This is a genomic window from Planctomyces sp. SH-PL14 (genome assembly GCF_001610835.1).
Taxonomy (GTDB): domain Bacteria; phylum Planctomycetota; class Planctomycetia; order Planctomycetales; family Planctomycetaceae; genus Planctomyces_A.
Map to the genome: position 1 here is coordinate 8,153,056 of NZ_CP011270.1, position 57,671 is coordinate 8,210,726.

39 protein-coding genes (2 of these 39 only partly in view) are annotated in these 57,671 nt (G+C 65.9%); 22 read left to right on the forward strand and 17 right to left on the reverse strand.

The window, feature by feature from the left end:
• Positions 1 to 408 carry the 3' portion of a tetratricopeptide repeat protein gene (locus VT03_RS31490; RefSeq protein ID WP_156514915.1) on the forward strand. It extends 1,248 nt beyond the left edge of the window, so the window shows 408 of its 1,656 coding nt (coding positions 1,249-1,656); the start codon falls outside the window, past its left edge; its stop codon occupies positions 406 to 408.
• Positions 409 to 812: 404 nt separating this feature from the next.
• A complete protein-coding gene (locus VT03_RS31495) occupies positions 813 to 1,724 on the forward strand; it encodes a response regulator (protein ID WP_075096677.1) in 912 nt (303 codons plus the stop codon).
• 204 nt (positions 1,725 to 1,928) lie between these two features.
• Here the strand turns inward: VT03_RS31495 and VT03_RS31500 are convergent, their stop codons facing one another.
• Positions 1,929 to 3,266, reverse strand: coding sequence for a Gfo/Idh/MocA family oxidoreductase (locus VT03_RS31500; protein WP_075096678.1), 1,338 nt, complete (start codon positions 3,264 to 3,266; stop codon positions 1,929 to 1,931).
• A 752-nt stretch (positions 3,267 to 4,018) separates the two neighbouring features.
• Between VT03_RS31500 and VT03_RS31505 the strand changes: the two genes are divergently transcribed.
• A complete protein-coding gene (locus VT03_RS31505; RefSeq protein WP_075096679.1) occupies positions 4,019 to 4,669 on the forward strand; it encodes a Uma2 family endonuclease in 651 nt (216 codons plus the stop codon).
• A gap of 143 nt (positions 4,670 to 4,812) precedes the next feature.
• On the opposite strand, the gene VT03_RS31510 is transcribed toward VT03_RS31505, so the two are convergent.
• The 3 genes from VT03_RS31510 to VT03_RS31520 all read right to left on the reverse strand — a co-directional run bounded on the left by VT03_RS31510 (position 4,813) and on the right by VT03_RS31520 (position 8,796).
• Positions 4,813 to 6,147 (reverse strand): outer membrane beta-barrel protein, encoded by a 1,335-nt coding sequence (locus VT03_RS31510; RefSeq protein ID WP_075096680.1) that lies wholly within the window; start codon positions 6,145 to 6,147, stop codon positions 4,813 to 4,815.
• A gap of 303 nt (positions 6,148 to 6,450) precedes the next feature.
• Complete coding sequence (locus VT03_RS31515) at positions 6,451 to 6,951, reverse strand: 6-pyruvoyl trahydropterin synthase family protein (protein ID WP_075096681.1); 501 nt, start codon at positions 6,949 to 6,951, stop codon at positions 6,451 to 6,453.
• Positions 6,952 to 7,149: 198 nt separating this feature from the next.
• Positions 7,150 to 8,796, reverse strand: coding sequence for a hypothetical protein (locus tag VT03_RS31520; RefSeq protein ID WP_156514916.1), 1,647 nt, complete (start codon positions 8,794 to 8,796; stop codon positions 7,150 to 7,152).
• Between the two features lie 288 nt (positions 8,797 to 9,084).
• Between VT03_RS31520 and VT03_RS31525 the strand changes: the two genes are divergently transcribed.
• Together VT03_RS31525 and VT03_RS31530 are read left to right on the forward strand one after the other, a co-directional pair.
• Positions 9,085 to 10,221, forward strand: coding sequence for a serine/threonine-protein kinase (locus tag VT03_RS31525; RefSeq protein ID WP_075096683.1), 1,137 nt, complete (start codon positions 9,085 to 9,087; stop codon positions 10,219 to 10,221).
• Between the two features lie 479 nt (positions 10,222 to 10,700).
• Positions 10,701 to 11,030, forward strand: a complete 330-nt coding sequence (locus tag VT03_RS31530; protein WP_075096684.1) for a hypothetical protein — start codon at positions 10,701 to 10,703, stop codon at positions 11,028 to 11,030.
• A 6-nt stretch (positions 11,031 to 11,036) separates the two neighbouring features.
• Here VT03_RS31530 and VT03_RS31535 read toward each other — a convergent pair whose 3' ends face one another.
• Positions 11,037 to 11,771, reverse strand: a complete 735-nt coding sequence (locus tag VT03_RS31535) for a PIG-L family deacetylase (RefSeq protein ID WP_075096685.1) — start codon at positions 11,769 to 11,771, stop codon at positions 11,037 to 11,039.
• 163 nt (positions 11,772 to 11,934) lie between these two features.
• Between VT03_RS31535 and VT03_RS31540 the strand changes: the two genes are divergently transcribed.
• Positions 11,935 to 12,924, forward strand: coding sequence for a nitrilase family protein (locus tag VT03_RS31540; RefSeq protein WP_231870560.1), 990 nt, complete (start codon positions 11,935 to 11,937; stop codon positions 12,922 to 12,924).
• A 57-nt stretch (positions 12,925 to 12,981) separates the two neighbouring features.
• Entirely contained in the window at positions 12,982 to 13,752 is a 771-nt protein-coding gene (locus VT03_RS31545) for a TatD family hydrolase (protein WP_075096686.1), read from the forward strand.
• 356 nt (positions 13,753 to 14,108) lie between these two features.
• Here VT03_RS31545 and VT03_RS31550 read toward each other — a convergent pair whose 3' ends face one another.
• Together VT03_RS31550 and VT03_RS31555 are read right to left on the reverse strand one after the other, a co-directional pair.
• Positions 14,109 to 16,718: a hypothetical protein gene (locus tag VT03_RS31550; protein ID WP_075096687.1), complete on the reverse strand. Its 2,610-nt coding sequence runs from the start codon at positions 16,716 to 16,718 to the stop codon at positions 14,109 to 14,111.
• Between the two features lie 228 nt (positions 16,719 to 16,946).
• A complete protein-coding gene (locus VT03_RS31555) occupies positions 16,947 to 17,699 on the reverse strand; it encodes a DUF1080 domain-containing protein (RefSeq protein WP_075096688.1) in 753 nt (250 codons plus the stop codon).
• Positions 17,700 to 18,244: 545 nt separating this feature from the next.
• Here VT03_RS31555 and VT03_RS31560 point away from each other — a divergent pair.
• The gene (locus VT03_RS31560) at positions 18,245 to 19,813 is read left to right on the forward strand and encodes a Gfo/Idh/MocA family protein (RefSeq protein WP_075096689.1); all 1,569 of its coding nucleotides are present in this window, start codon (positions 18,245 to 18,247) and stop codon (positions 19,811 to 19,813) included.
• Between the two features lie 219 nt (positions 19,814 to 20,032).
• Here the strand turns inward: VT03_RS31560 and VT03_RS31565 are convergent, their stop codons facing one another.
• Positions 20,033 to 21,034, reverse strand: a complete 1,002-nt coding sequence (locus VT03_RS31565) for a hypothetical protein (protein ID WP_075096690.1) — start codon at positions 21,032 to 21,034, stop codon at positions 20,033 to 20,035.
• A gap of 706 nt (positions 21,035 to 21,740) precedes the next feature.
• Between VT03_RS31565 and VT03_RS31570 the strand changes: the two genes are divergently transcribed.
• The 6 genes from VT03_RS31570 to VT03_RS31595 all read left to right on the forward strand — a co-directional run bounded on the left by VT03_RS31570 (position 21,741) and on the right by VT03_RS31595 (position 26,742).
• Positions 21,741 to 22,043, forward strand: a complete 303-nt coding sequence (locus tag VT03_RS31570; RefSeq protein ID WP_075096691.1) for a Dabb family protein — start codon at positions 21,741 to 21,743, stop codon at positions 22,041 to 22,043.
• A gap of 326 nt (positions 22,044 to 22,369) precedes the next feature.
• Positions 22,370 to 23,710, forward strand: coding sequence for a Gfo/Idh/MocA family protein (locus VT03_RS31575; RefSeq protein ID WP_075096692.1), 1,341 nt, complete (start codon positions 22,370 to 22,372; stop codon positions 23,708 to 23,710).
• Between the two features lie 321 nt (positions 23,711 to 24,031).
• Positions 24,032 to 24,472 carry a type II secretion system major pseudopilin GspG gene (gene gspG / locus VT03_RS31580; protein ID WP_075096693.1) on the forward strand — a complete coding sequence of 147 codons (441 nt, stop codon included), beginning with the start codon at positions 24,032 to 24,034 and terminating at the stop codon, positions 24,470 to 24,472.
• A 61-nt stretch (positions 24,473 to 24,533) separates the two neighbouring features.
• On the forward strand, positions 24,534 to 25,193 hold the full coding sequence (locus VT03_RS31585; RefSeq protein ID WP_075096694.1) for a prepilin-type N-terminal cleavage/methylation domain-containing protein: 660 nt from the start codon (positions 24,534 to 24,536) through the stop codon (positions 25,191 to 25,193).
• A gap of 71 nt (positions 25,194 to 25,264) precedes the next feature.
• On the forward strand, positions 25,265 to 25,657 hold the full coding sequence (locus tag VT03_RS31590) for a hypothetical protein (protein WP_075096695.1): 393 nt from the start codon (positions 25,265 to 25,267) through the stop codon (positions 25,655 to 25,657).
• Complete coding sequence (locus VT03_RS31595) at positions 25,654 to 26,742, forward strand: prepilin-type N-terminal cleavage/methylation domain-containing protein (protein ID WP_075096696.1); 1,089 nt, start codon at positions 25,654 to 25,656, stop codon at positions 26,740 to 26,742. The genes VT03_RS31590 and VT03_RS31595 overlap by 4 nt, the downstream gene beginning before the upstream one ends.
• 424 nt (positions 26,743 to 27,166) lie before the next feature.
• Here VT03_RS31595 and VT03_RS31600 read toward each other — a convergent pair whose 3' ends face one another.
• Positions 27,167 to 29,320, reverse strand: coding sequence for a hypothetical protein (locus tag VT03_RS31600; protein WP_156514918.1), 2,154 nt, complete (start codon positions 29,318 to 29,320; stop codon positions 27,167 to 27,169).
• Positions 29,321 to 29,653: 333 nt separating this feature from the next.
• Here VT03_RS31600 and pyk point away from each other — a divergent pair, with 333 nt between their 5' ends.
• A complete protein-coding gene (gene pyk, locus VT03_RS31605; RefSeq protein WP_075096698.1) occupies positions 29,654 to 31,117 on the forward strand; it encodes a pyruvate kinase in 1,464 nt (487 codons plus the stop codon).
• Between the two features lie 217 nt (positions 31,118 to 31,334).
• On the opposite strand, the gene VT03_RS31610 is transcribed toward pyk, so the two are convergent.
• The 7 genes from VT03_RS31610 to VT03_RS35050 form a co-directional block, all read right to left on the reverse strand.
• Positions 31,335 to 31,766, reverse strand: a complete 432-nt coding sequence (locus VT03_RS31610) for a hypothetical protein (protein WP_075096699.1) — start codon at positions 31,764 to 31,766, stop codon at positions 31,335 to 31,337.
• Positions 31,753 to 32,316, reverse strand: a complete 564-nt coding sequence (locus tag VT03_RS31615; RefSeq protein WP_075096700.1) for an RNA polymerase sigma factor — start codon at positions 32,314 to 32,316, stop codon at positions 31,753 to 31,755. Before VT03_RS31615 ends, VT03_RS31610 begins: the two co-directional genes overlap by 14 nt.
• A gap of 215 nt (positions 32,317 to 32,531) precedes the next feature.
• Entirely contained in the window at positions 32,532 to 33,908 is a 1,377-nt protein-coding gene (locus VT03_RS31620; RefSeq protein ID WP_075096701.1) for a dipeptidase, read from the reverse strand.
• Positions 33,909 to 34,322: 414 nt separating this feature from the next.
• A complete protein-coding gene (locus tag VT03_RS31625; protein ID WP_075096702.1) occupies positions 34,323 to 34,946 on the reverse strand; it encodes an FHA domain-containing protein in 624 nt (207 codons plus the stop codon).
• Positions 34,947 to 35,171: 225 nt separating this feature from the next.
• Positions 35,172 to 40,361 (reverse strand): PVC-type heme-binding CxxCH protein, encoded by a 5,190-nt coding sequence (locus tag VT03_RS31630; RefSeq protein WP_082846850.1) that lies wholly within the window; start codon positions 40,359 to 40,361, stop codon positions 35,172 to 35,174.
• 113 nt (positions 40,362 to 40,474) lie between these two features.
• A complete protein-coding gene (locus VT03_RS31635) occupies positions 40,475 to 40,924 on the reverse strand; it encodes a hypothetical protein (protein WP_075096703.1) in 450 nt (149 codons plus the stop codon).
• Between the two features lie 46 nt (positions 40,925 to 40,970).
• Positions 40,971 to 41,615 carry a hypothetical protein gene (locus VT03_RS35050; protein ID WP_075096704.1) on the reverse strand — a complete coding sequence of 215 codons (645 nt, stop codon included), beginning with the start codon at positions 41,613 to 41,615 and terminating at the stop codon, positions 40,971 to 40,973.
• Between the two features lie 571 nt (positions 41,616 to 42,186).
• Here VT03_RS35050 and VT03_RS31645 point away from each other — a divergent pair.
• Positions 42,187 to 42,483 carry a hypothetical protein gene (locus tag VT03_RS31645; RefSeq protein WP_075096705.1) on the forward strand — a complete coding sequence of 99 codons (297 nt, stop codon included), beginning with the start codon at positions 42,187 to 42,189 and terminating at the stop codon, positions 42,481 to 42,483.
• Positions 42,484 to 42,568: 85 nt separating this feature from the next.
• On the opposite strand, the gene VT03_RS31650 is transcribed toward VT03_RS31645, so the two are convergent.
• A complete protein-coding gene (locus VT03_RS31650) occupies positions 42,569 to 43,966 on the reverse strand; it encodes a hypothetical protein (RefSeq protein ID WP_156514919.1) in 1,398 nt (465 codons plus the stop codon).
• Between the two features lie 339 nt (positions 43,967 to 44,305).
• On the opposite strand from VT03_RS31650, the gene VT03_RS31655 reads away from it, so the two are divergent.
• From VT03_RS31655 to treS, 6 genes are all read left to right on the forward strand, one after another.
• On the forward strand, positions 44,306 to 45,721 hold the full coding sequence (locus VT03_RS31655) for a tetratricopeptide repeat protein (protein ID WP_082846678.1): 1,416 nt from the start codon (positions 44,306 to 44,308) through the stop codon (positions 45,719 to 45,721).
• Between the two features lie 320 nt (positions 45,722 to 46,041).
• Positions 46,042 to 47,919 carry a malto-oligosyltrehalose trehalohydrolase gene (treZ, locus tag VT03_RS31660; RefSeq protein ID WP_075096708.1) on the forward strand — a complete coding sequence of 626 codons (1,878 nt, stop codon included), beginning with the start codon at positions 46,042 to 46,044 and terminating at the stop codon, positions 47,917 to 47,919.
• Positions 47,919 to 49,961, forward strand: coding sequence for an amylo-alpha-1,6-glucosidase (locus VT03_RS31665; protein WP_075096709.1), 2,043 nt, complete (start codon positions 47,919 to 47,921; stop codon positions 49,959 to 49,961). Before treZ ends, VT03_RS31665 begins: the two co-directional genes overlap by 1 nt.
• Positions 49,928 to 53,236, forward strand: coding sequence for a malto-oligosyltrehalose synthase (gene treY, locus VT03_RS31670; protein ID WP_156514921.1), 3,309 nt, complete (start codon positions 49,928 to 49,930; stop codon positions 53,234 to 53,236). The genes VT03_RS31665 and treY overlap by 34 nt, the downstream gene beginning before the upstream one ends.
• Before the next feature lie 179 nt (positions 53,237 to 53,415).
• A complete protein-coding gene (gene glgX / locus VT03_RS31675; RefSeq protein WP_082846851.1) occupies positions 53,416 to 55,665 on the forward strand; it encodes a glycogen debranching protein GlgX in 2,250 nt (749 codons plus the stop codon).
• Between the two features lie 232 nt (positions 55,666 to 55,897).
• A protein-coding gene (treS, locus tag VT03_RS31680) for a maltose alpha-D-glucosyltransferase (RefSeq protein ID WP_075096712.1) crosses the window boundary here: on the forward strand, positions 55,898 to 57,671 show its 5' portion. 1,697 nt of this gene lie beyond the right edge of the window; the window shows 1,774 of its 3,471 coding nt (coding positions 1-1,774); its start codon is at positions 55,898 to 55,900; its stop codon lies off the right edge, out of view.

Sequence of the window (57,671 nt, forward strand, 5' to 3'; positions counted from 1 at the left end):
CTCAAGCTGATCCGCGTCTGGCAGCTCGAGAACCGGGAGGAGACGCGCCGCGGCTACCTGTCGATCCGCAATGCCCCTTCCCTGATTCCGAGCCCGGAGAACAACGCCGCGGCCCAGTTCGCCACGTTCTGGGTCGGACTTTCGCAGTTCGAGGAGGGGAGCCTGCAGTCGGCGCAGGAGACGCTGGTGGACTACATCCGCATCAACACGGAGGCGATCCGCGCCGAATCCGCCCTGCTGCTGATTGCGGAGACCCTGGTGATGGAGAAGGATCCCCGCGCCCTGGAGACGTTGAAGACCATCGGGAACCCCGCCCAGCCGCTGCGAAACGCGATCCTGCTCCGCCATTGGAGCCGGCTCCTGAAGCCGGCCGAAGCGGGGGCGGCGGGGAAGTCGGCCGCGGAATAACCCCCGGATTCTTGGAAATTCGGCGGGAACGAGTCCGTTCACCTGATGCCGCTCCGACTCGCGCCCCCTCTTAGCCGGGGTCCAGGGGCTCGCCCCTGGTGGGGGATGCAAGGGGGCCTGTGTTGTTTTCTCGGCCCCCTTGCCCGCCGGAGGCCTGGCCGTCGGACACTGTCTGAAGCGCGCCGTGTCCAAACGCGGACATCGTGTCGAATGTCCCCTCACCAACCCGCGGGGTCTGCAAAGCCAGCGGTGTGGTCTGAGGGAGGCCTCTTACGCCGGTTCAGCTACAACCATTCGGCGAATGCGCAGGGCTTGAAGTCGCCCCGGAACCCGCTTGGAGAGGGCCTGGAGAGCTGCTAAACTGCAGCTGCAGGCGAGCGCTCACGTCTTCTGCGGAGCGGGGAATGATCAGAATACTCGTCGTCGACGACTCGGCGGTGGACCGCCGGCTGGCGGGGGGATTGCTCGAACGGACCGCCGAGTGGCGTCCGGAATATGCGTGCGACGGCCAGGAGGCGATCGAGATCGTTCGCCGGTCCTGTCCCGACGTCATCCTGACCGATATCCAGATGCCGGCCATGAACGGTCTGGAGCTGGTCCGGCTGGTGAAGTCCGAAGCGCCGCACATTCCCGTCATCCTCATGACGGCCCAGGGGAGCGAGCTCACCGCCGTCCGGGCGCTCGAGGAGGGGGCTGACAGCTACGTCCCCAAGCGGCAGCTCGGCGAGCTGCTTGCCGACACGATCGACCGCGTCCTGCTCCTGGCGGGCGAAGTTCGGAACCGTCAGTCGCTGGCCCGCTGCCTGCGATCGATGCGGTGTTCGTTCGTCATGAACAACGATCCCGCCCTTCTCAGCTCGCTGGTGGCCCACCTGCAGGCCCTGCTGCGGGACATGAACCTCTTCTCGGAGAGCGAGCGGCTGCGGATCGGCGTCGCCCTGGAAGAAGCGCTCCTCAACGCCGCGTACCACGGCAACCTGGAGGTCAGCTCCAAGCTGCGGGAGATCGATCATTCGACCTTCTACGAACTCGCCCGCCAGCGGATGGACACCGCCCCCTACCGGGAGCGGCGGATCTACGTCGACGTCGAGCTCACTCCCCACCAGGTCGAGTACGTGATCCGGGACGAGGGTCCCGGCTTTGACGTGAGAACGCTCCCCGATCCGACGGACCCCGAGAACCTGGAGCGTCCCTGCGGGCGCGGCCTGTTGCTGATGCGGACCTTCATGGACCAGATTGCCTACAACGAACGGGGCAATCAGGTGACTATGGTCAAACGCAACGGTGCCCATCTGATGAAGCTCGCGGCCGAGTAAATCGACGGGGCTCCGTTCTCCCGCAGCTCTTTCCGAACACGCGATCCCATCCGCCTGCGCGGCCGTGTTGGATCGGTGCGGATCCATCGTTCCCGCTGGCGGACGTCGTCCCCCGCTCCAGCCATCAGCGCAACGAAAAACTCCCGGGATGGCGGGCATCCCGGGAGTTTCGTGGGTCAGCAGGTTGTCGACCTCAGTCGGCGATCAGGCGAGCGGAGCGCCCCACTGGCCGCGGTACTCCTTGTTGACGATCTTCTGCAGTTCGGGATGGCCGACCGCTTCGAGCTTCTCGGCGTTCCACTCGATCTTCGGGCTCTCCCCTTCGGCGGCGGCGAAGACCGCCAGGTTGCCGAGGAGGATCGTTTCGGTCAGCGGGCCGGCGTAGTTGGCGAAGTTCGACATCGCGCTCGCCCGCTTGCCGAGGATCGTCTCGTGGAACTCGGTGAAGTGGCCGGGGGACTTTTCCCACTCCACGTCCGGCAGGTCGACCGGCTTCCCCTTGTCGAGGACCACGAACTCTCCGCCGTAGTCGCCGGCGCTGTACAGCGTGTACTTCTCGCCGACGATGATCGCGCCGCTATTCCCCTTGAACTTGTAGTCGCCGAGCATCGGCTGGTAGTCCGGCTTGTTGCCGCCGTCATACCACCACACCGGGACGATGTTGTCCCCCTTCTTGAACTCGAAGCGGATCTTCGACTTCTGCGGGTAGCTGTCGCGGTTGTGACCGGTCGTCCAGGCCTGGATCGAGGTCGGGTTGGCGAGGCCGACGCCGGCGAAAGGCAGGTTGAAGGTGTGGCAGGCCATGTCGCCGAGGGCGCCGGTCCCGAAGTCCCACCAGCCGCGCCAGGCGAACGGATGGTATCCCGGGCCGTAGTCCCGCTCGGGAGCGGGGCCGAGCCACAGGTCCCAGTCGAGGTTCTTCGGCACTTCGGCCTTCGGCGGACGGGGACCGCCCTGGGCCCAGACCGGACGGTTGGTGATGACGTGGACTTCCTTGATCGCCCCGATGAAGTCCTTCTTGAGGAGGGCGGCCGCCTTCCGGAGAGCGGGCTCGGAGGTCCCCTGGTTCCCCATCTGCGTGGCGAGCTTCTTCTCTTCGGCGATCTTGGCGAGCTTGCGGGCTTCCCAGACGGTGTGGGTCAGCGGCTTCTGGCAGAAGCAGGCCTTGCCCATCTTCATCGCCATGGCGGCGGCCGGGGCGTGGTGGTGGTCCGGCGTCGAGACCGTCACGGCGTCGATCTTGTCGCCGAGCTTGTCGAGCATTTCGCGGTAGTCGGCGAACCGCTGGGCGGCTTCGAAGCCCGGAACCTTGATGCGGGCCTCGCGGCGGTCGCTGTCGACGTCGCAGAAGGCGACGATCGTGCCGTGCGCGGCGGCGTCCTTCGAGTCGCTGTCCCCCTTGCCCCCGATCCCGATGCAGGCGTACTGGACCTTTTCGTTCGGCGACTTGGAGTCCTCACCGAAAGACCGGTTCTTTCCGACAAAAACGCCGGCCCCGATGGCGGCGGTGGTCTGCAAAAAACGACGACGTGAACTGGCCATTCTTGTTCCTCAATAGTTGGACGGCACGCCCCTGGCGAGGCGGGGACCTGTTGGTCTTTCCGCGGAGCGGCGTGCGCCAGCGCTCCGCACGGCGCCAGACTAATCAACATTCGTTCAAATTTCACGCGCGCTTGCCGGCGGCTTGCGCGGGGCCGATCTCCGCCCTCTGAGTGGGCTTCGGCGAAGAGTGGTCGGTGAAGGGAGCTCGGTCGCGAACCGCGTCCCAGCCGGCACGGCTCCCATAGCTCAAGCCCAACGTGCTACGGCCATTGGGGGCAAGGGGGCCTCGCCCCCTTGCCGCCGGAGGCACTTCCATGAGGAACCGTGGAAAACAACGGACGTTCCCTTTGTGGTACCAGCGTTGAGGACTCCCCCACACCACACCGCTCGCTTCGCAATCCCCGCGGGTTGGTGAGGGGCATACGGCACGTTGTTCGCGCTCGGACACGCACTCCTTCCGACCGTGTCCGACGAGGCGGCCTCCGGCGGGCAAAGGGCTAAGAAAACAGCACGGGCCCCTCCGCACTCCCCACCAGGGTCCCCCTGGACGCGGTAGTCGGCGGGGCGCGACCCGCCGAACGGTGAATGCATCCCCTCCCGGATCGCCGCCGATCCATGCTTTGCCGCGGTCCCCCCATTCGGTAAGGTGACGGTCGGGTTACGCTGAGGAGGGACCGGCTGCGGTTCTTTCCAGCGGGAGCGGGCCGCGTGGCCGTTCCTGAGATACGGCGGATTCAGTCGGAAAGACTCGGATGGCGGGCGAACCTCTGACCACCGGCACTGTGTTCGACGTCAGGGCCTCCGAGAGGACCCGCCCGGCCTCGGCCCGGATCACGATGCCGGTCAGCGAGTTTCAGGACGCCGCTCTCTACGGCGAGGACGTCCGGTACGAGGTCTTCAACGACCTCGTCGTCCTCTGTCCGGCGACCTCCCCGGCGGAGCGAGGACCGAACGGAGAGCTGGAGTACCTGCTCCGCGCCTACCGGGATCGCCATCCGCTCGGAGGAATCCTCGACGATACGCTGGCCGACCAGGAACTCGTCACCCCCGCCGGGCTCCGGCGGCCGGATCGGGTGATCTGGACCGAGCTCGGGCGGACGCCGCAGATCGAGTTCGATCCCCCGTCCATCGTCGTCGAGTTCGTCTCCATCACGACGGTCGACCGGCGGAGAGAGTTCGAGACGAAGCGCAACGAGTACGGGCAGCTCGGCGTTGCGGAGTACTGGATCCTCGACCGCTTCCGGCGGATGATGGTCGTCTGCCGGGGGGACGTCGTCGCGGCGGTCGTTCCGGAAGACGGAACCTACGAGACGCCGCTCCTGCCGGGGTTCTCCTTGCCGTTTCGGGATCTCCTGAAGTACGCCGACCGGTACGATCCCCCGGCGTCCCCCGATCCCGCCTGATTGGCTTCAGCTCCCTCCCGGGCCCGCTGCCGAAGATCGCCACACCGTCACGGGCCGCGCCAGGTCCCGGCAACCAAAACGAGAACGCCGTGCCTTCCATGGGGAAGACACGGCGTCTGGACTGCACGGAGAGGAGCCGACGACTAGAAGGTCAGCACCGCGTCGATACCGAAGATGAAGTTGTCGTTGTAGTCGTTCGCGGTCGTGTTGTTGCTGGCGTTGCCGATGGCGTTGGTGCCGACCGGCAGCGGACCCTGCGAGAACGCGCCCGGAGCGACCGATCCCGGAACCCAGTTGTACCGGACTTCCGGACGGATCGTCAGGTTCTTGATCGGCTTGTAGTTCACGCCGAGGGCCATTTCATTGATGGACTCGCCGTTGCACTTCCACCATTCGAGGCGGCCACCGAGCTTCCACTTGTCGTTGACGGTGTAGAAGAGGTACTGGTTGATGCCGACCGCGTCATACCCGCCGAACGGAGCGTTGAACTGCGCGTTGATGGACTTGTCCATCGTGTCGTAGTCCGTCTGGAGGACGTATTCCCACTTCTCGTTGATCTTGTAGTCGATCACGAGGCTGTGGCTGTAGCCTTCGCCGATCCAGCCCAGGTCGCCCGCGGTGCAGATGTAGGTCGCGGTGACGCTGTCCGTGACGGCGACCGTCGCACCGCCCAGGAAGCTGCTGCCGCCGAGGTACTGGTCGAATCCCGTATCCCAGCCCAGCGTGTATCCACCGTAGAAGGTGACCTTGTCGCTGGCCTTGTAGGTCGCGAGGGCACCGGTGTGGGTGAACGCTTCGCCGAAGTTGAAGGTGTAGGGGATGCTGTAGAAGAAGTTCCCGGTCGCCGGAACGACCTGGTAGCCGAGCAGCGTGTAGAAGTGACCGACCTTGACCGACAGGTCCTTGTAGGCGACTTCACCGTAGAGCTGGGGCATCGCCCAGCCGTACTGGCCGTGGTTCCAGGAAGCGTCGAAGTCGAAGCGGCCCGGAGCGTTGCCGAACGACTGGGTGTTGGAGGCGTCCGTGCCGTACATCAGGTCGACGCGACCACCGAAGCCCAGGCCTTCGCTTCCGTCGGCCTTCTTCTCAACGTACAGGTTGAGCTGGTGGGCCTGGAACTTGCCGGGGTACGTGTTGAACGTGCCGTCGTTCGCGCTGTGGTAGCCGAACTGGGCCCATCCGCCGACGTCCCAGCCCGAGTCTTCCGCGAACAGCTTGTTGCCGAGGTCGAATCCGTCGCCGCCGAAGCAGCCGCAGCCGCCCGCGTCGCAGGTTTCGATCGGGCAGCAGGGATCGGGAATGCAAACGTTCGGATCGCACGCTTCCGTCGTGCACTCGTTGCTGACGAGCTGGATCCCGTCACCAAAGACGGCGTCCGTGTTGATGAATCCGCGGGACTCGCCGGCGACGGCCAGCGAACCCAGTCCCATCGTGGCGGTGATGGAGCACAGCCACTTCGTCCAAACCGACTTCTTCATTGTTCCATCTCCTGATGCGGGGGCCGAGAGCGCGGCGTCTCCCCTCCGTGTCTGGGTCCTCAGCGCATCGCCGGCGCCTGGCAGGGCACCATTCGGGCGGCGTGATGACAGTCCTTGGCAGAGGATTCGACTGTCGGCGGTTCCCCGGTTTCTGACTTTCCGGTAACGCCTTACAGCTTGCCTAAGCGGATCACCAAAGCGGGTGTTGAGAGGGGATCACCGGCGGGTTCCGCCGATTCCCGTCGCGGCCGGTGGAGCCGGAGGTCGCACCGCCGCTTCGGAAAACCGAAGCCGCGCGCGAACTCACTGCGGCGCGGCGAACTTGCGGCTCCAGAAAGCCCATTGGCCGAAGTTTTCCTCGACCCCGATGCAGATTTCGCTCAAGTCGTGAGGACCGATCTGCTCCAGCAGGCGCTCTCCAATCCATCCGGCCAGGAGTTCGGCCGTCGTCTGCTCCAGGGGGAGCAGGCGGCACTCTTCGAGGGGAAAGACCCAGCGGCGGTCTCCATAGCGGGCCTCGACTTCGCGGTCGCTCACCGCCAGGGGAATCTGCGGGTGGCGCGTCGGAAGGAGCATCCGGTGGTCGAGGTCCGCCACGATCCGCTGGAGGGTGTCCCGGAGCGCGACGAAGTCAAAGACGTAGCGATTGACGTCCAGCGGTCCCGTGACATCCGCCGAGACCCGCCAGTTGTGCCCGTGCAGCCGCTCGCAGAACGAGACGTCCGGCGTGGTGATCGTGACGAAGTGTCCCGCGCTGAAGACCAGATGATCCTTCGTCACGTGGACGCGGTAAGAGTCGGCCATACTGTCTTCGATGAGGCGGAAGGGAGCTCGCTGACCGAAGTCCGGCCAGCGTCAGTCGACGCTGCCGGGTGGGGGGGGGCGGATCGCGCTCCCATGAAGAACCGTCCAGGGGAGTGGAGTCGCCGGAGGCATCCGAGGCCGGCCCGGGAGTGGGTCGGTCCTGCGGCTCAGTATCGCCCCCGTCCGGCGCCAGCGGGCCTATCGGCGCGGAGCGATTCCCTTGTTCCGCGGACCGACGGCGACCCCCATGCGTCCGGACTTGCTTCCGGAGAACGGGAGCGGTTGGCCATTGCTATCCAGAGATCCGTCGTCGATGCCGACTTCAAACGCCTGGAGCACGACGTCGATCGGATTCAGCAGTGTCAGGATCGAGCTGCCGGCGAAGAGCAGTCCCACAGGACGATTTCCATCCTGGTACACGACCAGCGATCCCGAGTCGCCCGGCCCGCCGAATATGCCGCTGGTCACTCGATTCACCTGGATGCAACGATCGAAGTAGGTGGGGCCCAACTGCCCGTCAATCACGGCCTTCACGTTGAGGGCGTCAATCTGCCCGCGGGTGAAGAACGTGGTCCGGCCCATTTTCTGAATTCTCGCGCCGATCTGTGGCTGCCGGACAATCTCGCGGGACGGGATCCCGTAGGCACCGGTCGGGGTCTGGTAGTCGACGTTCTGCGGCGTGGTGATTCCGATGGCGGCATCGACGTAGTTGTACGGCGAATCGGCCGTGGTGTTGAACACGAACAGATAAGCGACGTATTGCGTCAGATTCGCGATGTTTGTCGTCGCTGTTATGTCGCAATTGACCACGTCGAATGTGCCGGGCTGGCAAAGGATGTCACCGATCACTGCGGCGTTCTCACCGGCGTAGACGTGGTTATTGCTCAAGGCGTAGACCGCCCCGGCGCGATCCACCACGCGACATCCAAGGGTTCCGCTGGCGCACGGCTCCTCCTCATTGGTCGTGGAGACTCCGATCGGAACCGGAATCGGATAGCGGGACCGGGCCTGACCCACGCTCCCCGTCGGGGCGGCCAGGGTCTTGGTTCCCCCGCCTGCCTTGACTCCGGTTTTGCCCGCGGGGCTGGGAGCGGCGAGGGCCGTGCCCGATGGGCCACCGTTCATGAACGTGAACTCACCGGCGACCGCGACTTCGACCGGAACTCCCTCGTAATTGCTTGGGAAGTTTCGAGCGGTTCCACGACGATGAGCGGAAATCTTGATCGTGAGTTCGCCGCGGTCGTTCTCACCCAACCCGACCGATCCGATCCCTTCCTTCGTGCGGATGAGCTCGTCCGCGATGCGGTCCTGAATGGAGAGGGCCCGGTCGAATTCCGCCCGGTCATACTTCTTTCCCGCCACCTGTTCGTCGACCGGCGTTTTCGACTCGACGTGCTCCTCGGAGAGCCGGACGACCCGCAGCGGAACCTCGAACTGAGCGCGGTCGGCGTCCGTAATCTTCTCGGCTGTCTTGAGATAGAGCTTGCGGCGGCGGGAGGTCTGGTTCGGCGGCAGGGCTTCGTTGAGGTCGACGAGGCCGTAATACTGCCGGCCGTCCTTCAGCGTGTCGGTATACCAGTCGAAGACGAACTCCGTCTGCTTCCCGGAGTCGAAGGTGACCGCGATCGGGCCGGTCAGGTTGGTCTTCGATGTATTGGTCAGCGTGACGAACACTTCGTGGGTCGTGTCGTCCGGAGAGCGGAGCCCCTCCGAGAACTCGATCCGCACCTGCTTGCTGATGTCGATCGCCTCGGGTTTTTCCTGGGCTTTCGGAGGAGCGCCCTGCGCCACGCCGATCAGGAGCGCTAGGACCGACGTACTCCAGAGGCACTGGGAGGAAGCCATGGACGAGAGCTCCGCGAAAGAAACGCGCATGAGGCCAAATACGACTATCGACCACGGTAGTCCCGCTCTGGAACGTGGTCAAGAACCTTCCGTCCAAAAGAGTTGTGGCGACTTTGCCGGCCCGGGCCCGCGGGGTTTCTACCGGAATTCCCGCCAATCTTTCGGCTGGCGAAAGATTGCGCGAACCGAAACCGCCGGGGAATTCGTCTCCCTCCCCTCCTTCGGAAGAGGTATCATTCGCAACCAGCCTTCAAACAGGCGGGTATCTGCGGGCGGCTTACAATCTGGATGAAAATGGAGAACGACCTTTCGAGCGTCGACCCGACGGCGGCGTTCGACGAGTCTGCGGCCATCCTCAAAGGGGAGGAGGGGGGCGCGGCCGGCGAACTGATGGATCGGTTCCAGGCGGTGACTTCGGCGAACGAGGTCCGGTGGGAGATCCGTTACCGCCTCATCCGGCGACTCGGAGCGGGTGGTCAGGGGGTCGTGTTTCTCGCGGACCGCCGCGGCGCCTTCGGAACGACGTTCCGTCTTGCCCTGAAGTTCTTTCGGCCGGACGGATACTCGAGCGTCACTGCTTACAACTCCGAAATGGCGCGTCTCGCCCGCGTGGCGACGACGCTTGCCCGGATCCAGCAGGACCATCTCCTCGACCTCTACAACGTCATTGAGCTCGACGGCCTGCACGTTCTCACGATGGAGTGGGTTGACGGCTACGGGCTCCGCGAACTGCTGAAGCCGCGGACCCTGGACCTGGTGCGGGCGACGATGCGCCCGGATCGGTGGGATCACGTGAACGACGTCGTCGTCACGAAGTCCGCGGAGCAGCTCCGGCTGAAGCCCGGCGTCGCCACGGCGATTCTCCGGGAGTGCCTGTCGGGCGTGGCCGCCCTGCACCGGACCGGAATCGTGCATGCGGACCTGAAGCCGTCGAACCTGATGATCAAGCGGACGGGAAACTGCAAGGTGATCGACTTCGGGTCGGCCTTCCTCGTCGGGCAGCCAGCCTTCCGCTCGACCTGGACCCCGCGGTACGCCGCCGTCGAAGTCCTCGAGGGGGCGCCGCACACTCCGCAGGCCGACCTGGCCAGCCTGGGGTACATGCTGTTCGAGATGCTGTCCGGGCAGTATCCCTTTGTCGACCTGATGGGGCCTGATCTCATTGAGGCGAAGCGGCGGCTTCCCCAGCGGCTCCGAGAGTTCCTGCCGGCGGAAGTCGCCCGGAACGAGCGGCTGCTCAATCTCATCCGGCGGCTGATCGCGCCGAATCCGGCCGACCGCTTCTGTTCAGCGGAGGATGCGGATCAGTCTCCCGAAGGGGCGGCGGCGTTCGAGCGGGAGCTGGTCCGGGCCAACCTCTCCAGCGACTACGCCAACGAAATCCGGCTGTGGTTGTCCGAGATTGAGCAGGAGCGGGCCGAGTAGCGGTTTATCTCGAACCGCATTCTTGCCGGCACGATTCGTTAGCTCAAATCCAATGTTCCACGGCAGCCGGGGTCAAGGGGCCAAGAAACAACACAGCCCCCCTTGCCGCCGGAGGCGCTTCCATGAGGAACCGTGGGACACAACAGACGTCCGTTTTGTGATACTGGCGTTGAGGACTCACCGCTCGCTGCTCAATCCCCGCGGGTTGGTGAGGGGGCATCCGGGACGTTGTCCGCGTTTGGACACTCACTCCTTCAGACATCTCTCGACGGCCAGGCCTCCGGCGGGCAAGAGGGCGTTGCCCCCTTGCATCCCCCACCAGGGGTGAACCCCTGGACCCCGGATGGTCGACGCTCGTAGAGATCTGTACGCCAGTCATCGGCGGATGCCGCCGGTCCCTTTTGCTTCAAAAAGCGGTATTGCCTCGGCCCGCAAAATCCTGCCAAAGTGGGCCGACTCGTACACCACGGATGGCCCGCATGACGACCCCTTCTCACAATGTCGGTTCAACGGATCTGAGCTCCCTCAAGGCGGAGCTCGAAGCGGCGATCCCGGACGACTGGAACCAGGCCCGGCTCCAGGTCGTCATGCACTACGAGGAAGGAAGCGTGGGGACCAGCCACCTTCTGAGCCCTCCCGATGATCCCGACGGGTTCATCGACATCCCCGGCGACGTCTTTCACATCACGACCCGCATCGAACGGACTGCCCGCGCCGCCGGGCAACCCTGGCGGGAAATGACCGTCGACGCCCTCCGTAGTCCGGCGGGATGGGAATTCGCCGTCCGGTTCGTCAACAAGGCCGCCTGAACAGCGTCAGCTCACCACGTGCAGCGTCTTCAGCACATCGCTTGAGAGCAGGGGCTTCGGGGAGATCAGCATCTCTCCCGCCAGCGTCCCGCAGATCCCCCCCAGCGTCAGGGCCTGTGCCTCGATCACCCGCAGCACGCGGGTTTTGTCGAGGCCAAACTGGGATTTGTAGGCCCGGATCGCATCGAGCTTCGCCTCAAGCGTCTCGGTGATGTCGGCCACAAACGCGCCGGCTGTGTCCATCAGATGTCGCTGGTCAAAGCCGAGCGGATACCACACCTGCCGGGGGACCGTGTGGACCGGCAGGCCGCCGAACTCGTGGTCCCATTTCGTCAGTCGGGCGTAGAAGACCGCCGCGTCCGTGATCTGCATCGCCTGCCAGTGGTCGGGCGAGGCCATTGGAGTCTTGCCGGCAATCCCCATCACCAGCCGCGGCTTATGGCGGCGGATGACCTTGGCCAGCTCGACCCGGGCTTCGTAACTGTCGAAGAGGCGGCGGTTCGGGAGCGTCAGGATCTCGCGGGTGTGGACCCCCAGGATGCGAGCTGCTTCCATCGCCTCTTCGGTCCGTTGCTCGGGGCCGGAGGAGAGGGGGGTCGGCTCGCCGTCGGTCAGGTCGACGATCCCGACGCGGTAGCCCGCTTTGGCCATGCGGGCCAGCGTCCCGCCGATCGCGACTTCCACATCATCCGGATGAGCCCCGACTGCCAGGACGTCGAGCGCCGAATCTGACTCTGCCAACTCCGCACCTGCATTACGACTTCCGATCTCAGGCCACTACAGTAACAGAACCGGTGGCGACTTCGAATTGCCCCTGTCCCCGCCCTTCCCGTCCGATTGCCCAAGAGGGCCGGGACAAACGCGAAGCAGTTGCGAGCACGATGCCGGGAGAAAGCCAACCCTCATGCCGATGACTCCCCCCGAGACTCCGTCGATCCGGATCGCCGCGGTCCAGTTTGAACCCCGCGATGGCGACAAGGGGTTCAACCTGGAGCGGATCGAAGCGCTGGCGGGCCGGGCGGCGCGGGAGGGGGCGCGGGTCGTCTCGTTTCATGAGTGCTCGATCTCCGGCTACTCCTTCGTGCAGACGTTCGACAAGCAGCAGATGCTCGACCTCGCCGAGGAGATTCCGGACGGTTCGGCGACGCGGGAGCTGATCCGGATCGCGGGCCGGCACAACATTGTGGTCCTGGCCGGCCTGTTCGAGCGCGAGGGGGACGAGGTTTTCAATTCCTACGTCTGCGTCGACGGGAACGGCCTGGTCGCCCGGCACCGCAAGCTGCACACGTTCGTCAATCCGCACCTGACGCCGGGAAGCGCCTTCACGGTCTTCGACATCGACGGCTGGAAGTGCGGAATTCTGATCTGCTACGACAACAATCTCCCGGAGGACGTCCGCTGCACCGCTCTGCTGGGGGCGGAGGTCATCTTCATGCCGCACGTGACCGGCTGCCTCCCCTCGGTGATGCCCGGCCGGGGCGTCGTCGATCCGGCGCTCTGGGAGCGGCGCGCGACCGATCCGGTCCCACTACGGATGGAACTGAACGGTCCCAAGGGACGGGGGTGGCTCATGCGGTGGCTCCCCGCGCGGGCGTGGGAAAACGGCATCTATGCCGTGTTCACGAACCCGATCGGGATGGAGCATGGTCAGGTGCGGAACGGAAATGCGATGATCCTTGACCCGTTCGGCGAAGTGCAGACGGAGTGTCACGCGCTCGGCGACGATCTGTGCATCGGCCTCTGCACGCGGGAGAAGCTCGCTCTGTCTTCCGGCCGGCGGTACCTGCGGGCCCGGCGTCCGGAGCTCTATGGTCCGCTGACCGCGGCTTCCGACCAGCCACCGGTCACGGAGCCGGGATGGAGACTGGCCTACCGCGACAGAACCTCCTCGTAAGGGGAGCGGTCGAACGATGGCCGCCGTCACACGTCGATTTTGTTTTGGAATGAACGAATGGAATTGATTGACACGCACGCCCACCTCGATGAGCAGGCGTTTGCCCAGGACCTGCCGCAGACGCTCGATCGCGCGCGGGAGGCGGGGCTGGTCCGGATCCTGACGATCGGGATCACGCTGGAGTCGTCACGGGCCGCGATCGCGCTGGCGGAGCGGTTCGACATGGTCTACGCCGCCGTCGGCATTCATCCCAACTACGCCTCCCAGGCGCATCAGGATGACTGGCCGGCGATCTGCGAGCTGGCGCGGCATCCGAAGGTCGTGGCGGTCGGCGAGACGGGGCTGGACCGGTACTGGGACCATACGCTGATCGACACCCAGGTCGACTACTTTCGCCGGCATCTGGCTCTGACGCGCGAGACGGGCAAGCCGTTCATCATTCACTGCCGCGAGGCCGAGAACGAAGTCCTCGACATCCTCCGCGACGAGATGGGCGGCGGCCCGATTCCCGGGCTGATGCACTCATTCTGCGGATCGAAGCAGGCGGCCGAGGAGACGCTTGGCTGGGGGATGTCGCTCTCGTTCTCCGGGATGCTGACCTACAAGAAGAACGAGGAGCTGCGGGCCCTGGCGGCGGGGGTGCCGGATGACCGGATTCTGGTCGAGACCGACTGTCCTTATCTCGCTCCCCTGCCCCACCGCGGGAAGCGGAACGAACCGTCCTTCGTGAAGCAGACCGCACGAGTCCTGGCCGAAGCCCGCGGTCGCACGATTGACGAGGTTGCTCAGCTGACGACCGCGAACGCCCGGCGGCTCTTTGGGTTTTAGACGCGGTTCTCATGGACTCGAACGGCGTCCTTGCCGGCACGACTCCCATAGCTCAAACCCAACGTGCTACGGCAGCCGGGGTCAAGGGGGCAACCCCTTGCCGCCGGAGGCACTTCCACGAGGAACCGTGGTGAACAACGGACGTCCGCTTTGTGGTACCGGCGTTGAGGACTCACTGCTCGCTTTGCAATCCCCGGGGGGGGGAGGGGGCATACGGCACGGTGTCCGCGTTTGGAGACCCCCTCCTTCAGATATCTCTCGACGGCCAGGCCTCCGGCGGGCAAAGGGGCGTTGCCCCCTTGCATCCCCCACCAGGGTGCCCCTGGACCCGGTTGTTTGGCCAGAATCGAATCAGTTCACGCGGAGCGGCGGAGCGGTTCTTCAACGAGTTCCGGCTGCGGTGCAGGAGCCGGCTGACCGACGCGAAGGAGGTCGGCGGCCAGCGAGCTCGCCAGCAGGACCGGCAGACCCGTCGCGAGCAGGATGGTTCCGGAGAACCCGATGGCGAGCGCTGCTTCCGAGAACTCGGCAAGCCACTGCGGGACGTAGTCGCCGAGGAAGATCGCCGGAAGCGTGAGGGCGAACAGGTTCGGTACCTGCTCTCCCAGAAGCGACCGGACGACGTGAGTGGTCGCCTCTTGCCGCGAGACTCCGGCCCGCAGGTCGCTGAGATACCCCAGCACGCAGCGGCTGGCCGCCTGCAGGCAGAACAGGATCGCCGAAAGTCCGGCCACGGCGGTCGTCAGATCGAGCGGCCGGCCGCTGAACGCGATCGCCCCGAGGGAAGCGGTGGCGGTCAGCACACAGGGGATCGCGACGAGCGGTGCCGTGGCGGCCGTTCCCGTGAGGATAATCATTCCCAGGACCGACAGGGCTACGCTGACGATCGACACCATCAGCAGTCCCCGAAGCAGCAGTCCCTCGGCGGCGTTTTCGATCAGTGCTGCGCCGGCGAGCGTATGGGTCACACCCGGTTCAAACCGCGTCCGGGTCTGGACGGCGTGATTCAGACGCTGCGCCAAGTCCTCGGTCGAGGCGGCCGCGTCGGTCGAGACGCGAATCCGCCAGGCTTCGGTCCGCTTCGGGTCGCTGGGGGATCCGGCAGCGAGGAACATTCGCGCCAGCGTGTGAGTTTCCGCCGTGCACTGTTCCTCGACTCCCCGCGAGACCCGGTGGAAGGCAGAGCGTTCCCGCGGCGACGCGTTCTCGGACGGTAGCGTGTGAGCGGGGTACAGATCCGTGAGGCCGGAGACGCTGCGGACATCCGGAATGGCCCGAAGGTCCCCCTGGAGCGATCGGACGAGTTCCATCCGCTCCAGGAACTTTGTCGCCGCCGTCGTTTCGGGGGAGAAGCGGACGACGATGTCGAAGTCCTGCGCACCACCGACGACGTCGTTCCATCGGGACTGGGCGTCATCGAGCGGAGCCTTCGTGAGCAGCGGCGCGGCATCGAACCGCTGGGTCCGCAACTGACCCACTCCGACGGCACACCCGACGGCCAGAACCATGAGCGCGACTCCGACCCGGCGGCCCGGACCGGCGAGCCAGCGGCTGACGGCCGCGACCGGGCCTTCGCTCTCTGCGCGGGGGCGTGTCGGGGCGGTTTCGAAATGGATCGACAGTCCGGCCAGCGCGATCAGCGCCATGGACGCCGCCATCGCGACGGCGAACCCGCGAACGGCGAGTGTCGCGGCCGCCAGCAGCGGCAGCAGGCTGATCGCCAGGACCACGGCGGCGAGGAGGGCGCCCCGCCGAGTGGAATTCCCCGGCGTGAACACTCCTGTCGTCAACGGAAGAGCGGCGAAGAGGACCGGCAGGAGGAGCAGCAGCGAGGTGGCGTTGAAGGTCAGGCCGGCGATCGTCGCAATCGCGACGGCGACAACCGCCACCAACGTCGTAAGACCGACGCTGGCCAGCCCCCGAACGGGCGACCGCAGGAGGGCCGACAGAGCGATCCCGGCGGCGGCGATCAGCATGGCGGCGACTACCCATGCAGAGCCGAACGGGGTCGTCCACTGGCCGGCGAAGGCAAGATTCTGGTTGACCGTGGAGGCCACGTCGCCGCTCAGGACGAGGTGTTCGGGAGTGATCGCACAGGCGGCGGTTGCGGTGCGGATGTCCGACAGAGCGGCCTGAGGGGCCAGCCGGCCCGCTTCCGACAGGTGGATCTCCATCGCGGTCGCGGATCCGCTCAGGAACCCCGCTTCGGCCAAGAGCCGAGCCCCCGCCGGCTCATCCATCGTGGCGTAGCCCGTCACTCCCAGGAGAACGGTCCGTATCGTTTCGAGGCCGGTCTGGGAGTGCATTCCGTCCCAGGCGAGTTCCAGGTCGACGCCGTCGGCGGTCCACGCCGGGGTCCCTTTCGGGACGGTGACTTCGATGTCGGCGAACCGCGCGTCGTCCTCCTCGGCGAAGAACGGCGTTGTCGGTGGAACGACGCGGACTTTCTGGCCGACGTGTTGTTCGACCGCGGCCACGATCTGCTTCTCGGTGCGTTCGACGTTCTCGCGTCCTTGGGGCGTGAGCGTGACCCGCAGCCGTCCGGTCCCGACCAAGCTGCCGATGAGCCGGTCATAGGCTTGCTGGGGGGAGACGCCGGATTCGATCAGTGCCGCCATCCGGTCTTGGACGGTGTCGATGGAGGCGATGTACGGCGATCCGCCCCGGCGGATGCCGTCTTCTCCCATCGTTCCGAGGAGGCGTTCTTTGACCAGCGGCAACCGGGGATCCTGCAGGGTGGCGTTGTCGCAGCCGACCAGGAGTCCTTCGGAGGCGGGAAACTGCTCGTGGACCGCCCGGAGCTGTTCCACTTCCGGGGCGGACGCTTTAAGGGCTGCGGTCGGCGCGTGATCGACGCGGAGCCGGGTCAGCGCGGACCACGCCAGCGGGATCAGGAACGCGACCGAAACCAGGACCCAGGGACCCGCAGAGAAACGTCGTGAGAACGGGCTGGGGGATTCAGACATGGACGGCTGCAATCCGTTGCGTTCAGGGAATCCGGACCTGGAAGCGCAGCCTGCCACGACGCTGCGCATCCGGCAGGAGAGCGTTTTCAAGCCATCGGCATGTCGCGCCGGAGGGGACCAGCCTTGTCGGAGTCCGCCGCCGTGGCGTCCAGAACGTCCGTCGAGCGGCGCGATGAGAGCGGACGGGGGTTTCTGGCAATCTGTTCCGTTCCGGCGGGGCGCGAACGGCTACTGCTCAGCGGGAGCGGTGGTGGGGGCTGGGGCGGTCTGGATCCGGACGTTCCGGAACTCGACGGCGTGGCCTTCGGCCTGGAACCCGATGTGTCCGGACTTCAGCTCGCCGGCTTCGCTCTCCAGCAGTTTCTGCCCGTTGATCCCGACCGTCAGGGCTCCGCCGCGGGCGACGACTTCGATCGCGTTCCACTCCCCGACGGCGTGTGTTGCGGACTGGCGGATGCCATCGACTTCGTGGACGGCGACTTCGGCTGCTCCGCCGTTCGGACGGATGGAGCCGATCTCCGCGTGTTTCCCCTGGACCTCGAGGGCCTTGGGCCAGATGGCGTCCTCGCCGGTGATGAACAGGAGGACGCCGGTGTTGGCGAGGGGGGCTTTGGCCGGATCCTTGGGAGGGGATGGGAAGCGGTAGTCGTAGCGGAGCGTGAAGTCGCCGAAGGGGGTTTTCGTTTTGAGGTAGCTCTTGGGTTTTCCGGTCGTCACGAGGAGGACTCCCTCTTCCTTCCAGTTCGCGGCGTCGGCTGGAAAGATCTCGCAGTCGGCCAGGGCCAGGCGATGGAAGCCTTCTTCGAGTGGCGGCGTTTCAGACGCGGCAGGAGCGGATGCGGTCGGGGTGGACGGTGTCTTGGGGGCGGCGGGCTGTTCTACGGCCGGCTTGTCTGCGATGGGTGGCGATGAGTTGGAGCATCCGGCCAGGAGGGAGGCGAGGAGGAGGCGGGTGACGTGTCGAGACGGGTGGCGGGGCATCGGAGCCTCGGTGTGGAATGGGGTGGCTGGGTGGTGAATTTTGGCGGCTGGAACTGCTGCGCCAATGTCTCGGCCGCGACTTTACCGGGGTCCAGGGGGTACCCCTGGTGGGGAGTGCAGAGGGGCAAGGCCCCTTTGCCCGCCGGAGGCCCTCTCGTCGAGAGATGTCTGAAGGAGTAAGTATCCAAACGCGGGCAACGTGCCGGATGCCCCCTCACCAACTCGCGAGGATTGCAGAGCCAGCGGTGTGGTGGGAGGGAGTCCTCAACACTGGTTCCACAAAGGGGACATCCATTGTGTCTCACGGTTCCTCATGGAAGCGCCTCCGGCGGCAAGGGGGTGAGACCCCCTTGACCCCAACTGCCGTAGCACATTGGGTCTGAGCTATGGGAATCCGTCCGGCAAGGACGCGGTTTGAATCCACAGCCCGCAAATCCAGTGGCGATTCTGGATGCAATTGCCGCTGCAGACTGCCATAATACGGGACGCGGCCGCGACTCTGCGCGGTCCGGGTGTCCCTGAAAATGCGATGGCAAGGCGAGGCAATGGTTCTGACTCCTGAACAGGAAAAGATCGGCAAAGAGAACTTCTCCAGCGCGGTTTCCCTCTCGCGTCGCGAATTCCTCAAGGGAGCGGCCGCCGGCGGAGTCGGACTCGGCGCCCTCTACTTCGGCTACGGCGAACTCAAAGGGGAACCGGTCCGGACCGCCGTGATCGGGACAGGGGACGAAGGAAACGTCCTCATCACTCAGCACCCGCCGAAGTACATGCAGATCGTCGCGATCGCCGACCTCCGGCCGACCAACCGCGACCGCGCCTTCACCGGAAGCGATAACGAGGCCCGCATCGGCCTCAACCGCAAGCTCGGCGCGGACGTCGCCGCCGGCATCAAGCGGTTCGCCAACCACAAGGAACTCCTCGCCGCCAAGGATGAGCTCAAGCTGGAGGCGGTCGTCATCGCCGTCCCGCTCAGCCAGCACGCGCCGATCGCCAAGGAGTGCCTCGAAGCCGGCCTCCACGTGCTGACCGAAAAGCTGATGGCCCGCACGATCACCCAGTGCAAGGAAATGATCCGGCTCGCCAAGGCCAAGAACCTCCTCCTGGCGGTCGGCCACCAGCGGCACTACAGCGTCCTCTACGACAACTCCGCCAGCCTCATCAAGAGTGGCATGCTGGGGGACATCAAGTTCATCCGCGCCCAGTGGCACCGGAACAACAGCTTCCCCGGCAGCGACCAGTGGCGCAAGGGGATCCCGAAGGAGGACATGGCCGAGCTCGAGAAGGTCAAGCTGACCGACTTCGGCTACCGCGATCCGGAAGAACTCATCAATTGGCGGCTCTACAACACGACCGGCGGCGGCCTGATGGCCGAACTCGGCAGCCACCAGATGGACGCCTGCAGCATCTTCCTCGGGAAGGTCCATCCGCTCGCCGTCCAGGGCTACGGCGGCAAGAACTTCTACGGTGTCCCCGGCGTCGGCCCCGAAGACAAGTGGAAGGATGATCGCGAGATCTTCGACCACATCTACGTGACCTTCGAGTTCCCGGGCGCTCACCACAAGGAGCAGAAGGAAGACATCGCGATCGTCACCTACTCCTCGATCAGCACCAACAAGTTCGAGCCCTACGGCGAGACGGTGCTGGGGAGCCGCGGCACGCTCCTCGTCCGCACCGAGAAGGAAGCCCTCCTCTACAAGGAAGAAGGACGCGGCAGCGAAGGGGGCGGAGCCGATCAGCGGATCTGGGTCGTCGCCAACAACGCCGGCGGCGGAACGGTCCTCGAAGCTTACGAGACCTCGTCCGGCGCCAAGAAGGGGGGAGCCTCGGGCGGAAGCGACTGGTCCGCCAACATCAGCCGCGGCTACACCGAGGAGATGGAGCACTTCTGCTTCGCCATCCGGAACCAGGGTCCCAACTACTGGCCGGACGGAAAGCCGCTCCCGCCGAGCGAAGGGGGCCTCCGCTGCAACGGCGTCGTCGCCATGGCGGACGCCATCATGGCCATGACCGCCAACATGGCCATGGAGAACCGGAAGCGGATCGTCTTCAAGGACGCCTGGTTCGATCCGGACAGCGACGCGGTTCCGGAAACCGATCCGGACTGCCTCGCCTGATTTCCGTCGTGAATCGTGGCCGGTCGAACTGCAGAAGTTCGGCCGGCTTTTTTCATGCGCCCCTTGCGGTGGCGCATGCTTCGTCGCGTCAGGACGGGATCGTTAAACACCAGGACACCAAGGTGGCACAAAGAGCACCAAGGTCTGAACGCGCAGTGGCGTCTTCGTGAACTTTGTGGGCCTTCGTGTCTTGGTGTTTCGCTCTTCGGCCGTAGTCAGTTAAGGGATCGCGGTCTCGTGCGTCGCCGGGGCCGACATGTTCGCACGGGCCGAAGGGGGATGGTTGGAGGCGAGAGTCCGACCGTACGTGACGGCGATGATGCCGAACAGGATCGCCAGCGTTGTCGAGATCGCCGGGGCCCACGGCTTGAGCGCCTTTTCGGATTCCGGGGGAAGCGGGCTTTCCAGGAACACGCTTGAAGCGAGATAGCTCGTGTCCATCAGGCCGAAGAGGACCACCAGCGACCCGATGATGTGCATGCTGGGGTGAGAGATGTTGATGAACTGGTAGAGGCTCCCCGCGAAGCCGACGCAGAACAGGAACAGGACGATCTGCCGCACCGCCCACAGGTCCCCCAGGGCGGCCCGCTTCACGAGGAATGAGCGGGCCGTGGTCATGTTGTCCGCCGGCATGATCCCCCACAGCAGTCCGGTCGCAAATGCGAACATCGAGCAGATGTAGGTCCGCTGCAGGTTGTCGAGGTGCCGGTCGTTGGTGTGGAGGGCCCAGGTCAGGACGACGAGGGCCAGGGCGGACATGAGCGGCACGATGGAGCGGCCGAGCAGCCGAAGCCGGGCGCTGGGATAATCCCAGAGCGCGATGCGCCCCATGCGGCCCCAGCCGGTGCCGGCGCCCAGGGCGCAGAGCATGACGGTGAAGCGGAACAGCGTCAGCAACTGCTCCTGCCGGTGTCCCAGGTCGAAGGCGGATTCGCCGGGGTCGGACGTATGGACGAAGTGGATCGCCTCCTGCAGCATGGCCCCGGTGGCGCTGGCGGGCTGCATGTTGAACAGCGAGAAGCAGATCCCTCCGATCAGTCCGGCGAAGATCGTCGTCGCGAATTCCGCGCGGAGCGTCAGATTGGCTGGAAGCTTTTCCAGGATCTTGTTGACGACCGTGGAGGGGAGGTTGTCGACGATCTGCGTGTCGGAGAGTTCCCTGTCCTGGATCGTCGACAGTGATCGTGGTTGCGGCCGGTTGGACTCGGTCGACAGATCCATAAGAATTCTCGAATCGGATTGGACGTCTGCGGGATACGAATCTGTCCTGGGCCCGGATCGCGCTCCGTACCAAGGCGGAAAAGGTTACGGAACTGTTAGGGAGCAGTCGAGACCAAGGTCTTTTCGGGCGGGGGGCGTACGGTTCGAGGTCAGGTCTGTATCGCAGTTTACGCTTGTTCAAACGTCGTGCCCGGCCGCCGGATGTCCTTTGCGAAATCCGGCGTCATTGGTCGACGGGGTCCAGGGGGTAACCCCTGGTGGGGAGTGCAGAGGGGCCTGTGTTGTTTCTTTGGCCCTTTGCCCGCCGGAGGCCGTCTCGTCGGACACCATCGGAAGGAGTGCGTATCCAAGCGCGGACAACGTGCCATATGCCCCCTCACCAACCCGCGGGATTGCAAAGCGAGCGGTGGGGATTGAGGGAGTCCTCAATGCGGGGCCCACAAAGGGGCATCCGTTGTGTTCCACGGTTCCTCATCGAAAATGCCTCCGGCGGCAAGGGGGCGTGGCCCCCTTGACCCCAGGCTGCCGTAGCACATTGGGTTTGAGCTATGGGAGCTGCGCCGGCAAGGACGGTGTTTGAGCCAGGCCAACCCGGCGCCCCAACTCGACCAGCCAAATTCGTCCGCCGCCCGCTCCAACAATCGTGCCCCGTCACTTAGACTTTGGATTCTTCCCCCGCCCCCACGGTCACCAACCCACTCCACCCATGCTCGTTCACGACGTCTTTTTCACGCTCGAAGACGCTGCGCCCGCTCGCATCGACGAACTGGTCGCCGCCTGTCACAAGTACCTCAAGAACCACCCCGGAGTCGAGTTCTTCGCCGCCGGCAAGGTGGGGAGCGAGTTTGCCCGCCCGGTGAACGACCGGATGTATCACGTGGCCCTCCACGTCGCCTTCACCGACAAGGCCGCCCACGACGTCTACCAGACCGCTCCGGACCACCTGAAGTTCATCGACGAGAACAAGCCGAACTGGCGGCAGGTCCGCGTGTTCGACTCCTACTGCTGATTTCCTGAACCGTCCGGTGGCGGCGGCCGTGCATCCTCGGATGGCCCGGCCACCGCTCCGCAGGGCTTTTCTCATGGCACGCTGGCCCGACAATCTCCGCGCCAATCTCTGGGCGATCGTTCTGATCTTTGTCGGGTTTCCTCTCCTCTGCTGGCTCGCGATCCGCTTCGTACGGGGATAAATTCCCATCGGATGCGATTGATGTATGCCGCGGCCCGGACTTTGTTCCACAAGCCGCGGGACACGCCATCCCCGCGCGGCGGCAGCGTTCCGGTCCGCCACGCGTCACGACGTCCGTTGCCTGTATTCGTGAGAGAGGTTTTCCCATGGCCTTCCGTTCCTCCCGCCGTACGTTCCTTGCCGCCGCCGGTGCCGCCGGTGCCGCCGTGGCGGTCGGCGCTCTTCCCACCCGTTCCCGCGGGGCGGATGCCAACGGAAAGCTCCGCGTCGTCTCGATCGGCACCGGGGGGAAGGGGCGGAGCGACCTCGAAGAGACCGCCAAGAGCGACCGCGTCGAGGTGGTCGGACTCTGCAACGTCGAACAGAACAAGGAGCACTTCGGCTGGGCCGTCGAGAAGTTCCCGAAGGCGAAGCAGTACAAGGACTGGCGGAAAGTCCTCGATGATGCCGGCAGCTTCGACGCCGTAATCGTCTCCACGCCCGATCACATGCACGCCCCGATCGCCCTCCCGGCGATGGTCCTTGGCAAGCATGTCTACTGCCAGAAGCCGCTGACGCACACGGTCAACGAAGCCCGCCAGATGCGGGAAGCGGCGGCGAAGTTCAAGGTCGTCACCCAGATGGGGAACCAGATCCGCTCGCACGCGGTCTACCGGACCGCCGTGAAGCTGGTTCACAGCGGCGCGATCGGCAAGGTCCGCGAGGTCCACTCCTGGCAGAGCGGGAAGCTCGGCTGGATGCTCGTTGACGACCGCCCCACGGGGAGCGACCCGGTGCCGGGTTCGCTCGACTGGGACGCCTGGCTGGGTGTCGCTCCGGAGCGGCCGTACAAGGACAAGATCTACGCACCGTTCAACTGGCGGGCCTGGCAGGACTTCAGCAGCGGCCAGCTCGGCGACTTCGGCTGCCACATTCTCGACCCGGTCTTTTCGGCGCTGAAGCTCTCTGCCCCCAAGACGATCGTGGCCGAGTCGACGCCGATGAACAGCGAAGTCTGGATGAAATCCTGCACGGTCTCCTACCAGTTCCCCGGCAACGAACTGACCGCCGGGCCGAGCCTCCCGGTGACCTGGTACGACGGCGAAGGGAAGATGCCGACGCACGAAAAGCTCGGCCTCCCCAAGGAGACCAAGCTCCCGGGATCCGGCTCGGCCCTGCTCGGCGATAAGGGCACGCTGCTCATCCCGCACGTCGCCCCGCCGCAGCTCCTGGGCGAAAAGGTGAAGGACACGAAGATCGAGATGGAGGAGCATCGGAACCACTACACCGACTGGGCGCACGCGTGCCTTGGCGACGGGAAGGCGACGTCAAACTTCGACTACTCGGGGCCACTGACCGAAACGGTCCTTCTCGGAATCGTTGCGTCGCGCCTGGCCGGAGAGGCTCTCACCTGGGACGCCGCGGAGGGCCTGGTGAAGGACAACTCCAAGGCGAACTCGCTCCTGACAAAGCCCTACCGCAAGGGGTGGGAGCCGAAGTGGGTTTGAGGCCCTTTTCGAGCCTCGGCGCGGCGGGTGGATCTCCGCGGCCGACTGCGTTCACGTTCCATTCAGGGTGACGGTCAAAACCGCAGCCGGCCCGGCGATCCGCCTCGGTCGGAAGTCGTTGCTCGGCTGCGTTTTGGTTTCAGCGGGAATTCAGGAGTCCGCTGTTGTCCGCGCGGGGTTACAATGAAATACTCGCGTGTTGAACCGGAAGTCTGTTGCCAGGGAAAAAGGGGCTGTCGACCGGTTCAGAACTCTGCGAAGATCCGTCCGGTCCGCGGCCCCATCCGCCCGGCTCAGTTGGAATTTGATAAGGACGCACACATGCAGCGGACCACCACCCTGCGCCAGGCCCGTCGGGCCGGCTTTACCCTGCTCGAACTGCTCATTGTTCTCGCCATCCTCGGCGTTATCGCCGCGATGGTCGCGCCGAACCTGCTCGGCACTCAGAAGCAGGCCATGATCAAGGCCGCGGCGGCGGACATCATGAACATCGAGAACGCCGCCAAGCGATATGCGGTCGACCACGACGCCGAGTATCCGACCGGGGCCGAGGGGATCAACCTCCTGGTGACTCCGCCGGAGAAGAACGGCATGACTCCCACGCCGTACCTGGAAAAGCTTCCGCAGGATCCGTGGCTCCAGGCGTACAACTACGAGTACACGACGACGAAGCACAAGATCGACAAGCCGGCGATCTGGTCGAACGGTCCCAACAAGAAGAACGACAACGGTGCCGCGGACGACATCAAGAACTGGCAGTAATCCTCGGTGAGCGGTCACCTTCCTGAGGGGTGCCCGTCCTCTCCGATGGCGGGACTCTTCGATGCGCCGCTCGTCGCTCCGAACGCAGAGAACAGACCAGCGCGGGTTCACCATTCTGGAACTCGTGCTGGTCTTGTCCGTTCTGGTGGTGCTGGCGGCGCTTGGCTGGCCCTCCTTCGTCCGCTACATGGCCGAGACCCGGCTGCGGGATTCCGTCAAGGAACTGCGGAAGATCGCGGCGTCCACGCGGGCCCTGGCAATCGAGTCGGGGCTCGTCTACCAGTTCCGGTATGAGCCGGGGGGACGGCGGTACATCGTCGTCCCGCTCGAGAAGCCCACGCCGGAAGACCTGCAGGGGACCGCGCCGGCCCAGGCGTCGCAGCTCGGTCAGCCGGCTGCTGTGAAGAAGACCGTCCGCTCGCTCTTCGGCCAGCTCGATGAGACCTGCCAGTTTCTCGTCGCGACATCGCTGGCGGCCAAGCTCGGCGTTCCGGAGGCTCCTGCCGTCGAGCGCATTCCGCAGGACGTTCTCGCCCTGCTCGAAGGAGACGGCGGCGGACTGAGCGATGTCCAGTGGTCCTCCGCGATCCGCTTCTTTCCCGACGGGACGGCTGACGATCGCTCGATCAACGTGGCCACCAAAACGAAGCTCGCGATGAACGTCTCGGTCCGCGGGTTGACGGGAGTCGTCTATGTCGGGGAGGTGACTCGCGAACCATGAACCGGCCTTCCCGTTCAAGAGCACGCCGTTCCTCTGCCCTTCACCATCGCGGCCTGACGCTGCTGGAGGTCGTGATCTCGCTTGCGATCTTCATGGGGGCCCTGGCGGCCATCTCGCAGATCGCCTCGCAGGGGATGCGAGTCGCCACCGAGGTTCAGTGGGAGAGCGAGGCGGTTCTGCGGGCCGAGAGCCAGATGAACTCGGTCGTCGTCGGCGTCCTGCCGATGCAGAGCGCCTCCGGCACCTTTGAAGACAACAGCCAGTGGCAGTGGAACCTGATCACCGCGACCGACACGCTTCACCCCGACCTCATCCGCCTCGAGATGCAGGTCTCGCATCTGAACTCGGCCGGCAAGCCGACGATGACGTTCGCCCTGGTCCGTTCCGTGAGGAATCCCGACGTGTTCCTCAACAGCGGCACGGAGTCCTCTTCGTCCTCGATCCTGCAGGACCTCGTTCCATGAGGCGTCGCTCACGATCCTTCCGCGGTTCGGCGGCGTTCACCCTGATCGAGGTGATCGCGGCTCTGGCGATCAGTCTGATCCTGATGGCCGCGGTCTACGGGGCGTTCCTGCTTTACTCGCGGATCATGGTCACCGCCGCGCGGCCGATCGACCAGGGGCAGATCGCCCGCGCGATCCTCTCCCAGATCGCGCGGGATCTGAAGTCGGTCGTTTACCGCCCCCCCGAAGAGGCCGCTGCGGACAGCGGCGAGGAGGCGGCGGCCAGCAGCGGCACGTCCTCCAGTACGGAGTCGGGCAGCACCAACTCGGGGACCAGCGGAGCCTCCGGCGCGCAGTCCGCGACTTCCGGAACGACGACAACGAAGGGGACGGTCGGAGCCAAGGGGGCGTCGGGGACGACTGCCACGACCGGGACGACCCAGCAGGCCGGAACCGCGACGACCACCGAGCCGACGGAGGAGGAGACGGCGACGGGCGGAACGGTGGCTCCGACTTTGACGTCGGGCAACAGCAGTCTGGGACTGATCGGCAATGCCAACACGCTCGTGATGCATGTCTCCCGTCCGGAGCGGGGGCTGAGTTACTCCGCCGCGTCGGGGGCGACGTCGCTCGCCAGCCGGACGAGCGATCTTCTGTCGGTCAGCTACTTCCTGGCCAGTCGTGGCGGGGGGGGAATGGCGGGTGCGGTTGGCGAGAGCGTGACCCGCGGCCAGGACATGCGGGAGAGTGATGGGTACCCGGTGGGGCTCGCGCGACTCGAAGGGGATCGATTGGCGATCGAGCATGCCGACATCGAGTCGGATGATCAGGCGATGGCGGCGGCGGCGCAGCTCATTGCAGCGGAGGTGGTGGTCCTTGAATTCCGGTATTACGACGGCGCGGCCTGGGTGACCGAGTGGGATACCGCCGCTCAGGGGCGGTTGCCGCATGCGGTGGAGGTCAAGATCGGGTTCCGTCCTCCAAAGCCGCGGCCGAAGCCTGGGGAGCGGTCGGCGGCCGGTGTGGTGCCGCCGGTGACCGAGTATGTGACGCATGTGCTTGAGGTTCCGCTGGCCGGGAGTTATGCGGCTCTCGCGGCTCCTTGATCTGCGGTGAACGCGGAAGGCCCAGCCGGGTCCAGGGGGACCCTGGTGGGGAGTGCAGAGGGGCGACGCCCCTTTGCCCGCCGGAGGCCTGGCCGTCGAAAGATGTCTGAAGGAGCACATGTCCAAACGCGGAAAACGTGCCGTATGCCCCGTCACCAACCCGCGGGGATTGGAATGCCAGCGGTGTGATTTGAGGGAGTCCTCATCGCTGGTACCACAAAGGGGACATCCGTTGTGTCCCACGGTTCCTCAGGGAAGCGCCTCCGGCGGCAAGGGGGTAGGACCCCCTTGACCCCCGTCTGCCGTCGCACGTTGGGTTTGAGGGAGCGGAGCTGCGGCGGCAAGGACGGTGTCCGCAAAAAAAGACGGCGTCTGCAGCATAAGCCGCAGACGCCGTCAGGAAATCGCTGAACTTCGCGAGAGACTATTCGGGGATCCAGAGCTTCGATCCGGTGTTCGCCGTCGCGGCCGCTTCCGGTGACCACAGCCCCTCGCCCGAGCCGATCGAGCCGGCGGTGACGATCGCAGTCTTCCACGGAGCGTCCATCCCCGCCTCCGCCACCATGCTCTCCAGCAGCTCGCGCAGCCGCGGGAGCTTCGGACCATAGTGATTCCACAACTCGAGGAGGAGACGGTTCAGCTCCGGATCCTCCCGGTCGTTGCCGCGGATGATCACCTCGCGGATCTTCCACTGCACCCCGTCCACGACCGCGTTCGGTCCCGACTGGCTCTCATCGAAACCGACCCGGTTCCAGTGAAGCGAGCCGGGGAGGTCGCCGGCGACGCGGAGGATGTCGGACAGGCGGGCGACTGCCGTCGAACGGTCCCGCGGTTCGGCGTAGTAGCCGCTCCGGCCCTGGAGGGCCTCGTCGAGAACCTTGATCGACAGCCGCGAGTGCCGCAGCGTTACGAACCGCTGCATGATCAGGTCGAGCTGCTCGTTGGTAAGCGGCTTGAGATCGATCCGCTGCAGCTGCAGGGCGCTCAGCGAGTTCAGCTGAGCGGTGTCCTTGAGCTCCAGCGTCGGCATCGGGCCAAGGCCCAGCTCCGAGCGAACCTGGTCGAACGGCAGCACGACGCCGCGGAGGTCGCACATGGCGTCGAGGTAGAACACGGCGGCGGCCAGCGGGACCCGAAGCTCGGAAACGCCCGCCGCCTGCCGGGGCGTCTTCCCCTGAAGGCTCGCCCGCGGGGCGTCCATCCACTGTTCAAAAATCAGCCGGTGGAGGTACTGCTTCTGGAGCTCGCGGCTGGACCGGGCCGCGAGCGTCGGCGGCCAGCGGAGATCGACGAACAGCGCTGCATCGTCGAGCGGGACCCGGGCCACGACGTCGACGTCCGGCGTCTCCGATGGGGGGGCGATCGAGCTGGCGAGACCGTCGGCCGCCTTCTCGAAGAGCTGCTTCGCCCGTCCGAGGTTGTCCCCTTCAATGCCGGAAACGACCGCTCCGGGAAACTCCGGCGCGTCGTCGTCGGTCCCGAGATCGAGCTTGTCGTAGATGTAGATGCGGCCGACGATCCGCGGGATGTCGTCGAGCCCCGGAGCCGTTTCGGTCGCTCCCGGCATCGGACGGTCGAGGACCATGTAGGCGGCCGCGACCCCTTCCTGCGGCGCCTGGGTGCGAACCCGGTCGAGCTCCGGCACTCCGTCCAGCTGGCTCAGCAGGCGGCCGACCGATTCGACCCGGTACAGCGACTGCCGGACGGCGGACGAGCGGTCGGACTGGAACCGCGAGAGCAGCTCGGCGATCGTCGCGCACTCCGCGGCGAACGATTCGTCCCCGTAGAGCTCGGCCGCCTTGCGGAATGCCTCGGCGGATGCGGCGTCATGGCCGTCCCAGGCCCGGAGGATGGCGATCAGGTGCCACAGGTCGGCGCTTCCGGGATCCCCGGCGGTCGCGTCGGTGAGGATCTGGGCCGCCTCCTCGTAACAGCCCACCGACGAGAGCCGCTGCGCCTTGGCGACCGCCTCGCGGTTGGCCTCGGTGCCGGCGTAGCTGGGGATCGTCTGACCGCTGCGGAGCGGGTACGGAATGAGGGGGTCGCTGTCGAGCTCGAGCAGCTCCACGAGTGCCTGCTGGCGGGCCTCGCCGACTCCCAGCCGCAGGGCCATGGCGAGGTACTGCCGCGCCGCCATGACGCTTCCCTGCTCGAAGTAGTGGTCCGCCATCGAGCCCGCCAGGATGGCGCACAGGTGCGGCTCGCCGGCGATCGAGAACTTGAAGGCGCGGTGGACCGCCTTCTTGGCGGCGGGGAGGCCGTCGACCGAGGCGGCGGCGGTGGCGTAGAGCGCGTTCGCCAGCGCATGGTCGGGCCGGTTGCGCAGGAACGCGACGAGTGTCGTCTTGGCGTCGGCGGCGCGGCCATCGTTGATCAGGTTGATCCCCTGCCGGGTGACGACCCACGGATTCTGCGGATGCGCCTTGGCGAGCTTTTCGAGGAGCTGCAGCGCCATCCGCGGCTGGTTGTTCTCCTGGAACTTCTCGACCTTCTCCATGTCCGCCATGATCGGCTGGCAGCAGAACTTCACCTTCTTGCCGCTGCCGCATGGACAGAACGCGTACGGGTCCATCGTCATGATCCTCTTCCCTGCAATGGTGCTCTGGCCGGCGGAGCGGTTCCGCTGCGCCGCGTCGATTGGATGGGACGGACTCGTCCCGGTGATTTGAGGGGCGGATGGTCTCGAAAACCACCCGATCGGGGGGCGGGATTCGAGCCGCAAGGGTCGACTGTAGCGGAAGCTGGAAACACTGCACAGTCAGGTTAAAAGCCTGTCAGATCTGGACGAACGGCACTGGAATTCCGCAACCGAACGGGCAAACAACTGGGGGATTTCGGCGTGCGAGATCGGCCCGGGAAGGCTATGGTTCGCGCACGTTGCATTCTGCCGCATTGCCGAGAATTGATCGCCATGTCCCCAGCGTCCGCCGCCACCGCCTCCTCCCCCTGGAGCCGTACGAGTCAAACCAAGATTGTTGCCACGGTCGGCCCCGCCAGCGCCACCGTAGACAAGCTGGCGGCCCTGATCCGAGAAGGGGTCGACGTCTTCCGGATCAACACGGCCCACGGCGACCGCGAGGGGCACGCGAACTATCTCGCGCTCGTCCGCGAGGCCGAAAAGAAGGCGGGACAGCCGGTCGGCGTTTTGGTCGACCTCGGCGGCCCGAAGATGCGCCTGGGCTTCCTCCCCGGCGGAGCTCTGACCTGCAACCAGGGGGACACCGTCCGATTTGTCCGGGGTGAAGTCACCACGAACCCGGCCGAGCTCGTCTGCACTTATCCGACGCTCATTGAAGAACTCCACGTTGGCGACCGGGTCATGCTCGCGGACGGCGTCGTCGCCCTCCAGGTGGCCCGTATCGAGGCCAACGAAGTCGAGTGCACCGTCCTCCAGGGAGGGACGGTCCGGGACAAGCAGGGGGTCAACCTCCCCGGCGTCAAGCTCTCGGTCGCGTCGCTGAGCGACCGGGACCGGGCGACCGCCGAGTGGGCGGCCGGCGCCGAAGTCGACTTCCTCAGCCTGAGCTTCGTCCGCCGCGCGGAAGACGTTCTCGAACTCCGTCAGCTCGTTCACCAGGCCGCCTCGGAGGTCCAGATCGTCGCCAAGATCGAGAAGCCCGAGGCGCTCTCGAACCTGGAAGGGATCATCGCCGTGGCGGACGCCGTCATGGTGGCCCGCGGCGACCTGGGGGTCGAAGTCGACATCGCCGAGATGGCGGTCATCCAGAAGCGGATCGTCAAGGTCTGCCGGGCCCTGCACAAGCCGGTCATCATCGCCACGCAGATGCTCGACAGCATGCACCACTCGCGGCTCCCGACCCGGGCCGAAGCGACCGACGTCGCCAACGCGATCCTGGACGGGGCCGACGCCTGCATGCTCTCCGGCGAGACGGCGGTCGGCGAATACCCGGTCGAATCGGTCCAGATGATGACCCGCATCGCCCTGGCGACGGAGCCGCTGGCCCGCGAGTTCGACCGGGCCCCCAAGGCTGTCGGCCGCATCGCGGGAATCACCCGCGTCACGGAAGCGACCGCCCAGGGGACCGTCCGGCTGGCCGAAGACCTCGACGCCAAGCTGATCGTCGTCGCCACGACGTCGGGCCGCGCGGCCCTCGCCGTTTCGCAGCACCGCAGCCGGATTCCCGCCATCGGCGTCAGCCCGTTCCCGGCCCTGCTGCGGCGGCTGTGCCTCTACCGCGGCGTGATTCCCGTCCCCGATGCCCCGACGAACGACCTCCTGAGCCTGCGGGACTTCGTCGTCAAGAACGCGGTCGAAACCGGAATGCTCAAACGCGGCGACCGGATCGTCTTCCTGTCATGGACCGGCAAGGGAGCCAGCCGCCACAACCAGATCAGCGTCCACGAAGTCGAATAGCCAGCGTCCCGCTGGACCGGGTGGCCGTCGCACGATGGGACTGAGGTGGCATAGTCCGTTCGGGCGGGCGCGGTGTTCGAGCTTTCGAGGAGGGGAGAGCTGTTCCTCGAAAGCTTGGAGAGTTGGCCCGCGAGGCGGGATCTCCAAGGTCGGCCCTCGGCGTTCGCCCCTTGGGGTTCAGGAGACTTGGCTCCTGGCCCGTGCGGTCGGGGCCGTCTCAGGACGCCGACTTCGGCTTCGCCAGCAGGGCACTCGTCAACGCTTCGACCCGGCGGGAGAGGTCGAGCAGTGCTGCGTCGCGGGCTTCGTCGCGGACCCGTTCGACGCGGTACCGGTCGACGAAGACGTACATGACGAGCCGCAGGAGACCCAGGTAGCCGAGGCCGTAGGCGATCAGGACAAAGGACATGCCGACCGGCCGCAGCGTGGGACCGCCGATGGCCGCCACGAGGAAGCCGAGCAGCACCAGCGAGGCGATGCCGACCCACAGGCCGATCGTGAAGCGGCGGCGGGTCCGGAACGAGCGTTCCGCCTTCTGAAGTTTGTTCTCGAGCATGATGCGGTACTCCTGAAACTGGTCATGGGATTCCGCGGGGTCGTCCCGCAGAAGGGATTCCAGAAAAGTGCGGCGGGGATCAGATGTCGTCATGGCCTCGCTCCTTCAGTCTCTCCCGCAGCGCGAGCTTCGCGTGATGCAGGCGGGACTTCACGGTTCCGACCGGGACGCCGAGCACCCCGGACAGGTCTTCAAGGTTCATCTCTTCCAGAAAGCGGAGCGTGAGGACGGTCCGCTGCCCGGGAGGCAATTCGTCGAGCGCCTCGCGGACGAGGTGGGCGATCTCCGCCCGCTCGAACTCGTGGTTGTCGAGCACGTCTCCGGCCGGCTCCGTTTCCGCGAGAGCTTCGTCCTCGCGGCGGTCCCGGCGGACCTGGGTCACCCCCCGGTCGTGCGCGATCCGGTACAGCCAGACGCGGAACGCCTCAGGTGTTCGCAGCGTTGGCAGCTTCCGGAACGCGTCGAGCCAAACCTCCTGGAGGAGATCGAGGGCCCTGGCGGTGTCGGGTGCGAAGCGTCTCAGGAAGAAGAGGAGCCTTCGTTCATAGGCCCTCACGAGGACCGAGAAGGCCGCCGTGTCGCCTCCCCGCGCCTGGCCGACCAGGAGCAGCTCCTGCATCGGGTCGAGACGGGGAAGGGACATGGTGCGGCCGGCTCCAACACGTTCCCGGAACGCGGCTCGCCCGCCCTGTCGATTCGGGGCCGGCTTGCGTCCGACACAGATTGAGTCGCCCGGCCGGCGAGCAGGTTCAAAGAATTCCGGGCATTTTTTCCGCGCGGGCGTTCCGGACGACGCGCGGGGCCTCCCCTGCCCCCGGCAATCAGCTCCTGGCTAAAGAAAATGCTGGCCGCAAGCCCTTAGCGTCCTCCGAGTGTCGCCCACAGGTGGGCGCTCGAGCGGATTCCCCGCTGGTAGTCGTCGAGGGAAAAATGCTCGTTTGGGCCGTGCAGGTTGTCGGTGTTCTGGCCCCAGCCGAGGAGCAGCGTGTCGACTCCGAGGACCTTCTTGAAGGTCCCGACGACCGGGATCGTTCCGCCTTCGCGGATCATGACCGGCGGGCGATCGAAGCCGGCGGAGATCGCCTCGCGGGCCGCCTGCATGTAGGGGCTGTTGAGGTCGCACACCGTCGCCGGAGCGCCGTGGTACTCCTGGAACTCGATCCGCAGGCCGGGCCGGCAGTGGGCGGTGACGAACGCCTTGAGGCCGGCGACGATCTTCTCGGCCGACTGGCCGGGGACGAGCCGGCAGGTGATTTTTGCGGTCGCCCGGGCGGGGATGATCGTCTTGGGGCCTTCGCCCTGGTAGCCGCCGTAGATCCCGTTGACGTCGCACGTGGGGCGGGCCCAGCGGCGCTCGAGGGTCGAGTAGCCGGCTTCGCCCCAGGGGGCGGAGGTGCCGAGCTGCGCGAGGTAGTCCGGTTCGCTGAAGGGGAGGTTGGACCACTCCTTTCGCTCCTCGGCGGTCAGGTCCTGGACGTCGTCGTAGAAGCCGGGGATCTGGACCCGTCCGCTGTCGTCATGCAGGGCTCCGACGATCCGCGCGAGGGCGTTGACCGGGTTGGCGATCGAGCCGCCGAAGACGCCGCTGTGGAGGTCCTGTTTGGGGCCGTGGAGGGTGACCTGGGCGGCGATGATCCCGCGCAGGCCGTAGGTGACGGCGGGGATGCCGGGGGCGTACTGGCTGGTGTCGCTGATGACCGCCACGTCGCACTTGAGCTGGGCCTTTCGGGCTTCGAGGAAGTTCTCGAGGTTGTTGCTGCCGACCTCTTCTTCGCCTTCGATGACGAACTTCACGTTGACCGGGAGCGAGCCGGCGGCCTGGAGCCAAGCCTTGACCGACTGGATGTGGGTCAGCATCTGCCCTTTGTCATCCGTCGCGCCGCGGGCGTAGATCTTGCCTTCGCGGACGGTCGGTTCGAAGGGGGGGGTGACCCATTCGTTGAGGGGATCGGGGGGTTGGACGTCGTAGTGGCCGTAGACCATGACGGTCGGTGCGCCGGGCTTTTTGAGCCACTCGGCGTAGACGATCGGGTGTCCGGGTGTCTCGACGAGTTCGGCGGAGAGGCCTGCGGACTGGAGTTGGGCGTGGACCCATTCAGCCGCCTTGCGGACGTCGCCCCGGTATTTGGAGTCCGCGCTGATGCTTGGGATCCGGAGGAGTTCCTTGAGGTCGTCGACGAAGTGGTTGACGTTCTGGCCAAGGAATTGATCGACGGCGGCGAGGGAGTCGGGCATGAAGGCGGATGCCGGGTGAGGAGAAGAATGACTGTTCAGCACAGTCTATCGAAGCCAGGGGAAATCGTAGAGCGCGATGAAGCTTCACCGGGTCCAGGGGGACCCTGGTGGGGGGATGCAAGGGGGGCGACGCCCCTCTTGCCCGCCGGAGGCCTGGCCGTCGAGAGTCTTCTGAAGGAGAGCGTGTCCAAGCGTGGACGACGTGCCGGATGCCCCCTCACCAAGCCGCGGAGATTCCAGAGCGAGCGGCGAGTCCTCAACGCCGGTACCACAAAGCGGACGCCCGTTGTGTACCACGGTTCCTCACCGGAATGCCTCCGGCGGCAAGGGGGGCCCCCTTGACCCCGGCTGCCGTCGCACGTTGGGTTTGAGCTATCAAGCCGTGCCGGCAAGGACGCGGTACGCGCAACCCCACTACAGATCGATAATGTCCGAGTCACCCAGCCGGATCACACTGTCCGAATCCGTGGGCGACTTCGGCTTGGGTTTCGCCTTCGGAGCCGGCGGCGGAACGGGAGCGGGAGCCTTCGGCAACGGCGCGGTCGGACCGGAACGACGCTTCGCCTGCGTCTCCTCCACCGAGAACTCCGCCCCCTCCTCAGGAATCGCCACCGGCATGTCCTGGCTCAGATACCGCGGCTCCATCTTGGGCGGGCTCGTCGGACGGCCGCCCGGACGCGGCGCCGAAGCGGCCGTCGGCGCAGGAGCAGTCTGTACGGTCGGCGGCGAAGAGGAGCGGCGGGGCATCTCCGTCGCCACCTGGATCCGGAACCCCACGTCGCCGACGTGGAACTCATCCCCGATCTTGAGCTTGGCCTCTTTCTTGACCGGCTCGCCGTTGTGCCGCAGCCCGTTCATGCTCCCCAGGTCGCGGATCACGAAGTGCTCGTCGATCACCGCCAGGCAGCAGTGCTTCCGGGAGACCTTGCGGCTGTGCGTCAGGACCACGTCGCAGTCGGGATGGCGACCGAAGAAAATAATCGGCTTATCCACGGCGATGGGGCTTCCCCCTTCGAGCGGAATCAACTGCGTCATCATGGCACAGATCCGGACATGGATGGCATAGCCCGTCAGCGAGCAGGAGTGATCGTATCCACCGCAAAGACCAGTGTATACACCCCGATTCGCACGGCGAAACCGGCCTTCGGATGCGAAATCCGCGGGGCTGGATTCGGACGGGCTCTTCCTGACGTCTTGGAAATTCGAAGAAAGCCGGCGAGACGCGAGGGCTCCGGCATCGCCCCCGCGTCTGCATGACTCGACCTACTTCGTTTCCGCGACCTTCAGCGTCTGCAGGTACTCGACGACATCGACGAGTTCCCCGATCGTCATCAGCTTCTGCAGGTCGGCCGGCATCAGCGAGACCTGCTGCTTCTTCTTCTCTTCGATCTCGCTCTGCTTCAGCATGCGGGTCAGACCGTTCGAGTCCTTGAGCGTGATCCCCTCCGCGGTGTCGCTGACGATGAGGCCCGTCAGGACCTCCCCGCCGGTCGTCACGACCGTGTAGGACTCGTAGTTGTGGCTGATCCCGGCGCTCGGATAGAGGATCGACTCGAAGAGGGCCTGCTTGCTGAGCTTCTTGCCGATCTCCGAGAGGTTCGGTCCGATCTCCCGGCCGATGCCGTTGACGATGTGACACTTGTTGCAGGTTCCGGTCGTGTTGAAGACGACCCGCCCTTCCGCCACGGTGCCGTTGCGCTTCACGAGCTGGTCGAGCGGTGGCACGGGCTCGTTGTTCTTGCTCGGGGGAGCCGGAAAGATCGCCGCCGCCTTCTGGCGGACGTCGTTCCACTGGGCCCCCGAGAGCGCGCTCGCCAGGGCGTCCTTGAGCGAGGGATCGTACTTCTTCTCTTCGGCCAGCTTCAGCAGGTCCTCCGCCCCCTGGCGGATGTTGCCGAGCCCCCGCGCCGCGGCGCGGCGGACGTCGAGTCCGGCGGCATCGTCGTTCATGAGATCCGAGAGGAGCTTGCGGGCCCGGCCGTCGGCGGCAAGGCCGATCGCCGTTACGACCGACTTGGCGAGTTGCTGGTCTTTCGCGTGGGCGGCGGCGACGAGCGACTTCTGCTGTCCGCGATTCAGGAGCGAGCGGACGGCTTCGACCCCGACCTGCTCCTCGGGATGCTCCTGCGCGAGCTTCAGGAGGGCGATGTCGTGGTCCTTGAGGTCGAACTTGTCGACGAGCTTCACGTATTCGACAGTCCCCTTCTTCGCTTCCAGGACCCGTTCGAGGGCGGCCTTGTATTCGGGCTTGGCCTTGAGGTCGAAGCCCTGGAGACGGCTGATCGCCTCGGCCGAGACGAGGGTCTTCTTCGCGTCGTCCCCGGGAACTCCGGAGAAGGCGAGCTCGACAATCGACTGGTCCTTGTCTCCACCGGTGAGGAAGTCGAAGGCCCGGAAGTACCGCGGCAGGTCCGCCGTCCCCGTCGAGGCGTCCGAAATGATCTGGAGCAGAAGGCCGGGCGTCTTTGTCGCGCGGGAGCGCCAGACGATGTCACGGCCGGCCGGCGTGTTCCAGTCGTTGCCGATCTTTTTGAGCCACGCGTCGAGGAGCGAATCCCAGCGGCCGTCGGCGGCGATCCCGAGGGCTTCCAGATACCAGCGGTCCTTGCCGTCGTACTGCGAGGCAAGCTCGGCCCAGGCTCCCGGCAGTTCCGGGTGCGACTCGAGCTTGAGCTCGCGGAGGCCGACCAGGAGTTCGCGGCGAACGGCGGGCGACGGGTCGTGGATGTTGACCGCGTCGTGGATCTCGGAGAGTTCCGTCCCTTCGGCGAGAAGCTGGCGGGCGAGACGGATGCCGACGATCCGCAGGTCGGAGTCGGCGGAGCGGAGAGCCTGGATGACGATGGCGGCCCGCTTGGACGTGTCATTCTGCTTGCCGAGGAGCCAGAGGGCCCGCGCGGCGAACCGGGGATTGTCGCTGGCGGCCAGCCGGGTCAGTGCCGGTACGGCGTCCGCGCCCATCTTGTGAAGGGCCTGCCACGCCAGGTAGCGGGCTTCCATGTTCGGGCTCTTGAGGGCTTCGACCGCTCCGTCGGCGGTCGTGAAGTCGTACTTCGGACTCTTGTAGGGCGCCTTGGGCGGAGCGACACGGAAGATCCGTCCCTTGTCGGCGTCTCCCATGCGGTGTCCGCCGACCCCCGGGTCATACCAGTCGGAAACGATCAGCGAGCCGTCCGGCGCGACGCAGGCATCCGACGGCCGGAACCAGTTGTCCCGAGCGCCGAACAGGATATTGACCATCTCGGCGGTGTAGCCGGCTCCGGCCGGCTTGGCGGGATAGGCCCGGACGACGTTCGGCCCGGCGTCGCAATGGATGATCTGGTTCTGGAACGTCTTCGGAAGGAGCGTCCCTTCGTAGATGCAGATGCCGGTGGGGGCTCCCCCTCCCGTCTGCAGCAGGTTCGGCATGACGCCGGGGTCGTTGAGGTGCCAGTGCCGGAGCGGAATCTCCGTCTCGATGTTGGTCCGGGGCGTCTGCCAGCTCGCTCCCGTCATCTCGTCCTTGAAGCCGTAGTTCCCGTACTCCATGACGAAGTTGATCCGCACACCGCGGTTGCCGTCGTCATCGTTGTCCGACTGCCAGAGCGACCCGAACGAGTCGACCGCCACTTCCCAGTTGTTGCGGAAGTTCCAGCCCAGCGTTTCCAGATTCGAGCCGTCGAGGTCGCAGCGGAAGACCATCCCTTCCTGGTACGGCTTGCGGGAGTCGTTGATCTCGTTTCCCATCTTGTCGACGATCGGCTTGCCGTCCTTATCGCGGATCTGCCGGCCCGCGTTGCCGAAGTTGAAATAGAGCTTGCCGTCGGGCCCGAAGACGAAGGCGTGGATGCCGTGGTCGTGCTGCGTCCCGGCGATTCCGGAGAACATCAGCTCCTTGCGGTCCGCCTTGAGGTCGCCGTTGTCGTCATAGAAGTTCCAGACCTTGTCGCCGACGGAGACGATGACCCGGTTTCCCAGGACACAGATCCCGTGGGCCGTGTCGACTTCGCGCCCTTGATAGAAGACGTGCGTCTTGTCGCTCACGCCGTCCTCGTTCGTGTCTTCGAGGACGAGGATTCGGTCCCCTTCCGGACGCTCGCCGCTGCGGTGGCGATAGTTCACGACTTCGCAGACCCAGACCCGTCCTTTGTGGTCGACGTCGATGTCACTCGGGCTCAGCAGCGTCGGTTCGGCGGCGAACAACGTGGCGTCGAGCCCTTCGGCGACGTCGAGCTGCGCGACGGCGAGGGTCGGTTCGCGGTCCCCGCCCCCCGTTTTGGCCGCGGCGAATCCCGCCGGCGGCGCCTCGGTGAAGACGTGGAACTGGACGGTCGATCCGCAGCCCTGCCGGCTGCCGCCATCGTCGATGCCGCAGCGGGCCTTGAAGCGGGTGAACTTGTGGCCGTCCGGCAGGTCGAAGGCGACCACCGAGTTGGCGTGCGTGCCGATGCCGTATTCGACGGTCTTGCCGTCGATGGTCAGCGGTCCGCCGTTGCAGTTCTGTCCCGCAGTCGGCTGGCCGAAGTCGCTCGTTCCGGAGCGCCACTTGAGGTCGGTCAGCTTCTTCTCCCCCTCCGGCCCGACCAGCCGCGGCTCGGCCCAGTCGGCCCAGTCGCAGCCGAAGCCGTCACCGCCGTCGGTGACGACGAGATAGAGCTGCTTCGCTCCGGTGATGTCGGCGTCGAGTGTGGCGGAGTGCCCTTCGGACTTCGTCGAGACGATTCCGGTCGATCCGGCCGCCTTCGTCCCCGGCTTGCCGGCGGCCTGGGCCGGCGCGGCGGCGGGAGCTGCCGCTGCCTTCTTCGGCTGTCCCTTGGGATCGAGGTTCTGCTCCAGCTGGTCGGCGGTCGGAGTCGGGCTGACGAAGCCTTCCTTCGGGACCTCGGCATGAGCGGTCCAGGCGATCGCATTCAGGACGAGCTTGCGGAAGTCGTCGTTCTGCCAGTTGCGATGGAAGTGGGCCCCGGTGAAGCCGAAGCCGCGTCCCTTGCCATCCGCCCGTTCGGCGGCCCAGGCCATGTGCTGCGGCTCCTTCTTCTCGAGGACCGCTTCCCGGACCGCCGGGTTGCCGCTGTGCGGGCCATCGGGACGGCTGAGCGTCTCGCGCGGCGGGAGGGCGGTCAGGATCGGCGTCACCCCTTCCATGTTGGGGCGGAACCGCATGTGGTAGTACCACTCGTCGTTGATCTCGAACGGCTTCACGCCCCGCGTCACCGGATGGTCCGGAAGCTTCTCGAACTTGCCGAGCCAGTGCGGGTTGACCGACCAGTTCGCTTCGAAGTAACCGCCGATCCACTTGAGGAGGGCGTTCCCCGCTTCACCCGCCGGGATTTCGACGGCGTAGTGGATGCAGACGAGGCCGACGCCGCGGCTCATCACCTTGTCGAAGTCCTTGATGACCGGGACGAGGTAGTGTCCCCCGCCGCCATCGCAGTAGGAGACGACGGTGTCGGCGTTGTCGAACGCCGTCATGTCCTTCGGAAAGCCGTTCGAGTAGACGGTCGTGACGATCGGCGTGCCGGCCGCTTCGGCCGCCGCTTCCAGGCTCTTGGCAAGCAGGCGGCAGCCGGCGTTGTGCTCGTGCTCCCGCGGGGCGTGGCTGGGACGTCCGGCGACGAAGACAACCTTCTTCCCTTCGGCCAGCGGCAGCCGCTTGAGGCGGATGTCCTTGAACTCAACCTTCTGCGGCGGGCCGGAGTGAAGCTGGAGGGCGAAGAGCCCCTTCCGTTCACCCTGCTTGTTCGTGTCGCCGCCGGGGTCCTTCTGGGCGTCGATCACCTCGGCGGTCACCTCGTTGTTGACCTTGAGGGTGATGTGGTTGCCGCGGGCGATGATCGTGTACTCGTTCCAGTCCCCCTTCTTGATCTTAGCGAGGAGGGCCTCGGCGCTGCCGAGGCTGCTTTCGGTCCGCTTGCCGTCCTGGGCGATCTCGGTCTTCTGGCCCCGCTTGGCGAGGACCGCCCGGCCGTGCTCGTCGTAGAGCGCTCCGACCCAGTTGCCGGCCAGGTCGATGTCCGCCTGGTAGCCGACGACATGGCCGTCCGGAAGCTGCTGGCTGCGGAACTGGAGGCCGCTGTTAGCCGCCTTCTCGTCGGTCCCGGTGAGGCGGAACATGAGGCGAATCTCGAAGTCGTCGACCTCCCCCTGGTCCCACACGAGGAACGTGTTGTGGTCGAGCGGCTTCCCCTTGGCTTCGCCGACGATGATGCCGTCTTCGACGCGCCAGTAGTCCATCTCTCCGCGCCAGCCCTCGAGGGTCTTGCCGTCGAAGATCGGCGTGAAGCCTTCGGTCGCCGGGACGTCGTTGACCAGGACCGGCTGGTTCACGGTCCTCTTCTGGGCGGGGGCGTCGCCCGCGTTCGGCAGCGGAGCCTGTGCGACGACGGCATCAGCGCGGCGGACATCGTCGGCGATGCCCAACCGACCGAGGGAGACGGTCACGGCCAGTGACCAGAGGAACGAACGGAGCTGCATGAGGACCATTCCGCTAACGGGATGAGAAGAGCGTAATCTCAAGCGGGCGGGGACGTTCCCCCCTGCCCGGTCGGGAGTCTAACCCATCAGCCAGCGGCGATCCCAGCGTGCCGTCACTTTTGTTCGTCGCGGAGCCGCTCGGCTTCTTTCATGAGCGAGCGCTGAGCGGCGCGGAGCCGCGACATCTTCGATTGCGTGTTGACGCGGATGGAGAGGAAATCGCCGATGGCGAGCAGGATGACCCAGAAGGTGAGGAGCAGGACGCCGGACCAGTAGACCGCGAACCAGAAGGTGGCGGCGACGCGGTTCCCCTTGCCGTCCCGTCCCCAGGGGATGACGAGATCGCCGATGATGATCAGGATCCCGATGAAGCAGATGAGTGCGGAGGTCTGGACGCGGCGGCGGAACTGACGACGGGCGAAGTCGAGGTCTTCGAGCGGGATCGACTCTTCGCGGATCTGCTCGCGGCGGGTCTGCACCTGTCGCCAGATCGTTCCGCCTCCGAAGGCGAGGAGCAGCGATCCGGCGATCAGCGCGGGGACTTCGGCAGCGGTCAGGGGCATGCGCTCTCCAGGGAGCGGAGATGACTCGGGGCGGCGGCGCTCGTCTTCAAGCCTTCTTGTTCGCGCGGATCGCCGCCATGATCTCGGCCGGGGACTTCGGCTTGTCCGCCTTCGGAGCGGCGGGGGCCTCGGCCGGAGGAGCCGGAGCCGCTTCCGCGACGGGGGCTTCGGCCGCAGGAGCGGCTTCCGCAGGCGGGGCGGCTTTCTGGGCTCCCTGCTGCCGGATCAGTTCCATTGGGGAGAGCTTCTTCCCGGCGTCGGCGGCCGGTGCCGCGGCGGCCTTCGGGGCGCCCTGCTGGCGGGCGAGCTCGAGGGGGGAGAGTTTCTTCCCTTCGCCGGCGTCGGCTCCGGCGGGCTTGGGGGCTCCCTGGGCGCGGGCGAGTTCCAGCGGGCTCTTGCCGGCCGCTTTGGCGGGGGCCGCGGCTTTGGCCGGGGCGGCGGGAGCGGCTGCGGCGGCTGGTTTTTCCTTCTTCAGCGGGGCGTCGACGACGCGGAGGAAGGAGGGGTCGATGTCGTACCAGCTGATGTCGACGGCTCCGTCGAATTCGACGAGGGCCCGGCAGTTCATGTTGACGGTCCGGACGGTTCCGGTGAGTCCGGAGAAGCGTCGGAGTTCGGGGACTCCGTCGGCCACGACGACGAACCGGTCGGTGAGGTCCTTCTTCAGTTGTTCAGCGCGGGCGATCGACATGACTCTCAACGGTGGGGGTGTTGGATGGGTGTCATCGTCCCGGGAGCCCGGGTGGATTGGATTCTTGATCAAGGGGTGAATGAAATCAAGGTGCTCTCAATATGGGGAGAGCGGCAGGCGAACGATTGGCCACATCGGGGGTCCAGAGGGACCCTGGTGGGGGATGCAAGGGGGCAACGCCCTCTTGCCCGCCGGAGGCCTGGCTCGTCGGAAACTGTCGGAAGGAGATCCTGTCCAAGCGCGGACACCGTGTCGTATGCCCCTTCACCAACCCGCGGGGATTGCAAAGCCAACGGTGTATTGTGAGGGAGTCCTCAACGCTGGTGCCACAAAAGGGACATCCGTTGTGTACCACGGTTCCTCATCGAAAATGCCTCCGGCGGCAAGGGGGTGAGACCCACTTGACCCCAGCGGCCGTCGCACGTTGGGTTTGAGCGAGCCGAGCTGTGCCGGCAAGGACGCGGGATAAGCGATGCCGCGCCCTTCAACTTTCGCGGAGGACACGAAAGACTGAGGATGGCGGGGCTCGACGGGCCTCCAAACCCAAGCGTCCCAGCAACCGAGCATTGTTGTGCAGCGTTCCCCCGTCTCAGTTTGGTTCCGGCTCGCCGGACTCGCCGCGGCGCTCTTCTGCGTCACGGCGACCGCGTGGGCGGCGGCGGGAGTCGGCGATCAGAACCATCCGCTCAAACGCTGGCTCGGCCGGTACGGCCTCGTTCTGATCGCGGTCGAGGCGGCAGTCGTCGTCGCGGCCACGATCCTCGGAATGATCGTTCCCGAAACGGAGGCAACGACCGTCGCGCCCCCCGATAGCCCGACGGACGAGAGCGCGACGGAGGGGCCGCGGTCCGAATCGTCAGCAACGTGACCCACACGGGCGGAAAACGAACCGGCCCCGCGAACGAGTCCGTCGCGGGGCCGGCGTGAACAGCAGAGCGGAAACTCTCACCGGTTCAGTTGCTCCCGGGCGAGTCCGAGGGAGCCGCAGGGGCCGGGGCGGGCTTCGTGCGTCCCGGCGCAAACGTCATTCTTGAAAAGAAACCGCCCTTTCCTTCCGCCTTCACTGCGGGAGGTCCAGTGCGGACAGGGAGTTCGGCCCGCGCCTCGGCGGAGGCGTTGGCTTCCGTTCGCTGACGAGCGCGGAGCGGAGGGGCCTCGAATGGCGACGTGAACTCCGAGCGGGCCGTGTTGTCGAGCCCCGTCTGCAGGGAATGCCCGTTCCGGCGGACTTCCGTTCCGGCGGCAGCGGCCTCTTCGAGCCCTGCCTCCATCGCGCGACCGGCGCGGCGGGTCTGGATCTCGGAATCGGCCTGGACCTCGGCCCCGGCCCGGAACGTCGTGTCAGCCGCCTCTTCGACGTCGGTCTGCGTCCGGAATCGGACCTCGTCGGCCGTCCGCACGGAACGGTCGAACGTCCCGTTGGCCCGGGTTTCGGCATCGGCTCCCACCTGGCGGATGCGGCGCACCGACGGATCGAGCCGGCGCTCCGTCTGGACGGTGCCGCGGATCCGCCCCCGCGCACGACCGTCGATCTCGACGGGGGCGATGGCGGGATCCGACAGGGTCTGCAGCTCAACATCGCTCGCCTGCGTCACCTCAGCCCCGGTCTCGGGAGCCGTCGGAGCCGGCTCCATGGGCGAAGCCGGATCCGAAGGCGAAGTCGGAACTTCGCCCGCTTCCCCGGGACGGTCGCGACCGAGGACCTCGGCGCGGTGCTCGTACTGGGCACGGGCGGTCGCTTCGAGATGGTCTGCCTGGGCCAGCAGTTTGGCATCGCCGGACGCCAGGGCTCTGTCCCGCATGCGGTCGATCTGCGCCAGGCGATGATTCAAATTGAGCTCAGCCTGATGAACCGCGCGGTCGCGACCGGTGAACATGACGTTCCCGCGGCTGGCGTTGGCGCGTAGGTTCACCCCCGCCTCTTCCCCCGCTCCAGCCTCCGTTTCGGTCGTTCCTGCCGTTCCCTGTGTGAAGAGCCCCGTCCGGGCATTGGCGCGGGCCTGCCCCGTCGCGGACGCCCGCGAGCCTGCGGTCGAGAGACCGACGTTGGCGCCCCCGCGGGCGCTGACCCCGTTTCCTGTCGTCCCGCGAACCGCCTGAGCCGGGTTCATCCCGCGGACGGTCGAGGTGGCGTTGAGCCGCGCAGCGGCCCCCATGGATCCCGCCCCTCCGACTCCGCCAGCGGCTCCTCCTGCACCTCCCGCTCCCGCTGCACCACCGCCACCGCCTCCCCCGCCAGCCCCGCGAAGGAGGCCGCCCGCCGTTCCGCCCGGCTGGGCCTGCGCCACGGCGGCGGAGAGCAGCAGAGCGGCCGCGCTCCCTGTCCATCGAGTCCATTCCATTCGCTTCATGACTTCCTCCGGAAGGTGATGGAACAGGGTGTTCTGTTCCGGGCGCGGAACGCGGCGACCTCGTGCTTTGCCGTCCGCAGGGGACGAACCGGGCGCGAGGGTGGCCCGCCGGACAATGGAACCGCGAACCGATCGGCGGCGAGCGTTTTCCGGAACCCCCGCTTCTGTCAACGGCGGTTGCCGTTGCCGCGGCGAAAGCGGCACCGTCTGCTGGTGAACGGCTTTCAGGGCGATACGGCCAAATGATGCGGCCTGCGGAAAGGTGACGCGAAAAGCCAAATTGACCCGTCCTCCGAACTGCCGGTAGGGTCCGGTTTCCATCCTCTCGGAGGGGAAACGTTGGTATCGCCACTGACTGGTCGAGTTCGATTCGTCTGGACTCTCGCGGTCGTCAGCCTGATCTGGGTGGCGGAACCCGTGTTCGCCCAGTCTTCCTCCGGCCTGCCGCTGGCATCGCGGAGCCCGGCTCCCGCCGGTCGCGACGAGATCCTCGACTACCTGCGGCGAAGGGTGATCGAGCGGCCGGATGACGCTCAGGCGTGGCGGATGCTGGGGAAGTCGCTCGCCGAGCGGGGAGATCCGGAATCGGCCCGCGAAGCCCTGGAGCGAGCCCTCACCCTCGAACCGACGAACGCGGCCGCGCACTACGACCTCGGACGCCTGCTCGAGAAGGAGGGGGAGGCGCAGAGCGCGGCCAATCACCTGGCCCGCGTCACCTCCCTCGTCCCGGAGAGCGAGTACGCAGCCGAAGCCCGGCGGCTGCTCGAGACTCTTCCGGTTCCGACGGAGGATGAGTCGTTCGTTCTGGCGAGTTACGAGATCAAGCGGTTCGACGGCTCGGAGCTGACGAACGACCTGGAGGTTGACGCCCTCCGCGCGATCGAGCCCCGCGATCCCCTGTCGATGCGGATCGAGACCGGGGTGCTCTACAACACGAACGTCGCCCTTTCGCCGACGAACCGGAACTTCGTCGCGGACGGCGCGGGGAGTCCGCAGGTCGTCTTCAATCCGAGCGCGGAGTACCGGATCGTCAACACGGACGACTGGCGGGCCGGCCCGCTGGGGACGGGGTACTTCACGATCAACAACGGGGAGTTCAGCGACCTCAACCTCCAGAGCTATCTCGGCGGGCTGTTCGTCGAGCGGTCGCTCCCGGTCGATGGGGCCACGCTCGTGCCTCGGCTCCAGTATGCCTACACGCTCGACCAGTTCGCCGGCTCGACGTTCGGACGGCGACACGCCGTGGCCGCGTCGCTGACCTCCGTGTGGGACAACCTCGACACCACCGTGGCGTACTACTCGGTCGACTCGACGAACCTCAAGAGCGACGGTGGGAATCCGTCGATCACGTCTCAGGATGGCGTGACGCAGGCGGTGGGGATCGCGCACACGTGGTGGCTGGACCGCCGCGAGATCCGCTCGGCGACGCTCGGGGTCGACGGCCAGAGGGCGGACCTGGAAGGAAGCGACTTCGCCTTCGACGCGGCCTTCGTGTACGGCGCCGCGGTCTTCCCGCTGACGGACATCCTGACTCTGACGCTCGAAGGGGGAGGCGGCTATCGCGATTACTACGCCGCCCCGTCTCCCCCGTCGAGGAACCAGACGATCCTCCGGGGCAGTTCGCGCCTCGAGCTCGCGCTGACGGAGCACTGGACGGTGGCCGGGGTCTTCTCCGCGGAGCGGCTCGACTCGGCGGAAGAGACGCTCCGGACCAGCCGGCTCATCGGGGGCATTCTGGCGATCTATCAGTATTGATACGTCGGGTGCCGCGACATCCTACGTGACATCCTTTCGAACTTGTTCCACCCGGGCAGCGGGCTTAACGTGAATCGCTCGCGGTTCTCTCTTCTCTGGCGGGGCTGGTCTCCGCGCGACCATCGTGCGGGCTCGGAGACAAACCCTGGGAATGGCTCCGGCCAGGATGAGGGAGCAGAACTTCTTGCAGGGGCTCTGGATTTGCTTCCCAAGGGCGTCGGCTTCGGTCCCAGTCATCCCGCACGGCGCGTCATTTGCTCCCTAAGTCTGCACGCACAAAGATTTTCAACTCGGTTTTTCACTCGCGAGTGCAGCCTTACATGCGCCACGGATCTGGACGCCGGTATCCGATCGGAGCGGAGCCGATGGCCGGAGGGGTTTCCTTCCGCGTCTGGGCCCCGCAACGCCGCCGCGCGGCGGTCGTCATCGAAATGCCGGAATCACGGACGGTGGACCTCGCCTCCGAAGGGAATGGGTACTTCAGCGGACTGGCCGAAGAAATCCACGGCGGCGCGCTTTACCGCTTCCGTCTAGACGACGATTCGTTTCTCTATCCCGACCCGGCGTCGCGGTTTCAGCCTTCCGGTCCGCATGGTCCGTCGCAGGTCGTTGATCCCTCCGCATTCCGATGGACGGACTCCGATTGGCGCGGATGCCGCCTCGCGGGGCAGGTCCTCATGGAGCTGCATATCGGGACCTTCACCCCCGAGGGGACCTGGTCCTCTGCGGCGGAGCGGTTGACGGATCTTCAAGAGGTCGGCATCACCTGCGTTGAGGTCATGCCGGTGGCGGACTTCGCGGGGGAGTTCGGCTGGGGTTACGACGGGGTCAACTTCTTCGCCCCGACGCGGCTCTATGGAACGCCGGACGACTTTCGAGCGTTCGTCGATCGAGCCCATTCGCTCGGGCTCGGTGTGATCCTCGATGTGGTCTACAACCACTTCGGGCCCGACGGGAACTACATCCACGCCTTCAGCAAGGATTACTTCACGGACCGTCACAAGACCGACTGGGGGGAGGCGGTCAACTACGACGACCACAACAGCGCCGCGGTCCGGGAGTTCGTCACCACGAACGCGGCCTACTGGATTGACGAGTTCCATCTCGACGGCCTGCGGCTCGACGCGACGCAGAACATCTACGACAGCTCAAGCTCGCACATCCTGACAGAACTGACCGCCGCGGCGCGGACGGCGGCTGGAGAGCGGGCGATCATCGTTGTGGCAGAGAACGAGGAGCAGAAGATCTGCCACGTCCAGGGTCCCGAAGATGGGGGCTATGGCCTCGACGCCCTGTGGAACGACGACTTCCACCACACGGCGGTCGTCGCCCTGACCGGACACTCCGAGGCCTACTACTCCGACTACAAGGGGACGCCGCAGGAGTTCATCTCGGCAATCAAATGGGGATATCTCTATCAGGGGCAGTGGTACCTCTGGCAGAAGAACCGCCGGGGGACGTCGAGCCTCACGACCGAGCCTCCGGCGTTCGTGACGTTCCTCGAGAACCATGACCAGATCGCCAATTCCGGGAAGGGGCAGCGGGTCCACCAGATGGCGAACCCTGGCCAGTATCGGGCCCTGACCGCCCTGTTCCTCCTCAGCCCCGGGACGCCGATGCTGTTCCAGGGACAGGAATTTGCCTCGTCCGCGCCGTTCTTTTACTTCGCGGAGCACCGCCCGGACCTGGCGCAGCTCGTTGCGAAAGGCCGGAAAGAGTTCATGGCGCAGTTTCCGAGTCTCGCGTCGCCAGAGATGCAGAAGCGGATTCCCAATCCGGCCGCTCGGCTGACATTTGAACAATCGCGGCTCGACTGGAAGGAGCGCGAACGCCACGTCGAGGCGGTGGCGCTGCACCGCGACCTGATCCGGCTTCGGAAAGAGGACAAGGTCATCGCCAAGCAGTCGTCAAATCTCGACGGAGCGGTTCTCGGCCCCCACAGCTTCCTGATCCGCTTCTTCGGCGACGATGGCTACGACCGGATGCTGTTGGTGAACCTGGGGCGCGACACGCACCTCTCCCCCGCGCCGGAGCCGCTGCTGGCCGAACCGGCCGGTTGCGATTGGGAAGTGCGGTGGTGCAGCGAGGACCCACGCTACGGCGGCCTCGGAATTCCCCCCCTCCAGAAAGACCGGCATTGGTTCCTTCCGGGGAACGCGGCGGTGTTTCTGGCGGCGGTTGCGAAGGAGAAATCGTGATGGATGTCACACGGAAGATGCCTTGGAAGCCCGGTTCGATGGACGAGAGCGAACCGCTCGTGACGCGGGAGTGGCTCGTCACCAACGGACTCGGGGGCTACGCCTCGGGGACCGTCGCCGGAGTCGCAACGCGCCGCTACCACGGCCTGCTGATCGCCGCCCACCCGGCCCCGCTCGGCCGGATGATGATGCTCAATCATCTCTCGGAACAGTTGCGGCTCCCGAGCGGAGAGACGGTCCTGCTCAGTGGCGAAGAACGGGTCCCGCAGCTGCAACTGCACGGCGCGCAGTACCTGGACGAATTCCGACTGGAGATGGGGCTGCCGGTCTGGCGTTATCGCGTCGGCGAGTTCGTCCTGGAGAAGCGGCTCTTCATGCCGCATCACGAGAACACCTCGCACATCGTCTACCGCCTCGTCGAAGGGAAAGGGACCGTCCGGCTCAAACTGATGCCGAGCGTCCACTTTCGTTCCCACGACGCATACGTCAGCGCGCCGATTCCCCCCCGCTTCGAGCTGCGGGCGATCGACGACCGGTTCGAGCTGTTCGCCGGGGACGACCTCCCGACGCTCCGCCTGACCACGATCGGCGAGCGGCCCGCGTTCACAATCGAGCGGCGGTTCCTCCGCGAGATGCTCTACCGGATCGAGGAGAGCCGCGGGTACGACTCGGTCGGCGACCTGTGGAGTCCCGGCTACTTCCGCTTTGACCTCTCCGTGAATCACGACGCCGTCGTGACGGCCTCGACCGAGTCGTGGGACCATATCCTGGCGATTCCTCCAGCCGAGGCGCTGCAGGCCGAACTGAAACGTCGCGACCGGCTCATCCATACCGCTCCGGTCCCCGCACAAACTGGCCTGGGCCCCGAACTGGTCCTCGCCGCGGATCAGTTCCTGATTCGCCCCGTCGGCCGTGTTCAGGACCTGGCGGTCGCCAAGGCCTCAGGGGACGAACGTCGCACCGTCATCGCCGGATACCACTGGTTCACCGACTGGGGCCGCGACACGATGATCAGCCTCGAAGGGCTGACCCTGTCGACCGGCCGGCATGCCGAGGCGGGGTACATTCTCCGGACCTTCGCCCACTACATCCGCGACGGCCTGATCCCCAACATGTTCCCCGAGGGACAGAAGGAGGGGCTGTACCATACCGCCGATGCGACGCTGTGGTTCTTCCATGCCCTTGACCGCTACGTGACGGTCACGGGCGACGTCGCGACGCGAAAGCAGATCCTGCCGCAGCTCGTCGACATCTACGACCACCACGTCCGCGGGACGCGGTTCAAGATCGGTGTCGACCCCGCCGACGGTCTGTTGCGGCAGGGGGAGGTCGGATACCAGCTCACCTGGATGGACGCCAAGATGGGGGACTGGGTCGTGACTCCCCGCCGCGGCAAAGCGGTCGAGATCAACGCCCTCTGGTACAACGCGGTCCGGCTGCTGGAGCGCTGGGTCCGCGAGGATCGGGGGATGGCGGCCGCCGAGCCGTTCCGTGACGAAGGGGACCAGATCCGGGACTCCTTCAACCGCCGGTTCTGGAACGAGAAGACCGGCTGCCTGTGGGATGTCATCGACGGCGAGACGGGGGACGACCCCGCCTGCCGCCCGAATCAGCTCTTCGCGATTGCGCTGCCGAATCCGGTCCTCGACGAGAAGCGTTGGAAGCCGGTGGTCGACACCGCGCGCCGGAAGCTGCTCACTCCCGTCGGTCTGCGGTCCCTCGCACCCGACGATCCGGAGTACAAGCCGAACTATCATGGCGACCTGCGGACCCGCGATGCCGCCTATCATCAGGGGACTGTCTGGGGCTGGTTGATCGGCCCCTATGTCGATGCCGCTCTTAAGGCGTACCCGGACGACCGCCGCGGAGCGCGGCAGGTGCTGGAGGGCTTCTCCACCCATCTCGGCGAAGCCTGCATTGGCTCGATCAGCGAAGTGTTCGACGCCGAATCGCCGTTCCTGGCTCGCGGTTGTTGCGCCCAGGCCTGGAGTGTCGCGGAAGTGCTGCGGTGCTGGATCAAGACCGAAGGGGGGACGCCGTGATCGGGCTTGTCTCCGCTCCTGACCTCGAGAAGGAGGTGCTGCCGATGCGCCGCGATGGGGAACCTGCTGCCGCCGCCTCCTCGGACGAAACGTTGGGCGAACGCTCCCGGGCGACCCCCCTGGTGGACGAGGTCCTGGGACGGCTTCAGGAGCGGCGGACATGGTCCGCCACCTATCGGCTGCAGATGCGGAAGGAGTTCGGTTACTCCCCCGCCGCCGCCATCGTCGACTATCTGGCGGACCTTGGCGTCAGTCACGTGTACTCCTCGCCCCAGCTGCAGAGCCGTTCGGGGAGCGCGCACGGTTACGATGTGACGGACCATTCCCATCGCAACACGGAACTCGGGGCTGAGGCCGACTACAGCGCGTTCGTCGCCAGGCTCCGGGAGAACGGCCTGGGCTGTCTGCTCGATATCGTTCCGAACCACATGTGCGTCGCGGGAGACGCCAACGGCTGGTGGCTCGATGTCCTGACGCACGGTCCGGCGTCGCGGTTCTCGCACTACTTCGACATCGACTGGGAACCGGTCAAGCGGGAGTTGGCGGGGAAGGTCCTGCTGCCGGTTCTGGGCGACTTTTATGGGAAGGTCCTCGAGGCGGGGCAACTTCCGATCGAGTTCGACGAGGGGCGGTTCTTCGTCCGGGTCTACGAGGCCCGGCTTCCGATCGATCCGCGGACCTCGGATGAGATCCTGCGAAGCGGCCTCGATGAGTTCGCGGCGACGGCCGGCCCCGAGGCGGCCGACGTTATCGAGCTTCAGTCGATCCTGACCGCGATCCAGCACCTTCCTCCAAGGCACGCGACTGCGCCGGAGAAGGTCGCGGAGCGATACCGCGAAAGTGTCGTGATCTCGAACCGGCTGCAGCGATTGGCCAGTGACTCATCGCGCGTCGCCGAACATGTGCAGAGCGCGGTGGCCCGCATCAACGGCCGGGCCGGCGATCCGCCGAGCTTTGACGCCCTGGACCGGCTGCTGCTGTCGCAGGCGTACGCGCTGGTCTATTGGAAGGCCGGTTCGGATGAGATGAACTACCGGCGGTTCTTTGACGTCACGGAACTGGCGGCGGTCTGCACCGAGAGCGTCGATGTCTTCGAGGCGACGCACGACGTCGTCCTGAAGGCCGCCGTTGCCGGCGAGGTAGATGGATTTCGCATCGACCACATCGACGGGCTCCTTGCCCCGACCACTTACCTGTGGCGTCTACAGTGGGCGTTTCTCGAGCGGCTTGGAAAGCGCGTGTTCGACGATCGCCTTTCCGATGAAGAATCGTGGGAGGAAGTCCGGCCGGACTATCTGGCCCGCCTGCACGAGCGATTGGCTGGCCCCGCTCCGCAGTCCTTGTTTCTCCAGGACCGTCAGGAGAACAAGGCCGCCGATTCCCCTGCGAATTCCGGATCGCCTGTTCCACCCGCTGCCGCGTTTCTGGATTCCCCGGAGATCGATGTCGCAGCCCCCCCGGCGGGCCCGACCGATCCGAGCGTTCGCGACGGCGCGCTTCCGCTCTATGTCACCGTCGAGAAGATCCTCGGACCGTCCGAGGACCTTCCGCCGGAATGGCCCGTGGCGGGGACCAGCGGCTACGACTATCTCAATCAGATCAACGGTCTGTTCGTCGACCCCCGTGGCTTGCGGACGCTGCATCGGCACTACGAGCGGTTCGTCGATCTCAAGGAGGATTTCCACGAGACCGTCTACCTCAGCAAGCGTCTGATCCTCAGCAGCGCCATGCAGAGCGAGGTCCAGCTCCTGGCGCATCGGCTCGACCGGCTGTCCCATCGGCATCGCCGCTCGCGGGACTACACGCTCCAGGCCCTCCGCGCCGCGCTTCGCGAAATCATCGCCTGCTTCTCGGTGTACCGGACGTACATCCACGATGGATACGTCTCGGAGATCGACCGCAAGATCGTTCAGCGGGCGGCGGCGATGGCAAAACGCCGGAACCCCGCACTCGAGTCGTCGGTCTTCGATTTCGTTCGCGATGTCCTCCTGCTGGAGCAGCCGCTCGACCTGAACGAAGACGGACGCCGCGAGCGGGACTTGTTCGTCGGCCGCTTCCAGCAGGTGACGAGCCCCGTCATGGCCAAGGGGGTCGAAGACACCGCCTTCTACCGGTACGTCCCGCTGCTCTCCCTGGAAGAGGTCGGCGGGGAGCCGATCCATGCCGTCACGTCGATCCAGTCCTTCCACGATCAGAACGTCGCCCGGCAGGCCAAATGGCCCGGAGCCCTGCTGGCGACGACGACGCATGACACGAAGCGGACCGAAGACGTCCGCGCGCGGCTCAGCGTCCTGAGCGAGGCGCCGGGCGAGTGGCGCTCGGCCCTCCAGCGGTGGACCCGCCTTAATCGTCGGTACCGCCGCGAGGTCGACGGGCTCCCGGCCCCGAGCCGCAACGACGAGTGGCTGTTCTATCAGACGCTCGTCGGGATCTGGCCGCTCGTCGCGCCGGACGAAGAGCAGCTCAAAGAGCTGACCGCCCGCCTGATTCAGTACATGGAGAAGGCGACCCACGAAGCGAAGCTGCGGACGAGCTGGATCAGTCCGAACCCCGCCTACGACGACGCGGTCCGGCAGTTCGTCACGGAAGTCCTGGCGGATCGGTCGGGACGGTTTCTCGCCGACGTCGAACGGTTTGTCCGATCGATCGCCCCGGCGGGACTCTGGAACTCGGCGTCGCAGGTCCTCCTGAAGACTCTCTCGCCGGGGATCCCGGACCTCTACCAGGGGCAGGAGCTGTGGGACTTCAGCCTCGTCGATCCCGACAACCGGCGTCCTGTCGACTATGACCTCCGGCGGAAACTCCTCGGCGAGTTGCGCTCGCGGATTACCTCTCCGGCCGATCGTGGCGACTTCGCGCGGGAACTGGCCGCCGCCCCGGAGAATCCGCTGCTGAAACTCTATGTGACTCACGCGGCCCTCCAGGTCCGGCAGTCGGATGCGTTCCTGGACGCCGAGTACGTGCCGCTCCCGGCCGAAGGAGACCGGGCCGGACACGTCTGCGCCTTCGGCTGGAGGCGACCGGGCTCCAAGGAATTCGACGTGATCGTCGTCGCTCCGCGGCTGGTGCATGCGCACGGCAAGTCTTCGGAGAGCCCGGTGGCCTCGCTCTGGAGCGACACGCGGATCCCGCTGCCGGATGTCGGGACGGGAGATTTCGTCAATGTGTTCACCGGCGGGGCGGTTGACGCCTCGACCGGAGAGGTGCGGCTGGAGCAGGCGTTCGCTGACTTTCCACTCGCACTGCTTTGTCCAGGACCGGCAGAGTCCGTCTGAAGATGTCCAGGCGACGGACGCACGAAGGAGCGCGCGTCCAGGGAAAACGAGAGAGAGGGTAGTAGGATATGGACGCGGGAAACGAGCAGAACACGCCGATGTCATCCGTCGCGGTCGGGACTTCCGACCAGGCCTCTGTCAGTGCAACGGCGTCCAGGAGTCCACAAGTGGAGTCGACGATGCGAGTCTGGCGCGGGCGGCCTTATCCCCTGGGAGCGACCTGGGACGGTAACGGCGTCAACTTTGCGATCTTCTCGGAAAACGCCGAGGCGGTCGATCTGTGCCTCTTTGACTCCGCGGACGCCACCGCGGAGTATCGTCGGATCCGGCTCACCGAGCGGAAGGACATGGTGTGGCACTGTTACCTGCCGGATGTCCGGCCGGGGCAGCTCTACGGCTATCGGATGCACGGCCCCTTCGATCCCGCGAACGGGCACCGGTTCAACTCGAACAAGGTCCTCCTCGACCCCTACGCCAAGGCGATCGGCCGCGACGTCCGCTGGGCCGACGAGCTGTTCGGCTACAAGTTCGACGACCCGAAGGCGGACCTCTCGATGGACGAGCGGGACAGCGCCCCTTTTGCGCCGCTCGGCCGCGTCATCGACACCGCCTTCACCTGGGGGGACGACCGCCCGCCGCGGACCCCATGGCACGAAACGATCATCTACGAGGCCCACGTCAAAGGCTTCAGCAAACTCAATCCGCACGTTCCGGAAGAGATCCGCGGGACGTATGCCGGTTTCGCCTCCGAGGCGGCGATCCAGTACCTCAAATCGCTCGGCGTGACCGCGGTCGAGTTCCTCCCGGTCTTCCACCGCCTCGACGACCGGCATCTGGTGGAGAAGGAGCTGACGAACTACTGGGGCTACAACACGCTGGCGTTCTTCGCTCCGGATACGCGGTACTCCTCGACCGGGACGTCCGACGAGACGATCCGCGAATTCAAGTCGATGGTCCGCACGCTCCACACCGCCGGGTTCGAGGTGATCCTCGACGTGGTCTACAACCACACCTGCGAGGGGAACCAGATGGGGCCGACCCTCTCCTGGCGGGGGATCGACAACGCCTCGTACTACCGGACTGCGCCGGACGCCCGGTACTACATGGACTTTACGGGCTGCGGCAACACCTTCCTGATGCGGCAGCCGCGGGTCCTGCAGTTCATCATGGACAGTCTCCGTTACTGGGTCACGGAGATGCATGTCGACGGGTTCCGCTTCGACCTCGCCAGCACGCTGGCCCGCGAGCTCTATGAAGTCGACCGCCTGGGGGCGTTCTTCGACATCATCCACCAGGACCCGATCCTCTCGCAGGTCAAGCTCATCGCCGAGCCGTGGGACCTGGGAGACGGCGGCTACCAGGTCGGCAACTTTCCCTCCCTCTGGTCGGAATGGAACGGGAAGTACCGCGACAACGTCCGCAAGTTCTGGAAGGGCGAAGGGGGAACGGCGAGCGAGTTCGCGACGCGGCTGTGCGGGTCCGCGGACCTCTACGAATGGAGCAGCCGCCGGCCCTACTCCAGCATCAACTTCATCACCTGTCACGACGGTTTCACGCTCAATGACCTGGTGAGTTACAACGGCAAGCACAACGACGCCAACGGCGAGAACAACCGCGACGGCTCCGACAACAACATGAGCTGGAACTGCGGCGCGGAAGGGGCAACCGACGACGCCGCGATCAAGGTCCTTCGCGAGCGGCAGAAGCGGAACATGCTGGCGACCCTTCTGCTTTCCCAGGGGGTGCCGATGCTGCTGGCCGGCGATGAGATCGGCAACACGCAGAGCGGCAACAACAACGCCTACTGCCACGACTCCGAGCTGACCTGGATCGACTGGAGCCTGACGGACTCGCAGAAGGAACTCCTGGCGTTCACGCAGAGCGTCATCGCCCTGCGGAAGATCAACCCAGTCTTTCAGCGTCAGAAGTTCTTCCAGGGTCGTTCGATCCGCGGCCAGGAACACCGCGACATCGCGTGGTATTCGCCCGACGGCCAGTCGATGACGGACGAGGCCTGGAACGCCGGCTTCGTGCAGTGCCTCGGCCTCTATCTCGACGGCGAGATGATCGGCGAGATCGACGCCCACGGCGAGCCGATCCGGGGCGAGAGCCTCCTGGTGCTGCTCAACGCCTACTACGACCGCCTCGATTTCACGCTCCCCGCCGTCACCGGCGCGTGCGGCTGGAAGACCCTCCTCGACACGAACAAGCTTCCCGAAGGGGACGAGCCGCTTCCAAGCGGCACGAAGTACATCCTGGGAGGACGGTCCCTGGCGGTGCTGCGGCTGGTTCCGCCGCCGCAGGAACAGGAAGAGAAACGCGAGCCCGCGACCTACGTGGCGAGCGAAGTCATCGACAAGGTCCCGATTTTGCAGATCGATCTCCCGCCGTCCGAAACCCGCGGCGGAACGACGATCAACCAGCCCTGAGAGAGCAGTGCCGGCATCCCGGCTCGCGGGAGGCGAAGCTCCCGCTGAGCCGCGCCGTGAGCAACGCCCCCTTGCGAAACCGCAATTGGAGAAGCCTCACTGATCCGTGTTTATCTGTGTTCATGTGTGGCCCGAAAGAGTTCTTTAGCCACGGATAGACACTGACGAACACAGATGCGGAGAAGAAGCGGCGATACGAGTGTGACGGGCCTCCTGTGTCGAGGAGAGAGCGATGCTGAAGCGCGAACCGCTGTGGTACAAGGACGCGGTCATCTACGAACTGCACGTCCGGGCCTTCCATGACAGCCTGGGCGAAGGGACCGGAGACTTCCGCGGTCTCTCGCAGAAGCTCGACTACCTCCAGGATCTGGGGGTCACGGCGATCTGGGTCCTCCCGTTCTATCCGTCTCCGCTCCGCGACGACGGGTATGACATCGCGGACTACACAAGCATCAACCGCGATTACGGGACGCTCGAAGCCTTCCAGGAGTTCCTGGAGGCGGCCCACGCTCGCGGCCTGCGGGTGATCACCGAACTGGTCATCAACCACACCTCGGACCAGCATCCCTGGTTCCAGCGGGCGCGGCGGGCCCCGCCGGGGTCGGTCGAGCGGGACTTCTACGTCTGGAGCGATGCCGCCGACAAGTACGCCGACGCGCGGATCATCTTCAAGGACTTCGAAACATCGAACTGGACGTGGGACAAGGTCGCCCAGTCGCATTACTGGCATCGCTTCTACTCCCACCAGCCGGACCTCAATTTCGACAACCGGGCGGTCTGGGACGCCCTCTTCCCGATCGCCGACTTCTGGCTCGGCATGGGCGTGGACGGCGTGCGGCTCGACGCCATCCCGTACCTCTACGAGCGGGAAGGGACGAACTGCGAGAACCTCCCGGAGACTCACGCCTTCCTGAAGGCGTTCCGCGCGCACGTCGACGAGAAGTGGCCCGACCGCATGCTCCTCGCCGAGGCGAACCAGTGGCCTGAGGATTCGATCGCCTACTTCGGCGACGGCGACGAGTGCCACATGGCGTTCCATTTCCCCGTCATGCCCCGCCTCTTCATGGCGATGCACACCGAGGACCGCCTCCCGATCATCGACATCATGGAGCAGACTCCGACGATCCCGGAGAACTGCCAGTGGGCGATGTTCCTCCGGAACCACGACGAGCTGACGCTCGAAATGGTGACCGACGAAGAGCGGGACTACATGTATCAGGCCTATGCGACCGACCCGCGGGCCCGGATCAACCTCGGCATCCGCCGCCGCCTTGCGCCCCTCCTGGGGAACAACCGTCGCCGGATCGAGCTCATGAACGGTCTCCTGTTCTCGCTCCCCGGCACGCCGGTTCTGTACTACGGCGACGAGATCGGGATGGGTGACAACATCTACCTCGGGGACCGCAACGGGGTCCGGACGCCGATGCAGTGGAGCGCCGACCGGAACGCCGGATTCTCGCGAGCGAACCCGCAGAAGCTCTACCTGCCGATCATCATCGACCCCGAGTACCACTACGAGGCGATCAACGTCGAGGCGCAGCAGAACAACCTCAACTCGCTCCTGTGGTGGATGAAGCGGCTGATCGGGATCCGCCGCCAGCACCGGGCCTTCAGCCGCGGAAGGATGGAGTTCCTCCGCCCCGTCAACCGTCACATCCTGGCCTTCCTGCGGATCACGGAGGACGAGACGATCCTCGTCGTCGCCAACCTCTCCCGCTTCGTCCAGTACGCGGAGCTCGACCTCTCTGCTTATGAAGGGGCGGCCCCGGTCGAGCTGTTCGGCGGGACGCGGTTTCCGCCTGTCGGGAAGTCGCCGTACTTCCTGATGCTTGGCCCGCACTCGTTCTACTGGTTTTCTCTCGCGCCGCAGATGGTCCCCTCCGGAACGGGAACGGGGGGAGCCGGCGAAGCGCCCGCGGAGGATCTCCCGGCGATCTTCCTCTCCCGACCCTGGGAGCAGCTTCCGACCGATCCGTCGCTCGACCAGCTCGAGCCGATCCTCCTTG

Bases quoted from the DNA above. Each gene is read 5' to 3' on its own strand.
- VT03_RS31495 (WP_075096677.1), top strand. From the start codon at position 813: ATGATCAGAATACTCGTCGTCGACGACTCGGCGGTGGACCGCCGGCTG.
- VT03_RS31500 (WP_075096678.1), bottom strand. From the start codon at position 3,266: ATGGCCAGTTCACGTCGTCGTTTTTTGCAGACCACCGCCGCCATCGGG.
- VT03_RS31505 (WP_075096679.1), top strand. From the start codon at position 4,019: ATGGCGGGCGAACCTCTGACCACCGGCACTGTGTTCGACGTCAGGGCC.
- VT03_RS31510 (WP_075096680.1), bottom strand. From the start codon at position 6,147: ATGAAGAAGTCGGTTTGGACGAAGTGGCTGTGCTCCATCACCGCCACG.
- VT03_RS31515 (WP_075096681.1), bottom strand. From the start codon at position 6,951: ATGGCCGACTCTTACCGCGTCCACGTGACGAAGGATCATCTGGTCTTC.
- VT03_RS31520 (WP_156514916.1), bottom strand. From the start codon at position 8,796: ATGGCTTCCTCCCAGTGCCTCTGGAGTACGTCGGTCCTAGCGCTCCTG.
- VT03_RS31525 (WP_075096683.1), top strand. From the start codon at position 9,085: ATGAAAATGGAGAACGACCTTTCGAGCGTCGACCCGACGGCGGCGTTC.
- VT03_RS31530 (WP_075096684.1), top strand. From the start codon at position 10,701: ATGACGACCCCTTCTCACAATGTCGGTTCAACGGATCTGAGCTCCCTC.
- VT03_RS31540 (WP_231870560.1), top strand. From the start codon at position 11,935: ATGCCGATGACTCCCCCCGAGACTCCGTCGATCCGGATCGCCGCGGTC.
- VT03_RS31545 (WP_075096686.1), top strand. From the start codon at position 12,982: ATGGAATTGATTGACACGCACGCCCACCTCGATGAGCAGGCGTTTGCC.
- VT03_RS31550 (WP_075096687.1), bottom strand. From the start codon at position 16,718: ATGTCTGAATCCCCCAGCCCGTTCTCACGACGTTTCTCTGCGGGTCCC.
- VT03_RS31555 (WP_075096688.1), bottom strand. From the start codon at position 17,699: ATGCCCCGCCACCCGTCTCGACACGTCACCCGCCTCCTCCTCGCCTCC.
- VT03_RS31560 (WP_075096689.1), top strand. From the start codon at position 18,245: ATGGTTCTGACTCCTGAACAGGAAAAGATCGGCAAAGAGAACTTCTCC.
- VT03_RS31565 (WP_075096690.1), bottom strand. From the start codon at position 21,034: ATGGATCTGTCGACCGAGTCCAACCGGCCGCAACCACGATCACTGTCG.
- VT03_RS31570 (WP_075096691.1), top strand. From the start codon at position 21,741: ATGCTCGTTCACGACGTCTTTTTCACGCTCGAAGACGCTGCGCCCGCT.
- VT03_RS31575 (WP_075096692.1), top strand. From the start codon at position 22,370: ATGGCCTTCCGTTCCTCCCGCCGTACGTTCCTTGCCGCCGCCGGTGCC.
- gspG (WP_075096693.1), top strand. From the start codon at position 24,032: ATGCAGCGGACCACCACCCTGCGCCAGGCCCGTCGGGCCGGCTTTACC.
- VT03_RS31585 (WP_075096694.1), top strand. From the start codon at position 24,534: ATGCGCCGCTCGTCGCTCCGAACGCAGAGAACAGACCAGCGCGGGTTC.
- VT03_RS31595 (WP_075096696.1), top strand. From the start codon at position 25,654: ATGAGGCGTCGCTCACGATCCTTCCGCGGTTCGGCGGCGTTCACCCTG.
- VT03_RS31600 (WP_156514918.1), bottom strand. From the start codon at position 29,320: ATGACGATGGACCCGTACGCGTTCTGTCCATGCGGCAGCGGCAAGAAG.
- pyk (WP_075096698.1), top strand. From the start codon at position 29,654: ATGTCCCCAGCGTCCGCCGCCACCGCCTCCTCCCCCTGGAGCCGTACG.
- VT03_RS31610 (WP_075096699.1), bottom strand. From the start codon at position 31,766: ATGACGACATCTGATCCCCGCCGCACTTTTCTGGAATCCCTTCTGCGG.
- VT03_RS31615 (WP_075096700.1), bottom strand. From the start codon at position 32,316: ATGTCCCTTCCCCGTCTCGACCCGATGCAGGAGCTGCTCCTGGTCGGC.
- VT03_RS31620 (WP_075096701.1), bottom strand. From the start codon at position 33,908: ATGCCCGACTCCCTCGCCGCCGTCGATCAATTCCTTGGCCAGAACGTC.
- VT03_RS31625 (WP_075096702.1), bottom strand. From the start codon at position 34,946: ATGATGACGCAGTTGATTCCGCTCGAAGGGGGAAGCCCCATCGCCGTG.
- VT03_RS31630 (WP_082846850.1), bottom strand. From the start codon at position 40,361: ATGCAGCTCCGTTCGTTCCTCTGGTCACTGGCCGTGACCGTCTCCCTC.
- VT03_RS31635 (WP_075096703.1), bottom strand. From the start codon at position 40,924: ATGCCCCTGACCGCTGCCGAAGTCCCCGCGCTGATCGCCGGATCGCTG.
- VT03_RS35050 (WP_075096704.1), bottom strand. From the start codon at position 41,615: ATGTCGATCGCCCGCGCTGAACAACTGAAGAAGGACCTCACCGACCGG.
- VT03_RS31650 (WP_156514919.1), bottom strand. From the start codon at position 43,966: ATGAAGCGAATGGAATGGACTCGATGGACAGGGAGCGCGGCCGCTCTG.
- treZ (WP_075096708.1), top strand. From the start codon at position 46,042: ATGCGCCACGGATCTGGACGCCGGTATCCGATCGGAGCGGAGCCGATG.
- VT03_RS31665 (WP_075096709.1), top strand. From the start codon at position 47,919: ATGGATGTCACACGGAAGATGCCTTGGAAGCCCGGTTCGATGGACGAG.
- glgX (WP_082846851.1), top strand. From the start codon at position 53,416: ATGCGAGTCTGGCGCGGGCGGCCTTATCCCCTGGGAGCGACCTGGGAC.